At 34.4% G+C, this 57,671-nt stretch carries 53 protein-coding genes (1 of these 53 only partly in view); 21 read left to right on the top strand and 32 right to left on the bottom strand.

Annotated features, from left to right (window positions below; genetic code table 11):
* Positions 1-1,507 carry the 3' portion of a DUF748 domain-containing protein gene (locus tag ICJ84_RS08915; protein WP_188216048.1) on the top strand. The gene continues 611 nt to the left of window position 1, outside the view, so 1,507 of the gene's 2,118 nt are visible here — the last part of the coding sequence; the start codon falls outside the window, past its left edge; the stop codon is at positions 1,505-1,507.
* Positions 1,508-1,595: 88 nt separating this feature from the next.
* Here the strand turns inward: ICJ84_RS08915 and ICJ84_RS08910 are convergent, their stop codons facing one another.
* Positions 1,596-2,228 (bottom strand): fasciclin domain-containing protein, encoded by a 633-nt coding sequence (locus tag ICJ84_RS08910; protein WP_188216047.1) that lies wholly within the window; start codon positions 2,226-2,228, stop codon positions 1,596-1,598.
* Positions 2,229-2,396: 168 nt separating this feature from the next.
* Here ICJ84_RS08910 and ICJ84_RS08905 point away from each other — a divergent pair, with 168 nt between their 5' ends.
* From ICJ84_RS08905 to ICJ84_RS08885, 5 genes are all read left to right on the top strand, one after another.
* Positions 2,397-2,795: an OsmC family protein gene (locus tag ICJ84_RS08905; protein ID WP_188216046.1), complete on the top strand. Its 399-nt coding sequence runs from the start codon at positions 2,397-2,399 to the stop codon at positions 2,793-2,795.
* A gap of 476 nt (positions 2,796-3,271) precedes the next feature.
* Positions 3,272-4,099 carry an OmpA/MotB family protein gene (locus ICJ84_RS08900; RefSeq protein ID WP_188216045.1) on the top strand — a complete coding sequence of 276 codons (828 nt, stop codon included), beginning with the start codon at positions 3,272-3,274 and terminating at the stop codon, positions 4,097-4,099.
* A gap of 185 nt (positions 4,100-4,284) precedes the next feature.
* The gene (locus ICJ84_RS08895; RefSeq protein ID WP_188216044.1) at positions 4,285-4,902 is read left to right on the top strand and encodes a YqaA family protein; all 618 of its coding nucleotides are present in this window, start codon (positions 4,285-4,287) and stop codon (positions 4,900-4,902) included.
* 66 nt (positions 4,903-4,968) lie between these two features.
* Positions 4,969-5,259, top strand: coding sequence for a DUF3817 domain-containing protein (locus ICJ84_RS08890; protein ID WP_188216043.1), 291 nt, complete (start codon positions 4,969-4,971; stop codon positions 5,257-5,259).
* Between the two features lies 1 nt (position 5,260).
* On the top strand, positions 5,261-6,574 hold the full coding sequence (locus ICJ84_RS08885) for a mechanosensitive ion channel family protein (RefSeq protein ID WP_188216042.1): 1,314 nt from the start codon (positions 5,261-5,263) through the stop codon (positions 6,572-6,574).
* A gap of 72 nt (positions 6,575-6,646) precedes the next feature.
* On the opposite strand, the gene leuB is transcribed toward ICJ84_RS08885, so the two are convergent.
* The 6 genes from leuB to ICJ84_RS08855 form a co-directional block, all read right to left on the bottom strand.
* Positions 6,647-7,705, bottom strand: a complete 1,059-nt coding sequence (gene leuB, locus ICJ84_RS08880) for a 3-isopropylmalate dehydrogenase (protein ID WP_188216041.1) — start codon at positions 7,703-7,705, stop codon at positions 6,647-6,649.
* A 9-nt stretch (positions 7,706-7,714) separates the two neighbouring features.
* Positions 7,715-9,238, bottom strand: a complete 1,524-nt coding sequence (locus ICJ84_RS08875; RefSeq protein WP_188216040.1) for an alpha-isopropylmalate synthase regulatory domain-containing protein — start codon at positions 9,236-9,238, stop codon at positions 7,715-7,717.
* A 3-nt stretch (positions 9,239-9,241) separates the two neighbouring features.
* Entirely contained in the window at positions 9,242-9,838 is a 597-nt protein-coding gene (gene leuD, locus ICJ84_RS08870) for a 3-isopropylmalate dehydratase small subunit (protein ID WP_188216039.1), read from the bottom strand.
* 56 nt (positions 9,839-9,894) lie between these two features.
* Positions 9,895-11,289 (bottom strand): 3-isopropylmalate dehydratase large subunit, encoded by a 1,395-nt coding sequence (leuC, locus tag ICJ84_RS08865; protein ID WP_188216038.1) that lies wholly within the window; start codon positions 11,287-11,289, stop codon positions 9,895-9,897.
* Positions 11,290-11,525: 236 nt separating this feature from the next.
* Entirely contained in the window at positions 11,526-11,912 is a 387-nt protein-coding gene (locus tag ICJ84_RS08860; RefSeq protein WP_188216037.1) for an acyl-CoA thioesterase, read from the bottom strand.
* An 18-nt stretch (positions 11,913-11,930) separates the two neighbouring features.
* Positions 11,931-12,818, bottom strand: a complete 888-nt coding sequence (locus ICJ84_RS08855; protein WP_188216036.1) for a DUF72 domain-containing protein — start codon at positions 12,816-12,818, stop codon at positions 11,931-11,933.
* Positions 12,819-12,948: 130 nt separating this feature from the next.
* Here ICJ84_RS08855 and ICJ84_RS08850 point away from each other — a divergent pair, with 130 nt between their 5' ends.
* Positions 12,949-13,365 (top strand): glyoxalase, encoded by a 417-nt coding sequence (locus ICJ84_RS08850; protein WP_188216035.1) that lies wholly within the window; start codon positions 12,949-12,951, stop codon positions 13,363-13,365.
* Here ICJ84_RS08850 and ICJ84_RS08845 read toward each other — a convergent pair.
* Together ICJ84_RS08845 and ICJ84_RS08840 are read right to left on the bottom strand one after the other, a co-directional pair.
* The gene (locus ICJ84_RS08845; protein ID WP_188216034.1) at positions 13,362-14,036 is read right to left on the bottom strand and encodes a DUF2461 domain-containing protein; all 675 of its coding nucleotides are present in this window, start codon (positions 14,034-14,036) and stop codon (positions 13,362-13,364) included. The genes ICJ84_RS08850 and ICJ84_RS08845 overlap by 4 nt on opposite strands.
* Before the next feature lie 46 nt (positions 14,037-14,082).
* On the bottom strand, positions 14,083-14,859 hold the full coding sequence (locus ICJ84_RS08840) for a tRNA pseudouridine synthase A (RefSeq protein ID WP_188216033.1): 777 nt from the start codon (positions 14,857-14,859) through the stop codon (positions 14,083-14,085).
* A gap of 238 nt (positions 14,860-15,097) precedes the next feature.
* On the opposite strand from ICJ84_RS08840, the gene ICJ84_RS08835 reads away from it, so the two are divergent.
* The 3 genes from ICJ84_RS08835 to ICJ84_RS08825 all read left to right on the top strand — a co-directional run bounded on the left by ICJ84_RS08835 (position 15,098) and on the right by ICJ84_RS08825 (position 22,699).
* Positions 15,098-19,105 carry a discoidin domain-containing protein gene (locus ICJ84_RS08835; RefSeq protein WP_188216032.1) on the top strand — a complete coding sequence of 1,336 codons (4,008 nt, stop codon included), beginning with the start codon at positions 15,098-15,100 and terminating at the stop codon, positions 19,103-19,105.
* Positions 19,102-19,794, top strand: a complete 693-nt coding sequence (locus tag ICJ84_RS08830; RefSeq protein WP_188216031.1) for a hypothetical protein — start codon at positions 19,102-19,104, stop codon at positions 19,792-19,794. Before ICJ84_RS08835 ends, ICJ84_RS08830 begins: the two co-directional genes overlap by 4 nt.
* A gap of 175 nt (positions 19,795-19,969) precedes the next feature.
* A complete protein-coding gene (locus ICJ84_RS08825) occupies positions 19,970-22,699 on the top strand; it encodes a PKD domain-containing protein (RefSeq protein WP_188216030.1) in 2,730 nt (909 codons plus the stop codon).
* Positions 22,700-22,789: 90 nt separating this feature from the next.
* Here ICJ84_RS08825 and hisIE read toward each other — a convergent pair whose 3' ends face one another.
* The 18 genes from hisIE to ICJ84_RS08735 all read right to left on the bottom strand — a co-directional run bounded on the left by hisIE (position 22,790) and on the right by ICJ84_RS08735 (position 41,000).
* Entirely contained in the window at positions 22,790-23,383 is a 594-nt protein-coding gene (gene hisIE, locus ICJ84_RS08820) for a bifunctional phosphoribosyl-AMP cyclohydrolase/phosphoribosyl-ATP diphosphatase HisIE (protein WP_188216029.1), read from the bottom strand.
* The gene (gene hisF, locus ICJ84_RS08815) at positions 23,380-24,135 is read right to left on the bottom strand and encodes an imidazole glycerol phosphate synthase subunit HisF (RefSeq protein WP_188216028.1); all 756 of its coding nucleotides are present in this window, start codon (positions 24,133-24,135) and stop codon (positions 23,380-23,382) included. Before hisF ends, hisIE begins: the two co-directional genes overlap by 4 nt.
* A gap of 1 nt (position 24,136) precedes the next feature.
* Complete coding sequence (gene hisA, locus ICJ84_RS08810; RefSeq protein ID WP_188216027.1) at positions 24,137-24,871, bottom strand: 1-(5-phosphoribosyl)-5-[(5-phosphoribosylamino)methylideneamino]imidazole-4-carboxamide isomerase; 735 nt, start codon at positions 24,869-24,871, stop codon at positions 24,137-24,139.
* Position 24,872: 1 nt separating this feature from the next.
* On the bottom strand, positions 24,873-25,454 hold the full coding sequence (hisH, locus tag ICJ84_RS08805; protein WP_188216026.1) for an imidazole glycerol phosphate synthase subunit HisH: 582 nt from the start codon (positions 25,452-25,454) through the stop codon (positions 24,873-24,875).
* Between the two features lie 19 nt (positions 25,455-25,473).
* The gene (gene hisB, locus ICJ84_RS08800) at positions 25,474-26,610 is read right to left on the bottom strand and encodes a bifunctional histidinol-phosphatase/imidazoleglycerol-phosphate dehydratase HisB (RefSeq protein WP_188216025.1); all 1,137 of its coding nucleotides are present in this window, start codon (positions 26,608-26,610) and stop codon (positions 25,474-25,476) included.
* Positions 26,610-27,644: a histidinol-phosphate transaminase gene (gene hisC / locus ICJ84_RS08795; protein ID WP_188216024.1), complete on the bottom strand. Its 1,035-nt coding sequence runs from the start codon at positions 27,642-27,644 to the stop codon at positions 26,610-26,612. The genes hisB and hisC overlap by 1 nt, the downstream gene beginning before the upstream one ends.
* Positions 27,644-28,927 carry a histidinol dehydrogenase gene (hisD, locus tag ICJ84_RS08790; protein ID WP_188216023.1) on the bottom strand — a complete coding sequence of 428 codons (1,284 nt, stop codon included), beginning with the start codon at positions 28,925-28,927 and terminating at the stop codon, positions 27,644-27,646. The genes hisC and hisD overlap by 1 nt, the downstream gene beginning before the upstream one ends.
* A 12-nt stretch (positions 28,928-28,939) precedes the next feature.
* Positions 28,940-29,797, bottom strand: a complete 858-nt coding sequence (hisG, locus tag ICJ84_RS08785; protein WP_188216022.1) for an ATP phosphoribosyltransferase — start codon at positions 29,795-29,797, stop codon at positions 28,940-28,942.
* A 329-nt stretch (positions 29,798-30,126) separates the two neighbouring features.
* Positions 30,127-30,942, bottom strand: coding sequence for a prohibitin family protein (locus ICJ84_RS08780; RefSeq protein ID WP_188216021.1), 816 nt, complete (start codon positions 30,940-30,942; stop codon positions 30,127-30,129).
* A 13-nt stretch (positions 30,943-30,955) separates the two neighbouring features.
* A complete protein-coding gene (locus ICJ84_RS08775; protein WP_188216020.1) occupies positions 30,956-32,989 on the bottom strand; it encodes a VWA domain-containing protein in 2,034 nt (677 codons plus the stop codon).
* Positions 32,990-33,041: 52 nt separating this feature from the next.
* Positions 33,042-33,788, bottom strand: a complete 747-nt coding sequence (gene fabG, locus ICJ84_RS08770) for a 3-oxoacyl-[acyl-carrier-protein] reductase (RefSeq protein WP_188216019.1) — start codon at positions 33,786-33,788, stop codon at positions 33,042-33,044.
* A gap of 154 nt (positions 33,789-33,942) precedes the next feature.
* The gene (gene sucD / locus ICJ84_RS08765) at positions 33,943-34,815 is read right to left on the bottom strand and encodes a succinate--CoA ligase subunit alpha (RefSeq protein ID WP_188216018.1); all 873 of its coding nucleotides are present in this window, start codon (positions 34,813-34,815) and stop codon (positions 33,943-33,945) included.
* 73 nt (positions 34,816-34,888) lie between these two features.
* On the bottom strand, positions 34,889-35,827 hold the full coding sequence (locus ICJ84_RS08760; protein WP_188216017.1) for a UDP-3-O-(3-hydroxymyristoyl)glucosamine N-acyltransferase: 939 nt from the start codon (positions 35,825-35,827) through the stop codon (positions 34,889-34,891).
* A 6-nt stretch (positions 35,828-35,833) separates the two neighbouring features.
* Positions 35,834-36,403 (bottom strand): elongation factor P, encoded by a 570-nt coding sequence (efp, locus tag ICJ84_RS08755; RefSeq protein ID WP_188216016.1) that lies wholly within the window; start codon positions 36,401-36,403, stop codon positions 35,834-35,836.
* A 32-nt stretch (positions 36,404-36,435) separates the two neighbouring features.
* The gene (gene lpxA, locus ICJ84_RS08750) at positions 36,436-37,221 is read right to left on the bottom strand and encodes an acyl-ACP--UDP-N-acetylglucosamine O-acyltransferase (RefSeq protein WP_188216015.1); all 786 of its coding nucleotides are present in this window, start codon (positions 37,219-37,221) and stop codon (positions 36,436-36,438) included.
* Positions 37,222-37,243: 22 nt separating this feature from the next.
* Complete coding sequence (locus ICJ84_RS08745; protein ID WP_188216014.1) at positions 37,244-38,650, bottom strand: bifunctional UDP-3-O-[3-hydroxymyristoyl] N-acetylglucosamine deacetylase/3-hydroxyacyl-ACP dehydratase; 1,407 nt, start codon at positions 38,648-38,650, stop codon at positions 37,244-37,246.
* Positions 38,641-39,663 carry a UDP-3-O-(3-hydroxymyristoyl)glucosamine N-acyltransferase gene (gene lpxD, locus ICJ84_RS08740; protein WP_188216013.1) on the bottom strand — a complete coding sequence of 341 codons (1,023 nt, stop codon included), beginning with the start codon at positions 39,661-39,663 and terminating at the stop codon, positions 38,641-38,643. The genes ICJ84_RS08745 and lpxD overlap by 10 nt, the downstream gene beginning before the upstream one ends.
* Before the next feature lie 116 nt (positions 39,664-39,779).
* On the bottom strand, positions 39,780-41,000 hold the full coding sequence (locus tag ICJ84_RS08735) for an HD domain-containing protein (RefSeq protein WP_188216012.1): 1,221 nt from the start codon (positions 40,998-41,000) through the stop codon (positions 39,780-39,782).
* 106 nt (positions 41,001-41,106) lie between these two features.
* Between ICJ84_RS08735 and porX the strand changes: the two genes are divergently transcribed.
* The 4 genes from porX to ICJ84_RS08715 all read left to right on the top strand — a co-directional run bounded on the left by porX (position 41,107) and on the right by ICJ84_RS08715 (position 43,969).
* Positions 41,107-42,660 (top strand): T9SS response regulator signal transducer PorX, encoded by a 1,554-nt coding sequence (gene porX / locus ICJ84_RS08730; protein WP_188216011.1) that lies wholly within the window; start codon positions 41,107-41,109, stop codon positions 42,658-42,660.
* 91 nt (positions 42,661-42,751) lie between these two features.
* Entirely contained in the window at positions 42,752-43,156 is a 405-nt protein-coding gene (gene tsaE, locus ICJ84_RS08725; RefSeq protein ID WP_188216010.1) for a tRNA (adenosine(37)-N6)-threonylcarbamoyltransferase complex ATPase subunit type 1 TsaE, read from the top strand.
* A gap of 185 nt (positions 43,157-43,341) precedes the next feature.
* Complete coding sequence (locus ICJ84_RS08720) at positions 43,342-43,485, top strand: hypothetical protein (protein ID WP_188216009.1); 144 nt, start codon at positions 43,342-43,344, stop codon at positions 43,483-43,485.
* Positions 43,486-43,492: 7 nt separating this feature from the next.
* Entirely contained in the window at positions 43,493-43,969 is a 477-nt protein-coding gene (locus ICJ84_RS08715; RefSeq protein WP_241748728.1) for a hypothetical protein, read from the top strand.
* Here ICJ84_RS08715 and ICJ84_RS08710 read toward each other — a convergent pair.
* Positions 43,966-46,422 carry an outer membrane beta-barrel protein gene (locus ICJ84_RS08710; protein WP_188216007.1) on the bottom strand — a complete coding sequence of 819 codons (2,457 nt, stop codon included), beginning with the start codon at positions 46,420-46,422 and terminating at the stop codon, positions 43,966-43,968. The genes ICJ84_RS08715 and ICJ84_RS08710 overlap by 4 nt on opposite strands.
* 181 nt (positions 46,423-46,603) lie before the next feature.
* On the opposite strand from ICJ84_RS08710, the gene ICJ84_RS08705 reads away from it, so the two are divergent.
* The 4 genes from ICJ84_RS08705 (at position 46,604) to ICJ84_RS08690 (ending at position 49,930) form a co-directional block, all read left to right on the top strand.
* Positions 46,604-47,803, top strand: a complete 1,200-nt coding sequence (locus ICJ84_RS08705; protein WP_188216006.1) for an alanine dehydrogenase — start codon at positions 46,604-46,606, stop codon at positions 47,801-47,803.
* A gap of 43 nt (positions 47,804-47,846) precedes the next feature.
* Positions 47,847-48,197, top strand: coding sequence for a hypothetical protein (locus tag ICJ84_RS08700; protein ID WP_188216005.1), 351 nt, complete (start codon positions 47,847-47,849; stop codon positions 48,195-48,197).
* Positions 48,198-48,205: 8 nt separating this feature from the next.
* Positions 48,206-48,802, top strand: a complete 597-nt coding sequence (locus ICJ84_RS08695) for a sugar transferase (RefSeq protein ID WP_194408548.1) — start codon at positions 48,206-48,208, stop codon at positions 48,800-48,802.
* Positions 48,803-48,865: 63 nt separating this feature from the next.
* Positions 48,866-49,930: a polysaccharide biosynthesis protein gene (locus ICJ84_RS08690; RefSeq protein WP_188216004.1), complete on the top strand. Its 1,065-nt coding sequence runs from the start codon at positions 48,866-48,868 to the stop codon at positions 49,928-49,930.
* Here ICJ84_RS08690 and ICJ84_RS08685 read toward each other — a convergent pair.
* On the bottom strand, positions 49,913-51,100 hold the full coding sequence (locus ICJ84_RS08685; protein WP_188216003.1) for a proline dehydrogenase family protein: 1,188 nt from the start codon (positions 51,098-51,100) through the stop codon (positions 49,913-49,915). The genes ICJ84_RS08690 and ICJ84_RS08685 overlap by 18 nt on opposite strands.
* A 98-nt stretch (positions 51,101-51,198) precedes the next feature.
* Between ICJ84_RS08685 and aroB the strand changes: the two genes are divergently transcribed.
* On the top strand, positions 51,199-52,266 hold the full coding sequence (gene aroB, locus ICJ84_RS08680) for a 3-dehydroquinate synthase (protein ID WP_188216002.1): 1,068 nt from the start codon (positions 51,199-51,201) through the stop codon (positions 52,264-52,266).
* 45 nt (positions 52,267-52,311) lie between these two features.
* Here the strand turns inward: aroB and ICJ84_RS08675 are convergent, their stop codons facing one another.
* On the bottom strand, positions 52,312-53,436 hold the full coding sequence (locus ICJ84_RS08675) for a DegT/DnrJ/EryC1/StrS family aminotransferase (protein WP_188216001.1): 1,125 nt from the start codon (positions 53,434-53,436) through the stop codon (positions 52,312-52,314).
* Positions 53,437-53,560: 124 nt separating this feature from the next.
* On the opposite strand from ICJ84_RS08675, the gene ICJ84_RS08670 reads away from it, so the two are divergent.
* On the top strand, positions 53,561-54,559 hold the full coding sequence (locus ICJ84_RS08670) for an SDR family oxidoreductase (protein ID WP_188216000.1): 999 nt from the start codon (positions 53,561-53,563) through the stop codon (positions 54,557-54,559).
* 2 nt (positions 54,560-54,561) lie between these two features.
* Positions 54,562-55,845 (top strand): nucleotide sugar dehydrogenase, encoded by a 1,284-nt coding sequence (locus ICJ84_RS08665; protein ID WP_188215999.1) that lies wholly within the window; start codon positions 54,562-54,564, stop codon positions 55,843-55,845.
* A gap of 52 nt (positions 55,846-55,897) precedes the next feature.
* Here ICJ84_RS08665 and ICJ84_RS08660 read toward each other — a convergent pair whose 3' ends face one another.
* Together ICJ84_RS08660 and ICJ84_RS08655 are read right to left on the bottom strand one after the other, a co-directional pair.
* Positions 55,898-56,377 carry an Lrp/AsnC family transcriptional regulator gene (locus ICJ84_RS08660; RefSeq protein ID WP_188215998.1) on the bottom strand — a complete coding sequence of 160 codons (480 nt, stop codon included), beginning with the start codon at positions 56,375-56,377 and terminating at the stop codon, positions 55,898-55,900.
* A 70-nt stretch (positions 56,378-56,447) separates the two neighbouring features.
* The gene (locus ICJ84_RS08655; protein WP_188215997.1) at positions 56,448-57,581 is read right to left on the bottom strand and encodes a M14 family zinc carboxypeptidase; all 1,134 of its coding nucleotides are present in this window, start codon (positions 57,579-57,581) and stop codon (positions 56,448-56,450) included.
* Positions 57,582-57,671 lie beyond the last annotated feature (90 nt).

Here is a 57,671-nt window from a genome sequence, read left to right as displayed (position 1 = left end):
TGCGTCTTTTAAACTTTCCGATGGGGGACGCTTTGGTATAGCATCAGAATTCGATTCTAAAAAGGGAGATTATTTACTGCATGTAGAAATGGATAGCTTAGATATTTCAGCCTTTAAACCTTATACTAAAGACTATTTAAAAATTGGTGATTTAACAGGGTTGGCTCATGGTAAAGTTGATATTTCAGGGAATTTAAACACCGTGAACACCCTAAGTATTCAAGGGATATCATCCTTAGAAAATTTCGCGCTTACCGATGATTCCGGACGTACATTTTTAAGCGCCCAAAAAGTAGTTTGTCCTATTGAAAAATTGATGCCTATGCAGTCATTTTATGCGTTGGGAGATATTTCAATACACGCTCCAAATGTTGATTTTGAGCTATTTAAGGAGTCTAACAATTTTTACCGGTCTTTTGGATTAGAAGAGCCGGAAACAGCGCCTGTAACTCATACCGATACAAAAGAAGAAACAGAGATGCCTTTAGTTTATACCTTAAAATCAGTACAGGTAGATGAAGGAAAACTAAAGTTTACAGACCATACCACATCATCTCCATTTGTTTACAACTTTTCTAAAGTTAAAATGGATTTTAATGAAATTAAAAGTGATGCCCACTGGGTAAACGGAAAAGCATCGATGGTTTTAAATGAACGCGGAAAGCTAGAGGCCGATATAGGATTTAATCCGAAGGATGCCGCGATGAACATGAAAGTAAACTACGTAATTTCAGATTTTCAGCTAAGCGACTTAAATATCTATTCCATGGAATATACCGGATACCCAATACTTTACGGAGATATGTATTATAAAGGGAATATTGATATTGATAAAGGCAAACTAAATCTTGAAAATAAGCTCATTGTTCATAATGCCGAAGTTGGAAATAAAAAGGGAAGTCCGTTTTATAATTTACCCTTAAAAGTGGCGCTATTCATTCTAAAGGATAAAGATGGTGTTATTAATATGGATATTCCGGTACGTGGCGATTTAAATGACCCTCAGGTTAACATCCGAAAAATTGTATGGAGAACCTTTGGTAAATTTCTCGTTAAAACAGTAACCTCGCCTTTCAGAGCCTTATCAAATTTAATTAACGTAGATCCTGGCGATATCAGGGAAATCAATTACACCTACATGGATACAACTCTTGTGGCTCGAAGAGAACATCAGCTTAATTTACTAAGGCGATTAGAAAAAAGTAAGCCGGGATTAGATATTGAATTGGTTTATTTTAATGACAAAAACAAGCAGAAAGAAGAGATCGCAAAAGAATTAAATCTGCTAGATACTATGAAAATAGATTCAGTGTCAAAAGTATTCGACGCTGTTCGCGTGGCAAGTGTTAAAGCCTATTTAGCAAAGCAATCTAACGATAGTACAAAAATTAAGATAACAATACCATCACCAACAAACCTTAAAAACACAGGCGCTCAACCCGTTTTTGAGATTAAATATAAAATGCAAGGTGAGGAGCAACAGGATTTTAAAATAGTGGAAGAATAAAGCCCTATTTCACCATAATACCAAAAATAAAAGCTATCAATATTTTGATAGCTTTTATACCTAATAAACCAATTAAACTACAAACAAATTATTCTATTGGGAGTATAACCGAATCGATTACATGAATAATTCCATTAGAAGCGGAAATGTCAGCGGCTAAAATGTTTGCCGAATTTCCAATAGCCATAATACTTAAGTCGGGATAAACATCAAAAGTCGCTTCGGGTAATAAGGTCTCAATAGTGCGCATACCATTTCTAGGAACAACACTATTAGAAGCACGTCTTCCGGTGGTAACATGATATTGAAGGACCTGTAAAACCAATCCAGCATCTAAATCTGTTATACCAGACACGCCTAAGGCACCGTATAGTGCATTAAAGGCATCATCGTTAGGGGCAAAGACTGTAAATTGGTCAGTCCCATTTAAAAATAAATCAACCAGACCAGCATCAAGTTGCTCATCAACATACATTAAGGCTGCAACAAGTTCATTAAAACTACCAGCATTAATAGCAACAGCAGCAATAGGTTCTGCTCCCTTTTTTGGTGCAGCTTTAGCATTAGTACTGTAACTGGTATTGGCTTCAATTAACTCGTAAAGCGAGGCTTCCGAATAATCTTGTGTTGTTGAGACGTCTTCCGTGTTACAAGACAAGATAAATAAGGTTAACATTAAACACATGGTGATTTGGGGAATGCTTTTGTAAAATCGTTTCATCACTTATTTGTTTTTAGTTAATGGTATAAAGTTAATAAAAATATTTTAAATTGTTTAATCTTTTTATTAAAAAGTTAAACAAGTTCAAAAGGCCAGATATGATTATTATCAGAAATTGATTTCTAAAAGTTTAATACATTTAGTGGTATTATACAAACAACAATGATTATGGAGTATAAGGTTAAAGCATCGACAATTGCCAATCAAAATGCCTTAATTAGCATAAAAAATTCAAAGATTGATTTCGGAACAACTACAGTAAATACAAAGGATTTACCAAATCCAGCTGAATTATTATTAGGATCGCTGGCAGCTTGTATATTAAAAAACGTGGAGCGATTTTCACATTTAATGACATTCACATATACAGAAGCCAATATTGAAGTCTTCGCAACACGACATGAAAATCCACCAAGGATGGATAATATTTTCTATAAACTAAACATCCTGAGTAATGACAACACATTAAATCTGGGATTACTTAAAAGGAATCTTGAAAAGCACGGAACCATTTATAATACGTTAAAGATGAGCTGTAATATTACAGGAAGCATTAAACAATTGTAAAAAAATAAGTTGTTAGCCCCAATGTCTAAAATCATGGTTTGTTCCATAATGTACCGCGTTATGTCACTTGAGCTTTTGATAAAAGCGAAAAGTTTTTACCATAGTTTCTTTAAAGAAAAAATTAGTCCAAATATCAAATATTTGATGTAGTAAACACTATGGGATATTCCTATATAGATAGTATAGAATTATAGCTTACGAATATTAATGAAATTCAGGTCGTAGAATGGCTGTAACATAATTGTTGACGATATAAAACGCTGACACGTTAGTTATTTTACAATTATGTTAAATACGTTGTATTCGCCATTTCAGTCATATATTATATTTGAACTATAATTTATATTATGTAAAATAGAATATTTTAATACTGCTCTATTTCAGTTGATTATAAAATAATTTACAAAAAAGTATTCTTGTCAACGTCTATAATCGACATCTCATCGTAATTATATGCAAAACAACAAACTTAGATTATGAGAAAAATATCATTAGTAGTATTATCAGCGATTGTATTGTCGTCTTGTGTTTCTAAAAAGAAATATGTAGCTCTTGAAACCGAAAATGGCCAGCTTAAAAGTGAATTAACAAAAACCAGAGTTGAAAATGAAGAACTGGAATCTAAATTCGCTAAAATTCAAGCCAGAGTTGATGAATACAACAACAAAATTAACTCACTAACCGAAGAAAGCAACGCTAAAATGGTAAACGTTGACGGTGTTGTAATGAGTGAAGACGCTAAAGCTCAAATGCGTGAAACCCTTAAAAATGTACCAGCAGAATATTTAGTTGGTGCCACTACCCTTAAAGATTCAATGAATGCTGCCATTGCTTACAACATCAAAAATTCGGCTAACGATATTGATGAAAGCGACGATATTGCTGTGAAAATTGAAGAAACGGTAGTCATGATTTCTATTTCAGACAAAATGTTATTTAACTCTGGAAGCTACCGTGTAACTGATAAAGCGGATGCTATTTTACAAAAAATTGCTGATGTTATCAATTCTGAAGAAAGTTTAGACGTTATGGTTGAAGGTCATACCGATGACAAGAAAATGGTAGAAAATGCGGCTGTAAAAGATAACTGGGATTTAAGTGTATTACGTGCAACTTCTGTTGTTAAACGTCTACAAAACAACTTTGCTGTAGCACCTGAAAAATTAATTGCTGCCGGAAGAAGTTTTTACCAACCGTTAGTTGATAACGATTCAGCTGAAAACAGAGCTAAAAACAGAAGAACAAGAATCGTTATTTTACCAAATATCGACAAGTTCTTTGCGCTTATGTCTGCAGAACAATAAAAATTATCTCTCTATTAATCCATTGTAAAAAAAGCTGTCTAATGTATTAGACGGCTTTTTTTCTGCATTAATTTAACTGATGCTTAAGGATTCAAAAGTCTTAAATCTTTATTAAAAAACCCGACTTCACAAAGGTTAAGCGTTTTAATCAGCTATCTTTGTTAGCCTAAAAAATTGCTTTTAAGATGAAATCCAAACCAAAGACTAAATCCGAAAAGTCCAGATTACAACTACTGCACCAGTACTACAGTTATACCGGCTTTTATGGATTTGTTTGGAATGCTGTAAAAAAAGCATTTCCATACATTGTTTTAGCGGTTATTGGTATTTATGTGGTAAATCATTTCTTTAGTATTAATAATTTACTGGTTCAATTAACCAAAACCCTTCCGGTTTACGGCGTTTTAACGTTTTTCTTTGTTTCAGAATCTTTATTAGGATTGGTTCCACCTGAAATTTTTATCGCCTGGGCAGGTAAAATGTATGCGCCTTGGGGGTATTTATCCTTATTGGCTATTTTATCATATTCCGGCGGACTGGTTTCATATTATATTGGTCGTTTAATTACTAAAATTCCGACGATCCATGACTACCTGGAAGTTAAGATGAAAAAGCAATTGAAAAACTCTAAAAAATGGGGTGGTTTTTTAATTGTGGTTGGAGCCCTACTGCCACTACCCTTTTCTATTTCATGTATGGCAGCAGGAATCATTTCATTTCCATTTAGGAATGTGATGCTTTTTGGTTCTCTCAGATTAATACGCTTTTTAATCTACGGTATTGTGATTTTTCACGCGTTTTAAAAAAGTCTTAAAGTCTGACTTTATTTCATCTTTGTGCACTATTTTTACCAGCAAAAATTCCACATTATGTTTTCATTGCTTAATATTTTTAGAATAGTGGCTTTCTTAGAAGGCTTATCCTATATTCTTTTGCTTTTTATAGCTACGCCTGTAAAATACATTTTAAACGAACCTCAGTACGTAAAATTACTAGGGATGCCTCACGGATTATTGTTTATTGGTTATATTGTTTTAGCGTTTTTAGTTAAACCAGATTTCAAATGGAATGGTAAACAATTCTCTTTTATAGTATTTGCATCTATTTTACCTTTCGGAACGTTTTATGTAGATAAAAAATATCTAAAACCAGCCCTTTAATATGTTTCAGCAACAAGGAACTGAGAATATTATAGAAACTACAGAAGAAACTTTAGAATCAGTACGTTTTTCTTTAAACCATTGGTTATACGACTATCTGGTTTCTGTTGGCACGAGTGACACTTTGGCGAAATATTTAAATATGATTGCGCTGTTAGTCTCTTTAGTGGTTTTGGTTTTTATTATAGACTTTATTATAAGAAAATTTTTAAGAGGCTTATTTTCTCAATTTGCAGCACGCTCTAAAACTAATTTCGATGATTTATTAATCACCAATAAAGTTCCCAGAAATATAGCGCATATCATTCCGCTACTTATTACTCTAAAGTTCATTCCTTTAGTTTTTGTTGATTTTCCTGATTTTGAAAATATTGTAGAAACCTCACTGGCTGTTTTTGCTATTATTTTGACCTTATGGGTGGTTCGTAGTTTATTGCACACCATTAAAGACTACTTTAAAACACTCCCAAACTTTAAGGATAAACCTATAGCAAGCTATATTCAGGTATTTATGATTTTCGCCTGGATTATCGGAATATTTTCAGCTTTTGCTATCGTAACCGGAATTCCATTTTTTAAATTTATTACCGCTTTAGGAGCCGGTTCTGCGGTGGTCATTTTAGTGTTTAAAGACACGATTTTAGGTTTTGTGGCCAGCATTCAGGTGTCTATCAACGATATGGTTCGTATTGGCGACTGGATAACCTTTGAAAAATACGGTGCCGATGGAGATGTTATTGAAATTAGTTTAGCAACGGTTAAAGTGCAAAACTTCGATAAAACCATTACCACCATTCCAACTTATGCCCTAATCTCCGATTCGTTTAAAAACTGGCGTGGCATGACGAGTTCAGACGGACGACGCATTAAACGTGCTTTAAACATTAAGCAAAGTGGTGTAAGATATTTAGATGATGATGCTGTTGAAAAATTAAAGGGCATTCAGTTAATTTCATCTTATATTGAAAGTCGTCAAGCCGATATAAAATCGCACAATGAATCTCATAATATAGATAAAACATTATTGTTAAACGGAAGAAACCTAACCAATTTAGGGGTTTTTAGAAAGTACATAGATGCTTATTTAAAACAACATTCTGCCATCAATAAAGACATGATGATTATGGCGCGTCAATTAGCACCAACAACACAAGGTATTCCTTTAGAAATTTATGCGTTTAGCAGTGATAAGCGTTGGGAGAACTACGAGTATATAATGTCTGATATTTTCGATCATTTGATTGCAGCACTTCCTTATTTTGATTTAGAAATTTTCGAACTGCCAAGCGATTCGAGTTTTAAGTCTAATAATTAAAGAATTAAATATAAAAAAGGTGAATTCAGAAGAATTCACCTTTTTTTCTTTCATATAGTAACTTTAAATCTTTTAGATATTTGCAGCTAACCAGTCACCTACTTCTTTAGTCCCGTAAGCTTTTCCGCCCTCAGCTAAATCTTCAGTAACAATACCTTCAGCTAAAGCTTTGTTTACGGCATCTCTAATCGCCTGCCCCTCTTCTGGCAAGTTAAACGCCATTTCAAACATCATAGCAGCCGATAAAACCGTAGCCATCGGGTTAGCGATGTTTTTACCTGTTGCCTGCGGATATGATCCGTGAATTGGCTCGAACAATGCAATATCAGACCCCATAGAAGCCGATGGCATTAACCCCATAGATCCTGAAATTACCGAAGCTTCATCGGTTAAAATATCACCAAATAAGTTTTCAGTAATCAAGACGTCGTAACTGTTAGGCCATTGCACTAAACGCATCGCTACAGCATCAACAAACTCGTAACTTACTTCTACCTCAGGATAATCTTTTTCCATAGCCTGAACTGTTTCTCTCCATAAACGAGAGGTTTCTAAAACGTTAGCCTTATCCACACAACATAACTTTTTGTTACGCGCCATAGCTAATTCAAAACCTTTTTTTGCTAAGCGCTGCACTTCAGCTCTAGTGTATACACAGTTATCGAAAGCGGTTTCACCGTTGTCTCTTCTTCCTTTTTCTCCAAAGTAAATACCTCCGGTTAACTCACGTAAAAACACTAAATCAGTACCTTCAATACGCTCTTGTTTTAAAGGCGATTTATCTAATAACGATGGAAACGTAAAGGTTGGTCGCACGTTAGCGAATAAGCCTAATTTCTTACGCATTTTTAATAATCCTTGTTCAGGACGTACCGGTGCAGATGGGTCGTTATCAAATTTTGGGTGACCAATAGCTCCGAATAAAACAGCATCAGAGGTTGCGCAAACTTCATGCGTATCGTCAGGATAAGGTTCTCCAACAGCATCAATAGCTGCAGCTCCTGTTAAAGCCGGTCTCCAAGTTATTTCATGTCCGAATTTTTTAGCTACAGCATCACTTACTTTCACTGCTTGCTCAATCACCTCAGGCCCAATTCCGTCACCTGCTAAAAGTGCTATATTAAATTTCATTTTATTTTGTTAATTAGTAATTATATTCAACATTTTTTCTGTGGCTTTAATGGCCGATACTGTTTGATCGGAATCTAAACCACGGGTTTTAAACTCATTCTTACCATTTTTCCAGGTAATAATGGTTTCACACAACGCATCCGAATGACTTCCCGGAGGAATACGTACGGCGTAATCAATTAAATCAGGTAACTGTTTATCGCGTTGTTTATATATTTTATGCAACGCTTTCATAAAGGCATCAAACTGTCCGTCTCCAGAGGCGTTTTCCTCATAAGTTTCCCCGTCAATAGTAATGGATACAGTTGTCGATGGTTTTAAGCCCTTAGCATGCGTTAAAACATACGAATTCACCTTAGTGTGCTCTTCATAGGAATAACTATCTAAAACGTCCGATATGATATACGGAAGATCTTCCTTAGTAACCACTTCCTTTTTATCACCCAACTCAATAATACGTTGCGTAACTTTCTTTAAATCATCATCGTTAAGTGATAGTCCTAATTCCTGTAAATTCTTCTGAATATTAGCCTTACCAGAGGCTTTACCAAGTGCATATTTACGAGTTCTGCCAAAACGTTCCGGCATTAAATCGCTAAAATACAGGTTCTTTTTATTATCTCCATCTGCATGAATTCCCGCAGTTTGAGTAAAAACATTAGCTCCAATTACCGGTTTGTTGGCCGGAATCATGATTCCTGAAAAGTTTTCCACAAGCTTACTTACCGTGAACAACACCTTTTCGTTTACACCAATATCAATGTTTGGCATAAAATCGTTAATCATGGCAATGGTACTTGCCATCGGTGCGTTTCCTGCGCGCTCGCCCATACCGTTTACCGTAAGATGCAAGCCGTCTGCCCCAGCATTTAAAGCAGACATCACATTGGCTACACTTAAATCATAATCGTTGTGAGCATGAAAATCGAAATGTAAATTTGGATACTTTTCCTTAATTTCCTTTACGAACTCATAAGATTCAGGAGGTGTTAAAATCCCTAAAGTATCCGGAAGCATAATGCGGTCTACTTCTTGCGTGTTTAAGAACTCTAAAAACTCAAAAACATAGTTCTTAGAATTACGCATACCATTACTCCAGTCTTCTAAATAGACATTCGTTTTAATGCCTTTTGAAGCAGCTAAAGCAATGGTTTCTGATATTTCACTAAAGTGCTGATCTGCAGTTTTTTTTAACTGATAAGTTAAATGATTCAATGAACCCTTTGTTAGTAGGTTTTGAACCACTGCTCCTGCTTCAATCATCCAATCGATAGAGACACCTTTATCGACAAATGTTAAGACTTCAACCTGATCTAAATAGTTGTTGTCTTTTGCCCATTTCGTCACATTTTTAACCGCCTGAAATTCACCTTCAGACACACGAGCTGAAGCAATTTCAATACGATCTACTTTCAATTCTTCTAAAAGAAGTTTAGCGATGGTGAGTTTTTCTGAAGCAGAAAACGACACTCCCGAGGTTTGTTCACCATCGCGGAGTGTCGTGTCCATTATTTCAATTCTTTTAGATGCCATGTATTACAGTGGTAAAGTTTCAGCAAATGCTTCTATTTCACCTTTCATGTTTTGTAAATAGTCGATATCATCGAAACCATTCAACATGTTTCCTTTTTTGTAGCTATTGATATCAAAAGATTCCTGAGCACCAATCGATGTAATCGTAATGGTTTGCTCTGGAAGATTTACTTCAATTTCTGTTTTAGGGTCGTCGTAAACCGCAGTAAAAATTTGCTCTAAAAACTCAGGAGAAACCTGCACAGGTAATACTCCAATATTCAAACAGTTGTTTTTAAAGATGTCAGCAAAGAAGCTTGAAACTACACAACGGAAACCGTAATCGTAAACCGCCCAAGCTGCATGTTCTCTAGAAGACCCAGATCCAAAGTTTTTCCCACCTACTAATATTTTACCTGTATAAATAGGATTGTTTAAAACAAAATCTTCTTTTGGTGTGTCATCACTATTGTATCTCCAGTCACGGAATAAATTGTCGCCAAAACCTTCACGTTTTGTTGCTTTTAAGAAACGTGCCGGAATGATTTGATCGGTATCTACATTTTCTAAAGGTAAAGGCACCGCTGTTGTTGTTAATATATTGAATTTATCGTAAGCCATTTTAATTTCTAATTTTTGTGTTTAATCGTTGATTTTAATATTTCTTAATTCAATGATTATAATAACTCTCTCGGATCGGTTACTACGCCGGTTACAGCTGCAGCTGCTGCTACCAGTGGAGATGCTAATAAGGTTCTTGAACCTGGCCCCTGACGTCCTTCGAAGTTTCTGTTCGAGGTACTTACAGCGTACTTTCCAGCAGGAATCTTATCGTCGTTCATTGCTAAACACGCTGAACATCCAGGTTGTCTTAACGTAAATCCGGCTTCAGTAATAATATCTAAAATACCTTCTTCTTTAATTTTATCTTCAACTTCATGAGATCCAGGAACTAACCAAGCGGTTACATGTTCGGCTTTTTTACGTCCTTTTACAATAGATGCAAATGCACGGAAATCTTCAATACGTCCGTTAGTACAGCTTCCTAAGAATACATAATCGATTTTCTTACCAACCATAGCGTCATCTTCATGATATCCCATATAGTCTAATGACTTTTTAAAAGTCGTTACACCACCTTCAACAGCTTCAGCCTTTGGGATATGCTTGGAAATGCCGATTCCCATACCTGGATTGGTTCCGTAGGTAATCATTGGTTCAATATCTTTCGCTTCGATGTTGATTTCTTTATCAAATGTAGAACCTTCGTCAGTTTTTAAGGTTTTCCAGTAAGCAACTGCTTTATCCCACTCCTCACCTTTTGGAGATAATGGTTTATCTTTTAAATAGTTGAACGTTGTTTCGTCTGGAGCAATCATTCCACCACGAGCACCCATCTCAATAGATAAGTTACAAACCGTCATACGCCCTTCCATAGTCATATTTTCAAATACATCACCTGCATACTCCACAAAATACCCTGTCGCACCAGATGTTGTTAATTGAGAAATGATATACAATGCCACATCTTTAGGAGTTACACCTTTACTTAATTCCCCATTAACGTTAATACGCATTTTTTTAGGCTTTGGCTGCATGATGCACTGCGTAGACAATACCATTTCAACCTCTGAAGTACCAATACCGAACGCGATAGCACCAAAAGCACCATGCGTAGAAGTGTGAGAATCTCCACAAACAATTGTTGCACCAGGGAATGTAATACCATTCTCTGGACCTACAACGTGAACGATACCGTTCTTTTTATGGCCTAATCCCCAGTGGCTAATCCCGTATTCGTTAGAGTTTTCTTCTAATGCCTTTAACTGGTTTGCAGATAACGGATCTTCTACTGGTAAATGTTGATTAATCGTTGGCGTGTTATGGTCTGCTGTAGCAAACGTACGCTCCGGGTATAACACTTTTACTCCTCTGTTTTTTAACCCAAGAAATGCCACAGGACTTGTAACTTCATGAATAAAATGACGGTCTATAAAAAACACATCCGGACCACCTTCAATTTTCCTAACCACATGTGAATCCCATACTTTGTCAAACAATGTCTTGCTCATAATAATATATCTCTAATTTTAGTTTTAAATCTTAGTGAATGGTATTGGTTAATGAAGTTCAAATAACCAAGGCAGACAAAGTTAGTAAATACTCTAATTTTTTCAGCATTTACTAAAGCATAAGGCGCTTACCCAAGATATTTTTATAGGATTATTAGCGAAGTTGAAAAAAATCGATAATTTTTTAACAGAATCGCAAAATTGCTTGGAAATTTTAAAGGGCTGTTTTACACAGATTACTTCAATCTGTCGGCTACGTATTCTACTTCGGTTTTTCCGTGTGGTTTCGCTTTACCATCTGGACCTAAATTTACCATGACAATACTGGAAATGGTAATAATGGTTTCATGCGTCATTTTATTACGAACCTCACAACTTAAGACTAAGGACGCTTTACCGAATTTCACCACTTCCATACCTATTTCCACAATATCGCCTTGTTTTGCAGAAGCTTTAAAGTCGATTTCACTCATATACTTGGTGACCACTTTCTGGTTTTCCAGCTGAATGATAGTATACAAAGCGGCTTCTTCATCAATCCATTCTAAAAGACGCCCTCCAAACAAGGTACCGTTCGCGTTTAAATCTTCTGGTTTTACCCATTTTCTAGTATGAAATCTCATCTTTTACATATTTAACAATTAAAACAGCAATTGCTGATTGTTTTCATTTGGTACTTTTAAATTATATCCTAATTCGGAATTCAACTTTTTTATGAAATAAGCCGAAAGCAACGGTGATTCCTTTTCAATATTCTGATGAATAAAGAAATCAATCTCTTTAACACCTTGCCCTGTCCAAAGTTTGATGCGTTCTATCCAATCATCCAAACGCGTGTAATCACTAGAATGATTTGCACCAACATAACGAACAAAGGCGGTGGCGTTAGTTAAGCGCATATGCATTAGGTCTCGTCTTCCTGCTGTATCGACAATAATATTAGAGATATTATGACTTTCCAAAAGCTGAAATAAGTCTTTCGCAACCGCTTCATCATTATACCAATCGGTATGCCTGAATTCCATAGCTAAAGACATTTCTTTAGGCCAAGTTTCAGCAAATTTAAGGACCCTATCAAAATCCTTAGGCGCAAAATTATTATGCATTTGCAAAAAGATGGTTCCTAATTTTTCTTTAAGATTGGCTGCATTATTCAGATAATTATTTACGACGTCGGCAGTTTCCTGCAAGCGTTTCCAATGACTGATTTCCTGATTTAACTTAGGGAAGAACTTAAAATTGTCTGGAGTTTTATGATACCAGGTTTCAAATTGTTCAGCTGGAAATATTCTGTAAAATGTGGCATTTAATTCAATGGAATTGAATTGTGAAGAATAATATATTAGTTCATCCTTTGTTCCTCGAGGATAAAATCCTTTTAAATCAGCTTTATTCCATTTGGCACAACCTACATAAATTTCAGGAATATTATCATCTTTAAATTTCTCTAAAGTAGACTTAGTTTCCGGGTGGTCCGGTGGCAAAGTAAAATCTATATCCTGTGGATTTTCAACGCTTCCAAACTTCATCTGTATCGTCTAATTTCAATTTTGGAATAAAGATAAAAATATGATTTGTTAATAAAGTCGTTAACAATTATAATTTTTCTGACCAAATCGCGCTTTTTAATTTTATAGTTTTAGTAAAACTCTTATAATTATGGATACTAGACAGCTTAACTTGACTAAAATTCGTCCTGAATTTAAAACGACTACCATTAACGATAATATGAGTAGTGACGAGCGTTTTCAAAATTTAGTATTGCGCCCTATTGTGAAATTTCAAAACAATTTATTGAATGAAGTTTTTCTAAATTATGTTAGCAAACATAAAAATGTGTTTTACAGCTTATCCATAGAAAAGCGTATCGATTACATTGAAAATGCCATAATTAAAGACATGAAGTTCAGGAATTCTTTAAAGGGCATGATTATAGGTTTGTTTACGGTTGAAGAATATGTAATCTACATCCAGAACTCATCGGCATTAAATAAACGCATGATGAATCTAGTTAAACAGCGCCTAATTGACAATGTTCAGCTTTTTGAAAAACCAGAAATTCTAAAAGCCATCTAAATTAAAGATTCACCATTTAAATCTGTTGTAAGCACATCGCTCATATAATTGAAATATGGGCGAATAGCTTTAAAAGCAACGTTAACATCGTCTATAAAACTAGCATCCAAAACCTGAGTATCGGTATATTTTTTAATAAAGATGTATTGTTTTTTCTTGATTAAATCAATGTTTTCATGGTCTTTACTAAACCCTTTTGGTGCTGTTTTCACTTCATCTCCTACAAGTTCGCCCCAGATAGTTTTAAAAGTTTTATCGTTTAGAATGTCGCGCATATCACTCGCATCCATTTCAAACTCTTTACGAATGCGCAGTAAATCGGCAGGATTAGGCTCCCAAAATCCGGTAGCAATAAAACTTTCGTTGTTGGGTTGAATATGGATATAGTAACCACCTCTTAACTGTGGTTTTACACGATGAAATGTACCCCCAAAATGAGTTTTATAAGGTAATTTATTTTTTGAAAAACGTACATCGCGATAGATACGGAAGATTTTAAGTTTATCGACATCGTCGTGTGTTTTTAAAGTTTCTAAAACACTATTGTAAAACCCTTTAATATCTTTTTCGACGGCTTTAAACTCCTTTTTATGTTCATTAAACCAATCCCTGTTATTGTTTTGCTCTAACCGTTTAAAGAACTTAAATACATTTTCCGATACGGTTTTCATATAGATTGGTTTTAAAATAGAAATCTAAATTACAAAAGGTGTTTCGTTATTCAAATTCTATGTTGTTAAGAATTAGTCCCGATGCAGGAGCGATATATTCCATTTTTACAAACACATCCTGTTGCAGACTGTATTTTATATCTTCCAGAGTTAATTTACCTTTTCCTAAATCGATTAAAGTTCCCATCATCAATCGGATCTGGTTGCGCATGAAACCTTTGCCTTTTACACGAAGTAAATAAGATTGTTTTGGGAAATAATTCGCGGTGTAAATATCATTTTCTATAATTTCACAGGTAATGATTTCACGATTGTAAATTCCGTTATCGGTTGGTTTAAAACAATACGATTTAAAATAATGCTCACCTTGAAACAGTTTAGCGCCTTCCTTCATTAATTCAATATCCAAATCATCGAGAATAGTTGTCATGATGGGTGCGCAAAATGGATGACATTTTTCTCCAAAGGTAAATAGATACAAGTATTCCTTTGTTTTTGAATGGTTGATGATATTGAATTTAGCATCAACTTCTGTAATGTCTAATGCTCGAATATCCTGAGGTAAGTTGTAATTAAACAAATTTAAGAAAGCTTGCTTATCTTCTAAAGGTTCAGCTAGAAACAATTCGAATTTGGCGCATTCTGCAGACACCATGGCATCGGTTCTGCCTGAACTTAAACTTTTAAAGGTTTTACCTTCTAAAATAAAATTCAAAGTGCGATCAACCATTAGATGCAGGGTTTTTACATCTGGTTGTTTTTGCCAGCCATGAAATCTATAACCCAAATATTGAATGGTGATAACGTAAAAATGTTTTTTCATTACAGTGTTTAATCCACGGACAAAGTAAACTTATTTATTAGTTATGACAAAAAATATAAATAAGTATGATGTATTGGTTTGCATAAGCTCTTTTGGTGGAGTGTGAATTTGTCAAAAAAGTAGGTGTTTTTATCAAATTTTAGTTATGTGGTAAAAATCCTCTTTAAAGACTAAAATACCGCCACCCATTTCAATATAGAATCCGGATATTTATTTTAAAACATTAAAAACCAATTAAATGAATTTATTAAAACGCATAGCTTTCTTAGTACTTATACTTTATGCTGATTTTTTCTATGGCCAACAACCCTACACGCCATATGACAATTTACCTGGCATAATTAAATCGTACAAACCTTTGTATAGTGAAGATTTTCCTGATTGGGCTAAAAAACTATATGAATATCCAGTTAATTTTATTGAAATAGAAAAAGAATATAGCCAATACATAGCTATTAATAACAAGGTGAAAAGCCCTATTATTCGTTACTATAAAATTTGGAGACAAGTGATAGCGCCTTATGCAGATATTGCCGGTGAAATTATATTGCCTGACTTTAATCAAATTAAAAAAGAGTCGTTGTCTAATTCGAAATTAACAGCTAATAGTAAGATTTCAGATGCTTCAAACTCCAATTGGACATTTTTAGGCCCAAAACAAACATTTTGGCTAAATTCATCAGGAGCTAATGTAACACCTCCAGTAGCTCCTTGGCAAGTTAATGTATACACCCTTAAAGTAGCACCATCAAACAACAACATAATCTATGCTGGAACGGAAACAGGGTACATTAATAAATCTACAGATAAAGGAAAGACATGGACTTTAATGAATCGAGATTATTATTTAGGGGGCATAACAGCTATAGCTGTTCACCCAACAAACTCAGACTTTGTTTATATTGGCAGTAATGGCAGCATTCACAAAACTACAGACGGGGGACTAACCTGGAATGCGATCTTGCCAAATGCATCTGCGAATCACATTATAATAGACCCCTCAAATACCAATAAACTTATAGCATCATGTAATGAAGGCTTATTCGTAAGTTTAAATGGAGGTGTAGATTGGTCTAATAAAGAAAGTGGTAAATTTTACGATGTTGAGTTTAAGCCCGATAACACTAGTACTATTTATGCTTTAAAACGAAATACATCAGATAACCTTCATGCTATAATTTCAACCGATGGAGGAGCAACATTTACAACGTTTCCAAATTTTCCAAATCAATTTAAAGATGCTAGTGGTGGTTTATTAGCTGTAACTCCAGACAATCCAAATATTGTATACACCACCTTATTAAGTGAAAACAGAACTCCTTTATTGTACAAAGGTACTTACAATACAACCTGGACTTGGACTGAGGTCATTAAATGTAATACCGATACCTTTCCTTACGACAATGGCCAGGGTTATTACGATTTGGTACTCGAAGTTAATCCTAATAATGCAGATGAATTTTTTGTTGGTACAGTTACATTATTTAAAACTAAAGATGGAGGTTCAAACTTTGATAAAATTGGTGGATACTCAGGCCGCTTTAACGTTCATCCAGATATTCAAGATATTTCATGGCTAGAAGACAATTCCGTTTGGTTAGCTACCGATGGTGGAGTTAGCTTTTCTAACGATGCCTTTGAAACTGACTTTCAACCTTTAATAGATGGTCTAATAGGTTCTGATATGTGGGGCTTTGATCAAGGTTGGAATGAGGATATTATTGTTGGAGGAAGATACCATAACGGAAATACTGCCATAGCTGATTTTTATGGGGACAAAGCATTACGTATGGGAGGAGCCGAATCTCCGACAGGTTGGGTTATCCAAGGTAAAAGCCGGCATGTCGCTTTTGGAGATTTAGGACAAAAAGGCTGGATACTACCCAAAACAGCTGAAGAAAAGGAAGAAGGCCATTTCTTATTCACCAAATTCCCTAACATGCTTGAATATGGAGGCAATAGAGGAAGTCTTGTATTTCACCCCAATTATTATGAAACTATTTTCTTAGGAGAAGAAAATTCTTTGTGGAGAAGTGATGATATGGGAATGTCTTTTAAATCACTAAATACCTTTTCAGGAAACGTTATGGGAATTGCGATAAGTATGACTAATCCCAATGTGATGTATTTAGATGTAAAAGGTGCAGGATTGTATAAAAGCACAGATCAAGGCCAAACATGGGTAGCTAAACCAGCTTTAAGTAATTCTGCTAATGGAGGAGCTAAAATGCAAGGTAGAACAAGTTTAGTGATATCTACTTATGACGAGAATACTATTTACGCGTGCTATGCTAATGGAACCTGGACAACACAAAAAGGGGTTATTTTTAAATCTACCGACGGCGGAGATACCTGGACTAATATTTCAGGAAATATTGATGCTTATACAAAATACTTAGCGATACAGCCAACAGCTTCAGGGAAAGATTTAGTTTATGCTTTTACAACCCGAAAAAACAATGAAGTAGCAAATGTCTACTATATGACTGAAGCGATGACAAGTTGGAGTTTATTTACAAATAATTATCCTAAAAATATAAAGGTTATTGCTGCTATTCCTTTTTATCGTGATGGAAAAATAAGAGTAGCTGGAAGTGCAGGTGTTTGGGAATCGCCATTACAAGAAGCTATTCAGCCTATAATCAACCCGTGGGTACAGAAAAGAAATTTCAACTGTGTCAGTGACGTACTTTATTTCGATGACCATTCTATTTTAAATCATGAGGGCGCAACATGGAAATGGGACATCTCCCCTGCTCCACAATATATAAGCGATGCTAATATTAGAAATCCTGAGGTTATTTTAGGCACACCTGGATCTTATGATGTAACATTAACAGTAACCGTTAATGGTGTAGAGTACAGTAAAACAATTGAGGACATGGTTACAACAACCACGTGTCCATCAATTAACGATTGTAACAACCCCGCAGAATTACCTAAAAATGAATGGTCTTTAATTTATGCGGATAGTCAAGAGTCGAGCAAACCAGCTACTAATGCTTTTGACGGAGATACAAGTACAATATGGCACACCCGTTGGAGCACGGGAACAGATCCTTACCCTCATGAAATTCAAATAGATCTAGGTAACAACTATAGCATTAGTAAATTTACTTACCAAGGTCGTAGCGATGGGCAAAACGGTAGAATTAATGAATATGAAATTTATTTTTCAAACGATAAAACAAATTGGGGAGAACCTGAGGTGAGCGGCAATTTTGAAAATACTTCAAGACCTCAAACTATAGAGTTTACTAATAAGCCCAAAGGTAGATATATGCGTTTGAAATCATTATCAGAAGTTAATGGTGGCGCTTGGACTTCCATAGCTGAACTAACTTTAGTCGGATGTTTGTTTGACAACTGTCCCGATGTGGACAATGAAGATCAAGCTGATTTTGATAATGATGGATTAGGAGATGCTTGTGATGACGACGATGACAACGATGGTGTTTTGGATGTTGATGATCTTTGTTCTGAAACCCCTTTAGGAACAGTGGTTGATAATAATGGATGTGCCACCTTTACTTTACCAGCAAACAACTTTACTATTCAAACCATTTCTGAAACATGTAGGACTAGTGATAACGGACAAATTTCTATTTCAGCTATTGAAAATCTAAACTACAAAGTTTCTTTAGTTAAGAACGGAAATCAAACCAATTATAATTTTACTCAAGAATTAACAATAGATAATTTAAGCTCAGGAGTATACTCTCTTTGTTTAACAATAGAAAACGAACCTTCTTTTGAGCGTTGTTATGATTTAAACATCAGTGAACCTCAGGATTTAACCGTTTTTGCTAGATACGATGCAGATACCAAATCATTAGATTTATCAATGTTTAATGGTGAAACATATAATATTACGCTTAACGGTAAAACCATGACGACTTCGAAAAGTAACCTAACCTTAGACCTAAAATCTGGTGAAAACACAATAGAAGTTACTACTGAAAAAGAATGCCAGGGCATGTTCTCAAAAAGTATTATGCTTAGTGATGACATACTAGTATACCCCAATCCATTTGAAGATCAAGTATTTATAAACCTAGGTTCTCAAGATGCAGAGATGGCTCATATTAGGATTTTTGATGTTACAGGAAAACTTGTTTTAGATCGTGTATTAAAAGCAGAGAATCAAACAATACAGGTAGATGCTTCCTTTTTAAAAGCAGGTCTATATCAGGTTGTTTTAAGGACAGAACACAGTGAGAATAACTTTAAAGTTGCAAAAAAATGAAAAAATTAATTTATTTAAACATCGCTCTGCTTATTCTATCTTGTTCAGGTGGAGATTCAGGAGAAACCAATAAAGTTTCAAGCCCAGAGAAAACTAATTTAATTTTCCCGGAAAACAACTCAGAGTGTTTTGAGGGTGAAGTTATAAACAATACAGTTAGCAAAGTAACTTTTGAATGGAGTCGCACCAATACTACAGATGAATATTCTGTAACCTTGAAAAATCTGAGTACCAACGCAGTTTCAACCTTAACTACATCGAGCACCTCATTAGATATTAGTATAAATAGAGGGACACCGTATTCGTGGTATGTAACTTCTAAATCTAAAAAAGTAACCGAAACAGCAACAAGTGATACTTGGAAGTTTTACAATGCTGGTGCTGGATTAATAGATCACGTTCCGTTTCCTGCAGAAGCTGTAGAACCAGCCAATAGCTCTCAAATAACAACTCAAAGTAATACTACAACTCTTAAATGGTCTGTTACAGATTTGGATGGAGATATCACAAGTTATGATGTGTATTTCGGAGAAACATCAACACCCGCATTATTTCAGAGCAATCTTACAGAAGTACAAATAGATGATATTACCGTAGAATCTGGAAAACAATACTATTGGCAAATAAAAACTTCGGATGCAGAAGGTAATACCTCTATGTCTGATGTATTCACATTTATAGTCGTATAGTCGGTAGCTAATAAAACACAGCTCGAATCAATTTTCATTGATTCGAGCTGTGTTTATATATATTAAACTAATAAGTAAACAGTTAACATTTGGTTTATGCTTTCTTACAGTAAAAACTAAACAGAAAATCGGAACTATGAAAAATAAACTATTAGTTTCGTAATTAAAATTGCAAATGAAAAGAACAATATTTAAAGCATTAGGTTTTATTACAATTATGGTTTTCTCAGGGGGGATTTATGCCTTTTTAAGACACAATAACCCTATATCCCATGATGATTCAAAAGAAGAAACATTACAATCATTCTGGTCTGAAAGACACAGAAGTAGCAACTGGTACACAGGTTTAGAAAGTAATCAACCTAACTTTTATCAAATAAGAAACCAATTCACCAATTATTTTTCAAGTAATCCTTATTTTAAAACACCTGAAGTCAAGAAGTTTAAAAAGTTTGTGCAAAAGCACTTTCCTAATATAGACGCTCAAGGGAATTACATTAAACCTCTTGCAAAACAAGAAGATGCTTCAAATTTTTCTAATAAACTCAAAGCTAAAGGAAATTCATGGAATCATTTGTTTTTAAAATGGAACACCTTCCAAGATAATGGTGGTGTAGGTGTTTTGAGATCTATTCGAATTGATCCAAAAAATGTAAACCATGTATTAGCAGGTGCAGTAACCGCTGGTATTTGGCGAACCAACGATAGCGGTAATAATTGGACGTTCGTTTCAGGAGGGGTTCCTGAAGTTGAATCAGTTAATGAAATCATATATAGCCGTCATAACCCGAAAATTGTTTATGCTAACACAAATATGGGGGTGATAAAGTCCATTGATGGTGGTAACAATTGGAATTACACCTCTCTAAGAAAAACGTTTCCAGAATCGTTTAAAAGTCTTCAATGGCTTGATTTACCGAATACAAGTAGTAATGTTGTATATGCTACCACCGAAGAAAATAGAACATACACTTTGTATAATTCTGTTGATGGTGGGCAATCTTGGGAAGTTGTTTACAGTACACCAAAGCGTATTTGGGATATGCGTGTAAAACCTGATGATAAGAATGTTGTATACATAATTGAAGAATCAGAAACTACTGACTGGATTAATTTTAAGAAATCTATAGATGGTGGAAAAACTTTTAAAATCATAAATACTGGCTTTCCTGCTGATTATAATTTAAAAGCTCACCGAGGTCGATTAGCAACCACGCCCGCTAATAGCGATGTTATATATCTTGCTATAGGCTTTAACGGAGGAGGTAAGAATGATAAAATTTCGTTTTTTAAGTCTAGTGATGCTGGAGAATCATTCGATAAAGCATGTTGCGGTGATAAAACCGAACCACTAGTAAATGCAATGGACGCTACAAGTTTCTTAAATGAAACCTGCCATTTGTCTCAATTAACATGGAATTTCGCCTTTACGGTTTCTGAAACCGATGAAAATTACCTGGTATGCGCAGCTAATAAACTTAAAGTGAGTACAGATGGTGGTGCTACTTGGCATTACGACTTGTCTGGAGATATTGTTACGGGTAAGGCATATGACCAATATAACTCCAACAATGCACATACAGGAATACATGGAGATCATCACGGTTTATCTGTTATCGGTAAACATATCTGGAATGGTAACGATGGTGGAGCTTATCATTCAAGTGATGGAGGTTACACGGTAGTAAAAGACAAAACAAACGGACTAGGTATTCAAGAATTATGGGGCTTTAGTCAGTCTTTTAAGAATGACATTATGGCTGTTGGCTTAAACCACAATCGTATTTGTTTTAGAGATGACCAAGTTTATGGTGGTTGGATTGCTGTAAATGGTGCTGATGCGATGGCTGCAAATGTTAATCCGATTGATGACCAATACTTATACACGCACCCGTGGGGGCACCAAAAAGTAAAACGATCATTAATAAGTAAAAATGGCCATGAATTTAAAGATTTAGGTATCGAATTAGGTTATTTAACTCTAGATAATTTAGAATTTCATCCACATTACTATTATACTATTTACGGTAGTGATTACGGTGATAGAAATAAAACGTACCATTTAGCAAAATCAACAGATAATGCTGAGTCATGGGAAGTAATTAAAGATATGTCGAATGAAAAAGCAAATGCTCTTTCTGTAAAAGTGAGCTTTGCTGATGCAAATTATGTTTATGCTGTTATAGAGCCTAATAAGGTGATAAAATCTATAGACGAAGGCAAAACCTGGATAAGTATCAATCCTCCAGCAGAATTATTAAGAAACTATGCGTTATGGCGATTAGCTGTTAGCGATAAAGACCCTAATCATTTATGGGTATCTGTGAAAGGAAGTCAGGATATAGTTAAAGTTATAGAATCAAAAGATGGTGGCTTAACCTGGAACGACTACTCTAAGGGTCTGCCGCAATACGCTATTTACTCTATGGTATATCAACGTGGCAGTGATGATATTTTATATGTAGGAACGCGACTTGGTGTTTATTATCGAAAAGCAGGTATGGATCAATGGGTACCTTTCGGCACAGGTATGCCTGCGGCAAATACTAGTTTTATGTTTATTAATTATGCTAAAGGCAAACTACGCGTAGGAACCTCTCGCGGTTTATGGGAAAATGATTTAGTAGAATTAACGGCGCCTAAAGCTAATATTTCAGTAGATCGTTCAGAAGTAACATTAGATGATTCTCATGTTAAATTTGCAGATTTTTCAGTAGCTGATAAAGATGCGACTTACTTCTGGGAATTTAAAGGTGGTACCCCTGCAACTTCTACCGAAGAGCGTCCGGTAGTGTCTTACAAAAAGGTATCTAAAAAAGGGTACGATGTTACGTTAACCGTAACAGATAGCAGAGGAAGTAGTACTCAAAAACTTAAAAATTTTATAAAGGTCAAAAAGAAATAGTACAACCTTGTCTTCATTTTAAGTATTGAAAAAGCCTCAGAATAACTCTGAGGCTTTTTGTATAATATAACTAGCAATAAAGCATACAAACTATTTATGCCTGCTTTTTAGCTCTGCCTCAATATCTTTTAAAGTGAAACCTTTTGCTTGCAGCAACATTAAATAGTGAAATAATAAATCAGCCGATTCGTATAAAAACAATTCATCATTATTATCCATAGCTTCAATAACCGTTTCCACAGCCTCCTCTCCTACTTTTTGAGCTACTTTGTTAATGCCTTTTGCAAATAAACTAGCCACATACGATTTACTCGTGTCTTTGTTTTCTACGCGTTCTTTAATAACCTCTTCTAAAGTTGAAAAGAATCCGTAAGAAGACTGATTTTCTTCTCCCCAGCAGTTATCTGTTCCCTTGTGACAAGTTGGCCCTTCGGGATTCACTTGAATCAACAAGCTATCATTATCACAGTCGTTCTTAACAGAGACTAGGTTTAAAAAATTACCGCTTTCTTCACCTTTCGTCCAAAGACGTTGCTTACTTCTACTAAAAAACGTTACTTTTTGAGTTTCTAAAGTCTTTTGATAAGCTGCTTCATTCATATAGCCCAACATTAATACATTTTTTGTTGTAGCATCCTGAATAATAGCTGGAACCAGTCCGTTATCATCATATTTTATAGTCATAATCGTACTTCTATATTATGTTTTTTTAATTCTTTTTTAAGCTCAGGAATAGGGATTTCTCCGAAGTGAAACACACTAGCCGCCAGAGCAGCATCTGCTTTACCCTCTGTAAACGTATCCACAAAATGCTGTACATTACCAGCGCCACCTGAAGCAATAATAGGGATATTTAATTCCTCAGAAAGTTTTGCTAAAGCTTCGTTCGCAAAGCCGTTCTTAGTACCGTCGTGATCCATGGATGTAAATAAAATTTCACCTGCTCCACGATCTTCGACTTCTTTGGCCCATTCAAATAAATCGATATCTGTTGGGATACTTCCACCGGCCAAATGCACTTTCCAATTCCCATCAATTTGCTTGGCATCGATAGCAACTACTACACACTGACTTCCGAATTTATCAGCTAATTCATTAATTAATTCAGGGCGTTTAACTGCTGAAGAGTTAATAGACACCTTATCTGCACCACACTGAAGTAAAGCATCAACATGCTCTACCGAAGAAATTCCACCACCAACGGTAAATGGAATATTTACTTGTTCGGCAACACGCAACACCATATCTAAGGTTGTGGCACGACCTTCTAAAGTCGCTGCAATATCTAAAAAGACCAATTCATCGGCACCAACTTCAGCATATTGTTTAGCTAATTCTACAGGATCACCGGCATCTCGTAAATCGACAAAATTCACGCCTTTTACAGTACGGCCGTTTTTAATATCCAAGCAAGGAACAATTCGTTTTGTTAGCATATTATACAAATTTTTCAAGTTGTTTTAAGGTGATTCTGTTTTCGTAAATCGCCTTACCAATAATAACACCTTCGCAACCTAACTCTTTTAAAATCGGCAATTCATCAATAATCGAAATACCTCCTGAAGCAATTAATTTCACTGATTGCCCATTGCTGGCGCTTGAACATTCCGCAATGATTTCTTTATATAAATCTACTGAAGGTCCTTGTAGCATGCCATCTTTGGAAATATCAGTACAAATAACATATTGAATGCCCTTTTTCTGGTAACCTTTAATAAACGGAATCAACTCTTCCTGACTATCTTCCTGCCAGCCGCTAATCGCAATTTTCCCTACGTTACTATCGGCACCCAAAATAATTTTTTCCGATCCGTATTTTGAAATCCAGCCTTCAAAAGTCTTGACGTCTTTTACAGCAATACTTCCTCCTGTGATTTGTCTGGCTCCCGAATTAAAGGCAATGTGTAAATCTTCATTGGTCTTTAATCCTCCACCAAAATCTACTTTCAGCTTGGTTTTTGATGCAATTTGCTCTAAAACCTTATAATTGACAATATGCTGAGCTTTTGCGCCATCTAAATCAACCAAATGCAAATACTGAATACCCGCATCTTCAAACATTTTAGCAACTTCTAACGGATTCTCGTTGTATACTTTTTTTGTGTCGTAATCACCTTTGGTTAGCCTCACGCATTTTCCATCTATAATATCTATGGCAGGTATAATTCTCATGTTATAGTTCTAAAAAGTTTTTTAAAATTTGTTCTCCTGCTAAGCTACTCTTTTCCGGGTGAAACTGGACACCGTAAAAGTTTTTATGTTGCAAGGCAGAAGCATAATTTAATCCGTAATCTGTTGTCGCAATAGTTTCAGGGCAATGTTCTGCATAATAACTATGCACGAGATACATGTATTCTTTTTCTTTTATTCCTTTAAACAACTTCGATTTTAATTCTCTAATAACATTCCAGCCCATTTGTGGCACTTTAACCGAATTGTCAAAGCGTTTAACTACAGTTTTAAATACACCAAGTCCCTTGGTATTGCCTTCTTCGGTGAATTCACAAAGCAACTGCATCCCTAGACAAATTCCTAAAACCGGTTGTTTTAATTTGGGGATAAGTTTGTCTAATCCAGATTCCTGAAGCATAACCATGGCACTACTAGCCTCACCTACTCCTGGGAATATGATTTTATCGGCGGCAAGAATTTCATCAGGATCGTTGGATAATACCGCATCAACCCCCAGGCGTTTAAAAGCGAATTGAATGCTTTTAATGTTTCCTGCGCCGTAATTTATAATGACTAATTTCATTTTTAATCGTTTTGTAAGGCTATAACATTCCTTTTGTTGATGGCAAAAACATCTTATTAGAATCTCTTTTTACCGCCATTTTCATCGCTTTAGCAAAGGCTTTAAAAATGCCTTCGATTTTATGATGTTCGTTTACCCCTTCTGCTTTTACATTCAAATTACATTTTGCTCCGTCGGTGAAGGATTTAAATAGGTGGAAAAACATTTCTGTTGGCATATCACCTATTTTTTCACGTTTAAATTCAGCATCCCATTCTAACCAATTTCTACCGCCAAAATCAACAGCCACATGAGCCAAACAATCATCCATGGGTAAGCAGAATCCGTAACGTTCAATACCTAATTTATTGCCAAGTGCTTTACTAAACACTTCTCCTAAAGCAATCATGGTGTCTTCAATGGTGTGATGCTCATCAACCTCTAAATCGCCATCGACTTTAATCGTCAAATCCATAGCGCCATGACGACCGATCTGATCTAACATATGATCGAAAAATGACAAACCGGTATCGATATCATTTTTACCTGAACCGTCTAAATTCAGCTTGATATAAATCTTGGTTTCATTCGTGTTTCTGGTAATCTCAGCTACACGATCCTTCAGTTTTAAAAACTCGTAAATCTCTTTCCAATCGGTAGACGTTAAGGCTATGGCATCATATATTTCCTGTTTAGATGTTTCAATTTCATCAGCACCAAGATTAGGATCTTCAGATAAATAAATCCCTTTTGCACCTAAGTTTTTTGCTAATTCCATATCGGTAATGCGATCACCTAATACAAATGAATTTTCTAAATCGTAATCTTCAGAAAAATATTTGGATAATAAGCCGGTTCTTGGTTTACGCGTTGGTGCATTCTCATGAGGAAAGGTTTTATCAATGTGTATATCAGCAAACTCAATTCCTTCTTTAGCAAAAGCATTTATAATTTTATTTTGTGCCGGCCAAAAGGTATCCTCAGGAAACGAATCGGTTCCTAAACCATCCTGATTGGTTACCATAACCAGTTCGTAATCTAATTCACTGGCGATTTTAGCCATATATTGAAATACTTTTGGATAGAACTCCAATTTTTCTAAACTATCTAACTGATAATCTACAGGTGGCTCTAAAACCAATGTACCATCACGGTCTATAAATAATACTTTTTTCATTATATAGATTTTAAGGTATCTATTAATATTTTGTTTTCTGTTGGGGTTCCAACCGTTAATCTTAAGGTGTTTTCGCAACCCGGTTGTGTGGTTCTATTTCTAATAACAATGCCTTTTTCAATCAATTGATTATAACGCTTGTTAGCATCATCTACCTTTACCAATACAAAATTGGCATCGGTTGGATAAATCTTAGAAATATAATCCACCGATTTTAAAGCTTCTACTAATTGCTCTCTTTCAGAAAGAATATCCTGAATCTGATTTTCAGCTAAGTCTTTTATGCTTAGTAATTCAATGGCTTTTTTCTGTGTTAACTCGTTAATGTTATAAGGCGGTTTGATAGCGTTTAATACTGAAATGATTTCAGTTGATGCATAACAAATTCCTAATCGGATTCCTGCCATAGCATAGGCTTTAGAAACGGTTTGCGTTACGATTAAATTAGGGAATAAATCTAACTTAGACACCCAGCTTTGTTCTTTTGAAAAATCGATATAAGCTTCATCTATTACAACAATGCCTTTAAATTCGAAAACTAATCTTTCAATGGCTTTCGCATTAAAACTATTTCCAGACGGATTATTTGGCGAACAAATAAATAACAGTTTGCTATTATCGTCAACAACGCTTAAAATTTCATCAACTTTTGGTTGAAAGTTTTCATCTAAGTTAACTTTCTTAATACTAATGGCGTTTAAATTAGCTAAAACCTCATACATACCGTATGTTGGTGGTAAGGTAATGACATTATCCTGATTAGGTTCACAAAACGCTCTGTAAATCAAATCTAACACTTCATCGCTTCCATTTCCGAACATGATATTTTGAGTTGGAACCCCTTTAATGTCTGACCAAAGCGATTTTAACGTACGTTGTAACGGATCTGGATACCGGTTAACCCCATTCTCAAACGGATTTTCGTTAGCGTCTAAAAACACCATATTATCGGTGGCACCCTGAAACTCATCACGAGCAGAAGAATACGGCTTTAGCGCCTTAATGGTCGGTCTTAATAAATCTTTTATATCCATTATTCAATATCCTTTAATCTAATTGACACTGCATTTTTGTGTGCCTGTAGGCCTTCGGCTTCAGCCATTTGCTCGATAGTGTTCCCAATATTCAGCAAACCTTCTTTAGAAATTTTTTGAAAGGTCATACTCTTTTGGAAACTGTCTAAATTGACTCCGGAATACGCTTTTGAAAAACCGTTGGTTGGTAAAGTATGATTGGTTCCAGAAGCGTAATCGCCGGCACTTTCTGGAGTATAGTCACCAATAAACACCGAGCCTGCATTAGCTATCCCGTTTATATAAAAATCTTCATTTTTAGTACAGACAATAAAGTGCTCTGGGCCATATTCATTGATTAATTCAAGGGCTAGATTGTCATTTTCAACAAAAATCAGCTTAGAATTTGCTATAGCTTTTTCTGCAATTGCTTTACGTGGAAGAACCTCTAATTGTTCTTCAACTTCTTCGGATACTTTTTTTATCACTTCTTTTGAAGTCGACACTAAAATTACCTGACTATCCGTACCATGTTCCGCCTGACTTAATAAATCAGATGCTATATAGGATGGATTTGCGGTTTCATCTGCAACCACAAGTAATTCACTTGGACCTGCAGGCATATCGATAGCCACGCCAAATTTTGTAGCCAATTGCTTAGCAACCGTCACAAACTGATTTCCAGGTCCGAAAATTTTATAGACCTTAGGTATGATTTCCGTTCCGAAGGTTAATCCGGCAATCGCTTGAATACCTCCTACTTTTATAATTTTAGTGACACCACAAAGCTGTGCTGCAAATAAGATTTCGTTTGCTAATTGCCCTTCCTTATTTGGAGGAGAACACAAAACAATTTCTTTACAACCTGCAATCTGCGCAGGCACAGCCAACATTAAAACCGTAGAAAACAAAGGTGCTGTTCCTCCCGGAATGTATAACCCCACTTTTTCAATGGGACGTTTTTCCTGCCAACAAACGACTCCGTTAGTGGTTTCAACTTTAACTCTTGAAGTCTTTTGTGCGCTGTGAAAAGTCTCTATATTCTGTTTGGCCTGAGTAATGGCTTTTATTAAATCTTCTGAAACACTATCGACAGCCAATTGAATTTCTTCAGCAGACACGATATTCGTTTCTAAATCAACTTGATCAAACTGAAATGTGTATTTTTTAATAGCTATATCGCCTTCCTGGCGAACTTCATTGAATATTTCATCCACTGTCGCTTCAATATCGTCCACCGTTTGTGTTGGACGTTTTAAAACTTCCGCCCACTGCGATTGTTCAGGATTATAAATGATCTGCATAATATCAAAAAATTAAAGAACCATTTTTTCAATCGGACAAACTAAAATACCTTGAGCTCCTTTGGCTTTCAGCTCATCAATAACATCCCAGAATTCGTTTTTACTGATTACTGAGTGTACCGAGCTCCAGCCTTCCTGAGCTAACGGCAATACCGTTGGACTTTTCATGCCAGGTAAGACATTAATGATATCCTGAATTTTATCGTTTGGCGCGTTAAGTAAAACGTATTTAGATTCTCTTCCTTTTAAAACAGATTGAATTCTGAATTGAATTTTCTCAAGAATGGCTTGCTTTTCCTGATTTAAAACAGGTGAAACCGCTAAAACAGCTTCAGATTTCAATAGCGTTTCAACCTCTTTTAAATTATTTTTAAACAGTGTACTTCCACTGGAAACAATATCGCAAATCGCTTCTGCTAACCCAATATTCGGAGCGATTTCCACCGAGCCGTTAATAATGTGGATGTTTGCTGAAATTCCTTTCTCGTCAAGATATTTCTGGACCGTATTCGGGTAAGATGTCGCTATGCGTTTTCCTTCCAAATCGGTAAGTCCGTTATATTTCGTTGCTTTAGGCACAGCAATACATACACGACAGGTTGAAAACCCTAATTTTTCGGCAATACCAATGCCTTCGCCTTTTTCAATTAAAACATTTTCACCTATAATGGCCGCATCAACAACGCCGTCTTTAAGATATTGAGGAATGTCGCCATTTCGCAAATAAAAGACTTCTACAGGGAAGTTTCTAGCCGAAGCTTTTAATTGATCTTTTCCGTTATCGATAGAGATACCGATATTTTTAAGCAATTCCATGGATTCGTCGTGTAAACGACCAGCTTTTTGTACTGCAATTCGTAATTTACTCATTAGTTCTTTTCGGTTTATATGAGTTTGAAACAATTAGTTGGTTTAGAAATAAAAAACCCGCTTGATTGTCTCAAACGGGTTTTAAAATATGTTGAATTTATTCAATACATTTTCACTTCGCTTGAGAGCAAATTTGAAAATGATGATGATGTGCTTGAATAAATGTCATTTTTTCTATTTCTGTTTCACAAAGATTTAAAATAAAAACCTATTATTCCAAATTATGTGATGTTTTTTTTGAAGTATTTAACTTTTTCCAGTTTAAGTAAGTTTAATTTAATTAAAATTCAAAATTTACTGAAATAGCTAAAATATCTCTAAACTGAAATTTACTGATTCCCTAGAATGATTGGCATACCGCTATCTCCCGAACCAATAACAATCACTTTACTGTTTGGCGATTCTGATAATTTAACCGTGGCTTCAATACCTTTATCCTGAAGAATTTTATCAGTTAACGAGGCACTTAAAATTCTATTGGCATCAGCCTTACCTTGAGCTTCAATAATCACTTTTTCTGCTTCTTTTTGAGCAGTTACTAATCTGAATTCGTACTCTAACGATTCCTGCTCTTGTTTAAGTTTGCGCTCAATAGCATCTTTAATTGTTGGTGGTAAAGTCACATCTCTCACCAACACTTCATTTAACTGAATGTATTGACCTTCAACAATTTTTTGAGTTTCTTCGAAGATTTCCTGTTGAATCGCGTCACGTTTACTCGAATATAACTGCTCAGGTGTATAACGTCCAACCACACTACGAGCAGCAGAACGAATAGCTGGCAAAAGAACACGGTCGATGTATTGCTCACTTTTCTCCTGATGAAGTTTTCCTAACTGATCGTATTTAGGCTGAAACCACACAGAAGCTTCCAACTTAATATCCAATCCGTTTGACGATAATACATTCATTTTTTCTAGTTGTTCTTGCTGACGCACTTCGTAAATAAAGACTTTATTCCAAGGGGCTACAATATGAAATCCCTCATTTAGCGGCGGTTCATCGGTTACAACACCACCATCAAAGGTTTTATACAACACACCTGCTTGACCAGAACCTATGGTTACCGCTGATTTTGATAATAAAACAATTAAAACTACTGCAACAATAATTACAGGAAATGCAATTTTTGGTAATTTTTCCATCTATATATTTAGTTTAAATTAATCCGTTATATTTTCTTAAAAACCACTCAGCACTCAAGCTAAGGGCAATTATAATTAATAGATACTTCCAATCTATTAAAGGTAAGCTATTTTTATGGCTTTTCTGAATCGCGGTAAAACGATTATCGTTAAGTAAGTCATTAATTAGAGTATTGGTATCATTTATAAAATAAGCCTTTCCTGAACTTTTAGTAGCCAAATGCTCCAGTTTTGTTACATCGGCGTTTAAAAATTGCTGCTCAACATTGTATTCAAGAATCGTGAAAGTTCCCGATTTAGAAATATTAGACTCCTCTGCCTTTACCGTAAAATTATATTCTGAAGGTGGCAAGCTACTTAAGTCGACTTCGTAATTACTATTTTTAAGAATCAAAGGAAAGGTTTTTGATACATTAGAAACCTTGTCGGTTACTGTGATATTTAAACTTTGACGTTCATCAAAAATGTAATTCTTATCAAAATATTCCGCGGTAATAACAACATTTCCTGAGCCGTTATAAAACGATTGATGTTCAATGTTTAATCGGCTTTTTAATTTATTGGACGCTAAATACTGAATGAGTTTATTAATGAAATTATCGAATTCGTTAAAGGATTTTGACTCGATGTAACTTTGTGCACGCCATTGCCAGATGTTTTCCCCTAACAGTAAAGCTTCTCGCCTACCTTGCGTTTCAAAGGTTCCTAACAGCGGTTCTCCTACTTCAATACCATTTAACGTTTTACTTAAAATTGTTTCGAATGGCACCAACGGAATTAAAGAACTGTAATAAGAATATAGCGGTGGAAATGATTTAAAATCAATATCGTTAACTAAAAACGGTGTATAATTTTTATCTAAAGCAGCTTGATAGTTTTCCGTATTATAAGTCACTTCAAATTCATAAATTTTAGTATTGTTGTTCAAAAATTCTACATCGGTTTTAGGACCAACAATAACAAATCGGTTTTTATTGTCGTCATCTAATTTTTGAATTAATTCTTTAAACTTATTATTTGGCTGATATAATATAATTAATTGAAAATCATTCATTTGATTTAAAATTGATTTTGAATTAAAGAAAGATACCGAACGTTGCTCATTACTTTCGATGCTCTTTTTTAGTGCACCTAAATCCGGATGCATTATATCGCTTACAATGGCGACTTTTGTTTTTTGATCAATAACTTCTACCGCAAAATTTTTAGAGTTATTGATAATGTTTTTTTCAGAATCCAAAGGTGTTAGAGTTGCTTTATAAATCTGAACTCCTACTTGATTCGCTGGTAAAGTGAAATTGATAATTTTAGAATTCTTCTCTTTTGAAAAATTCACAGTTTCAGAATAGACTACAGTATTACCAAGCGTAACTGTAAATTGAGATTTCACTGAACCATTTCCGTTGCAAACCACAATGGTTTCAATAGGGAATTTATTTTTTAAATAGGCGTATTTATTAACGTTAAGTTGTTGAATTTTTAAATCAGTATAGGTTACTGTATCGCCTAAAATTATTGGGTAAATAGGCTGTTTGTAATCGTTGTAAGCGAATTCATAATTATTACCATAGGTTTGATTACCATCGGTTATAAGTAGTGTTGGCGCTACACTTTGCTTATAAATTTGAGAAAGTTGTGAAAACGCCTGATTAATGTTGGTTTCCTGTTCTGAAAATGAAAGCGAATCTGAAGGATTCAAATGATTCCCGAACGTATAAACACTTAAATCAAACTTGTCTTGTAATTGTTTGTTTGATGTTAATTGATTTAAAAGTACAACCGTTTCTTCATCGTGTTTTAAATAAGATACCGAAGCTGAATTATCGACAGCCAAAACCAGATTTGGCTTCTCTACAGTCAACACAACCTGTTCAAATTTCGGATTAATAAGCAGTAATAAAACCGAGAATACCGTAGTAAAACGTAGAAACAAAAAAAGCATGTTTAATTTAGACATGCTTTTTTTGTTTTTATAATACTGAAATCCCGCTATAAATAAAGCAGCTATTCCAGAAATTATGATGTATACCAGAGTTTCAGAACTCATTAATTTACATAAAGTTTAAAAGTGAGATTTCCGCTTTAGCGAAAATGGAAAATTAGGTTAACATTCCACCATCTACGTTTAACGTTTGCCCTGTTACATAAGCACTCATATCAGACGCTAAGAACACACATACGTTAGCTACATCTTCAGGGGTTCCACCACGTTTTAATGGAATACCGGCTCTCCAGCCTTTAACGACTTCTTCATCTAATTTAGCAGTCATTTCGGTTTCAATGAAACCTGGAGCAACAACGTTACTTCGAATGTTTCTTGATCCTAATTCTAAAGCAACAGATTTAGAGAAACCAATGATACCAGCTTTTGAAGCTGCATAATTCGTTTGCCCAGCATTACCTTTAACTCCAACAACAGAACTCATATTAATGATAGAACCTTTACGTTGTTTAAGCATGGTGCGTTGTACTGCTTTAGTCATGTTGAATACAGATTTTAAGTTTACTTCGATTACTGTATCGAAATCTTCTTCTGTAATACGCATTAATAAATTATCTTTAGTAATACCGGCGTTGTTTACTAATACATCAATACTACCAAATTCTGCAGCTACGTCATCAGCTAATTTTTGAGCTTCATCAAAACTCGCAGCGTTACTTTTATAGCCTTTAGCTTTTACTCCCAAAGCGATTAATTCTTTTTCAAGTTCGTTAGCCGCTTCTACTGACGAGCTGTACGTAAACGCTATATTAGCACCTTGAGCAGCAAAAACTTGTGCGATACCTCTACCAATACCTCTACTAGCTCCAGTGATAATGGCCGTTTTACCTTCTAATAATTTCATGTGATTACTTTAATTTTATGTCATCATAACTCTAAAATTACGAGCTATGCATTTCTATTGGATATTTCCTTAATTCAAATATAACAAATACAAGTTGCAACAAATAAAAAACCTCACAAATTATTGCGAGGTTTTTCAGATATGTTTAGAGAGATTATCCTAAAACTTCAGCAACTTTCTTTCCGATTTCAGCTGGAGAATCCACTACGTGAATTCCACATTCTCTCATGATTTTCTTTTTAGCCTGAGCTGTATCATCACTACCGCCTACAATAGCACCAGCGTGACCCATTGTGCGTCCTGCCGGAGCAGTTTCACCAGCTATAAATCCGATGATAGGTTTTTTACTTCCGCTTTCTTTATACCATTTGGCAGCATCAGCTTCTAACTGACCACCAATTTCACCAATCATAACCACCGCTTCTGTAGCAGGATCGTTGATTAATAACTCAACCGCTTCTTTAGTAGTCGTTCCAATAATTGGATCTCCACCAATTCCAATAGCTGTAGTAATACCTAATCCTTGTTTTCCAACCTGATCAGCAGCTTCATAAGTTAATGTACCTGATTTAGAAACAATACCTACTTTACCTTGCTTAAATACAAATCCTGGCATGATACCAACTTTAGCTTCTCCCGGAGTAATTACACCTGGACAGTTAGGACCAATTAAACGACAGTCTTTATCTTTAATATAGTTTGATGCCGTAATCATGTCTGCAACAGGAATCCCTTCAGTAATTGTAATGATTACTTTAATACCTGCATCAGCAGCTTCCATAATCGCATCGGCAGCAAAAGCTGGCGGTACAAAAATAATAGTAGTATCAGCACCTACTTGATCCACAGCATCTTTAACTGTATTAAAAACAGGTTTATCTAAGTGTGTTTGTCCTCCTTTACCAGGAGTTACACCACCTACTACATTAGTTCCGTATTCAATCATTTGGCTAGCGTGGAAAGTACCTTCACTTCCAGTAAACCCTTGAACTATTATTTTTGAATCTTTGTTTACTAAAACACTCATTTTTTTATTATTATTTTAAATAAAGCTGCACAAAAATACTTTTTTTGAATATACTTTGGGCAGCATTTTTGATTTATTTTTTAGATTTTAATTCTTCTAAAATTTTAGGGATTTGCTTTACTAAAGCCAAGCCTTTTAGGTGTTCCTTAGCTTCCTGAGCCGGAGTTCCCCAATAGGTTTTACCTCCTTGTAAAGATTTACTAATTCCCGATTGTGCATGAACTACAGCCTTAGCTCCAATTGTAATGCCGCTAGCACACCCCACCTGTCCCCAAATAGTGGCTTCGTCTTCTATTATAACACATCCTGCAATACCTGCCTGTGACGCAATCAAGCATTTTTTACCAACAACAGTATCATGACCTATTTGAATCAGGTTATCCAATTTAGAACCTTCTCCAATGATTGTGTTTCCAGTAACGCCTCTATCTATGGTGCAAGATGCCCCAATATCAACGTTATCTTGAATAATTACACGACCACTAGATTTTAAACGATCAAACCCTTCAGGGCGCTTTTTATAGTAGAATGCATTAGCACCCAAAACCGTGTTGGCATGAATGGTAACGTTATCACCAATAATAGCATCATCATAAATGCTTACATTCGAATGAATGACGCAGTTTTTACCAATAACTACATTGTGACCGATAAAACAGTTTGGCTGAATAACAGTTCCCTCTCCTATTTGAGCTGAATCTGAAACTTGAGCATTTGAAGCTTTAAAAGGCTTAAAATGATTAGTAATTTTATTGAAATCTCTAAAAGGATCGTCGCTTACCAACAAAGCTTTGCCTTCAGGACATTCAACTTCTTTGTTAATTAAAACAATAGTTGCAGCTGAATTTAAAGCTTTATCATAATATTTTGGATGATCAACAAATACAATATCGCCAGGCTCGACAACATGTATTTCATTCATTCCTAAAACAGGAAAATTTTCATCCCCAACAAATTCACAATCGATTAATTGCGCAATTTGCTTTAAAGTATGTGGTTTTGGAAATTTCAACTGAAATTATTCTTTTACGCGTTCCTTGTAAGTTCCTTTTTCAGTCTCAACTTTAATTTTATCGCCTTCGTTGATGAATAAAGGCACGTTTACAATTGCTCCAGTTTCAACAGTAGCTGGTTTTGTAGCGTTAGTTGCTGTATTTCCTTTAACTCCAGGTTCTGTAGCTGTAACTTCTAAAATAACACTTGCAGGCATTTCAACAGAAAGCGGCATATTGTCTTCAGCATTAATCATAACCGTTACAACTTCACCTTCTTTCATTAAACCTGGATTATCTAAAGCAGCTTCAGATAATTGAATTTGAGAATAATCTTCAGTATTCATGAAGTGATAATACTCTCCATCATTATATAAAAACTGGAATTTATGGGTTTCAACACGCACATCCTCTAACTTATGTCCTGCCGAAAAGGTATTATCTAACACCTTTCCTGTTGTTACACTTTTTAATTTTGTTCTTACGAAAGCAGGACCTTTTCCTGGTTTTACATGTAAAAACTCTATGATTTTATAGATATCGTTATTGAATCTTAAACATAATCCGTTTCTAATATCGCTAGTTGTTACCGCCATAATATATGTATCTAATAATTGATTTATAAATTTTAATTTGCTTTAAAGTATCCTTTCATAATACCACGTTGAGAATCTTTAATAAACTGAAGGATTTCATCACGCTCTGGTGTGGCTTCCATTTCAGCTTCAATAATTTCTGCAGCCTGAGTGTTATTGTAATTCTTTTGATAAAGTATCCTGTAAATATCTTGTATTTCTCTTATTTTATCTGTTGAAAAACCACGACGTCTTAATCCTACCGAGTTAATCCCTACATAAGATAACGGCTCTCTCGCTGCCTTAACAAACGGAGGCACATCTTTACGAACTAACGACCCTCCTGTAACAAAGGCGTGATTTCCAATAGAAACAAATTGATGCACCGCAGCCATACCAGCTAATACCACATAATTCCCAACTGTAATATGACCTGCCAAGGTACTGTTGTTAGAAAATATACAGTTATCACCCACAACACAGTCGTGAGCGATATGACAGTAAGCCATGATTAAACAATTATTACCAATTACGGTTTTCATTCTATCAGTGGTCCCGCGGTTGATGGTAACACATTCTCTAATGGTTACATTGTCACCTATCTCAACAGTGGTTTCTTCGTCGTTATATTTTAAATCCTGTGGAACGGCTGAAATTACAGCACCTGGAAAAATATTACAATTCTTCCCGATGCGAGCACCTTCCATAATGGTTACATTACTTCCTATCCAGGTTCCTTCTCCAATAATTACATTATTATGAATAGTTGTAAACGGCTCGATTACAACATTTTTTGCGATTTTAGCACCCGGATGAACGTATGCAAGTGGTTGATTCATTTGTTGGTTTTGTCTTAAAAAGTTATTTTACTTTAGATATCTGCGCCATAAGCTCGGCTTCTGCACATAATTTTCCGTTAGCATACGCATATCCTTGCATGTGGCAAATACCTCTTCTAATAGGTGTTATTAACGTACATTTGAATATTAACGTATCACCAGGAGATACTTTTTGTTTGAATTTAACATTGTCCATTTTCATGAAGAATGTTAGATAATTTTCAGGGTCTGGCACGGTGCTTAATACTAAAATACCACCTGTTTGTGCCATAGCTTCTACAATTAGTACACCTGGCATAACCGGAGCTCCAGGGAAATGCCCCCTGAAAAAGTCTTCGTTCATGGTAACATTCTTAGTTGCCGTCACATGCTGATCGCTAAGTTCAAAAACCTTATCAATTAATAAGAATGGTTGTCTGTGTGGTAACATAGCCATAATTTGAGTCACATCCATTAATGGTGTTTGATTCAAATCAATATTCGGCACATTATTACGACGTTCATTCTTAACTATTTTCGATAATTTCTTAGCGAACTGTGTATTAATGAAATGACCAGGCTTATTAGCGATAACTTTACCTCTAATTTTGGTTCCCACTAAAGCTAAATCACCAACAACATCTAACAATTTATGCCTGGCTGCTTCATTTGGATGATGCAAAGTTAAGTTATCTAAAATACCGTTTGGCTTAACGGCAATAGAGTCCTTTTTAAAGGCCACCTTTAATTTCTCCATAGTTTCAGGAGATAATGGTTTATCTACATAAACAATTGCGTTATTTAAATCTCCACCTTTAATTAAACCATGCTCTAAAAGCATTTCGATTTCATGTAAAAAACTAAATGTTCTGGAAGTAGAAATTTCATCTTTAAAATCAGAAACCTGATTTAAAGTAGCATTCTGAGTCCCTAAAACTTTAGTTCCGAAATCAACCATAGTAGTTATTTGATACTGATTTGCCGGCATCACAAGAATTTCACTTCCAGACTCTTCGTCGGTATACGACACAATATCTGTTACTACAAATTCTTCTCTAAAAGCATCTTGCTCTACAATACCCGCTTTTTCAATAGCTTCCACAAAAAACTTAGACGATCCATCCATAATTGGAGGCTCTGAAGCATTTAATTCTAGAATAACGTTATCGATATCCAAACCGATTAACGCCGCTAAAACATGCTCTGAAGTTTGAATAGTAACTCCGTTCTTTTCTAAACATGTCCCTCTTTGGGTGTTTGTAACATAATTTGCATCAGCTTCAATAACAGGCGTACCCTCTAAATCTACTCGCTTAAATGCTAATCCGGTATTAGCAGGAGCAGGTTTAAAAGTTAAGGTAACGTCTTTACCTGTATGTAAACCAACACCAGTTAAAGAAATTTCTTTCTCTATTGTTTTTTGCTTCGTTTCAGTAACTACTATTCCCATTTATTTTTTTCTAAATCATTAATGTTTTTAACAATCTTAGGTAGGTTCTTAAAGTGAACGTACGACTTATTATAATCACTTAGTGTTATGGCTGGGGAGCCCTGTAACACCTCATTATCTTTTACATTTCTTGTTATTCCGGATTGGGCCTGAATTTTTACATTGTTACCAATAACAACGTGTCCAACAATACCAACCTGCCCTCCAATCACACAGTTTTCTCCTATTTTAGTAGAACCGGCAACCCCCGTTTGAGCAGCTATAACAGTGTTTTTTCCAATCTCAACATTGTGAGCAATCTGAATCTGATTATCAAGTTTGACCCCCGTTCTTATAATTGTTGAACCTAAAGTCGCTCGATCAATAGTCGTTGCAGCACCAACATCAACATAATCTTCAATAATAACGTTTCCGGTTTGAGGCACTTTATTATAACCTCCGTTATCATTAGGGGCATAACCAAAGCCGTCAGCTCCAATTATAGCTCCAGAATTAATCACACAGTTTTTTCCGATTAAGGTTTCAGAGTAAATTTTTGCCCCTGAAAACACAATGGTATTATCGCCAATTACTGAATTATCTCCTATATATGCGTTAGGGAAAATTTTCACATTCTCTCCTATTTTTACGTTTTCACCTATATATGAAAATGCACCAACGTAAATATTATCACCATAAGATGAAGATTCGGCAATAAACGATGGCTGTTCAATCCCCGTTTTATTAAGCTTAACGGAATTGTAATATTCAAGAATTTTGGAAAATGCTAAGTAAGCATCATCAACTTTAATCAAGGTTGTTTCAATAGCATCTTCAGGTTCGAATGTTTTATTAACAATCGTAATTGAAGCCTTGGTGCTGTATATATAGTGTTTGTATTTCGGATTCGCTAAAAACGTTAAAGAGCCCTCAGTTCCTTCTTCAATTTTAGAAAGCTTAGACACTTCAGCATCAGGATTTCCAACGACATCACCCATCAAAATCCCTGCTATTTGTTCTGCTGTAAATTTCACACTTTAAAGTTTGATGATTTAATATATTGGGCAAAAATAGGAAAAATGTCCTAAAGTTTTTCATCTATGCCCGCTTATTGTTTGAAAGACTAATCGTCGTTTTATAGGTTAAAAGCCTAAGTGGTTTGTTTTGGGTAACATATATAGTATTTTGTTACCGGCTTAGCTAGTGCTTTTATATTTAAATGGTCAGAAGCCTTAACTACATCCTGAATTTTACCAGATTTATGTAAAATATTTATACTTTTTTTATTGAGTTGGTATGCCTGATTTGAAATATCACCACTAAACACAAAATACGAGGCTTCTGCTCTGCTTATATTGTACTTACGCTCTAATGCATTTAAATAATTCTCCAGAGCTTCCTCTTTAATCGGCTTCTTCTTTAATTTTATGGTTAGAAGGTTTCTATTGATTATCATTTCACATAAATGACTTAATACAAAATCGGATTCAAATTGCCATTCCTTCATAGCCGAAATAATATCGTAATCATCTAGTTGTGCAAAAACATTTAAAGTATCATCATTAAAATCATCTAACATAATTTTATTTTCCAGAAAGTAAATTAAAGACTTACTCGCCGAAAGTTTATAGCCTTCACTAGACAATTCTTTGGCTCGCTTCAACACTCTAATTAACAATTGCTCAGCCACCAAACCTGTTTTATGTAAATACACCTGCCAGTACATTAAACGTCTGGCTACAATAAATTTCTCGACACTATAAATACCCTTTTCTTCAACAACCAATTCATCATTTACCGCATTCAACATCGTTATTAACCGCTCACTATTTACATTTCCTTCTGCAACTCCGGTGTAAAAACTATCACGCTTTAAATAATCGGCGCGATCGATATCAAACTGTCCTGAGATTAATTGACACATAAACGCCCTTGGATATTCACCTTTGAAAATTTGAATCGCCAACGTTAAACTTCCGTTAAATTCCTCATTCAAGCGTTCCATAAAAAGTAAAGAAAGCTGCTCGTGAGACACACCATTTACTATACTGTGCTCCATAGCATGCGAAAAAGGCCCGTGACCAATGTCATGAAGCAAAATAGCTACATATAACCCAGTTTCTTCTGCATCAGAAATCGCAACCCCTTTAAAACGTAGTACATTAACCGCCTGCTGCATTAAATGCACGCAACCTATAGCATGATGAAATCGCGTGTGATGCGCTCCTGGATAAACCGTGTAGGACATGCCCATTTGGGTAATTCTTCGTAAACGTTGAAAATATCTATGCTGAATTAAATCGAATATTAAAGAATTCGGAATAGTAATAAATCCGTAAATTGGGTCGTTTAATATTTTAAGTTTGTTCAAACTTTATTCATTAAGGTTTATGCTAACAAATATAAATATATAGACCGTCTGAACAAAAGACATTCAGAAAACAAATTGAAATAAATTAATTATTAAAAATATTTAAATGAGTACAATACAAATACTTTGGGTAGATGATGAAATCGATTTACTTAAACCACACATATTATTTTTAGAGCAACGTAATTATAACGTTACAACCTGTAAAAGTGGTAGTGAAGCGATTGATATTTTAGAAAACGAAAAGTTTGATATTGTCTTTTTAGATGAGAATATGCCTGGCCTTACCGGTTTGGAAACATTAAGCGAACTAAAAGCCAAGCAAGACAATCTTCCGGTGGTGATGATTACCAAAAGCGAAGAGGAATATATTATGGAAGAAGCTATTGGCAGTAAAATAGCAGACTACCTTATAAAACCTGTGAATCCGAATCAAATCCTGTTGAGTTTAAAAAAGAATTTAGATCATTCTCGGTTAGTTTCTGAAAAAACAACATCCAGCTATCAGCAGGAATTCAGGAAAATCGCAATGGACTTAGCTATGGTGAACTCTTATGAAGAATGGGTGAATTTATATCAAAAACTATTGTATTGGGAAATTCAACTGGAAAATATTGAAGACCCAAGCATGTTTGAAATTTTAGAATCTCAGAAAACGGAAGCTAATATTCAGTTCGGTAAGTTTATTGAGAAAAATTATGTCGATTGGTTCAAGCCTCACACCGAAGCTCCAACCATGTCTCACACTTTATTTAAAGAAAAGATTGTTCCGGAACTTAGCAAAGAACAACCTACCCTTCTAGTTGTTGTTGATAATTTGCGTTACGATCAGTGGAAAGTATTTGAGCCTATCATTAATAATCATTACAAAAAAGAACACGAAGAAGCATTTTTTAGCATCCTTCCTACCGCAACACAATATGCCAGAAATGCTATATTTTCTGGTTTAATGCCGAGTGATATGGAGAAACTATACCCACAATACTGGAAAAATGACACCGATGAGGGCGGCAAGAATTTACATGAGGAAGATTTTCTGCAAACACAAATGAAACGATTAAACCTAAATCATTTAACCTGCGAATTTCATAAAATCACCAATTTAAAAACAGGGAAAAAACTCGTAGAGAACTTTAAGACGCTTAAAAACAACGACCTTACAGTAGTGGTTTACAACTTTGTAGATATGCTATCTCATGCCAAAACAGAAATGGAGGTTGTTAAAGAATTAGCATCTAATGATAAAGCTTACAGGTCATTAACTTTGAGTTGGTTCAAAAATTCACCGCTTCTCGAAATGATTCAACAGGCACAGCAACTCGGTTTTAAGCTAATCATTACTACAGATCACGGCACTATTAATGTAAAAAATCCTTCTAAAGTTATTGGTGATCGAGATACAAGTTTAAATTTGCGCTATAAAACTGGCAGAAGTTTAACTTACGAAGAAAAGGAAGTGCTTGTTATTAAAGATCCAAAGGAAGTACATTTACCATCTATTAATATGAGTAGCTCTTATATTTTTGCTAAAGGTGATTCATTCTTTGCTTATCCTAATAATTACAATCACTACGTTAGTTACTATAGAAACACCTATCAGCACGGTGGCGTTTCTTTGGAAGAAATGATTATTCCTTTTTCGGTTTTTTTACCAAAATAATCTATGAAACACATAAAAAATCCGATTAAACGTTTAAAATGTTAGCGTTTTTCGTATATTATTTGTAAAATTGTTTATAAATTTGAAAGAATTGGAAATAAATTATAATCTTGACAATCTTGATGATGTAGCAGAGCAAATTATCAAGAACCTTAAAACCAAGACATTATTGTTTTACGGAAATATGGGTGCAGGTAAAACAACTCTGATTAAAGCCTTAATTAAAGCTTTAGGGAGTGATGATGAAGTTAGCAGCCCTACTTTTTCAATTGTTAATGAATATGTATTGAAAAATGACAAAGTGTTTCATTTCGATTTATACAGAATTAAAGATATTGAAGAAGCTTATAATTTTGGAATAGAAGATTATTTAGATAGCGGACATTGGAATTTAATAGAATGGCCAGATGTCATAGAAGAATTATTACCAGATCATTTCGACACGGTATCTATAGATTTGAGAGAAAGCAATAACAGACAATTAGTTTTAAAATAGCAAACAATAACGTTTAAGTTAAATGACATAAAAACACATTCAATCCGAAATTTGAAGTTTTACGGTAAAACCACATCAAAAAAATAAAAAAAACATGTTTTTAACATTTTTTTAACATTTTAAGAAAAACTTCAAATTAGCCTTTAGTTACATTTGGGTAATTAATTAATTAAATCCCTTAAAAAATGAAAACTAAAAAGTATTTAATCGCAGTAGCGATCTTCGGAGGAATGTTGTTCACAGCTTATGCCGCTAACGCAGTTAACCAAAATGAGCAACAAACAGCAAAAATTGAAAAATCAAGAATCAAAGTTCCATCGGCTGGATAGGAAAAGCTTGATTATAGGGAGTATCATCGCTACTCTTATAGCCATGACTCCTTATTTATTTTACTTATATGAAAGTGTTCCTGATCAACGTATCTGGAACACTTTTTTGTTTAATTATGAAAGCAAATATTACGAAAGTGCTTTTGTATTAGCTTGGACATTAACAGGGAAAATTATACCTATTTTTCTATTATTTATTTGGTTTTTTACATGTCGCCACTGGTGGTACCATGTACTTTTAGTTCCAATTGCTATGTATACTTACCAAATACTTATAACAATTAATGATGATACGCAATTCATTGATTCGAATCAGTTAATTTACATGATTCCAATAATGGCTGTTATAATACCTTCTATCTACCTTATTAGAGCCCAAATCTTCAATAGAATTACTAGCGTAGACAAAACAATGGAGGAATTGGAAGAAGAATTCAAAATGACTCCTAAAAACTTTTGGGATAAACTTAAAAACTATTTTTAATTTGGAGATTTAACTTCTAATCTATCACGTTCATTTATGTTAATTTCTTCCTTATTGTTGGATAGCTTGCTGTTTCCAAATTTGTAATTAAAACCTAGGGTAAGCATTCTGTTTTCTAAACGAGATTTCATTATTAAATCCTGATCAGCGTAATTATTTAATACATCAAAATTCTGTGTATTAAAAACATCCGTCACTCCAACAGAAATTGAAGCCTTATTCTTCCATAATGCTTTTCTAACATTAATATCAAGGCCATGTCTTGCAGTATATAAAGAAGGTCCGTCAACTACAGATGAAATATAATTATACGATAAATCTATATTAAGACTTTTGTCTGTCAATAATGAAAAATAATTTATTATCTGCGTATATATCGACCATCTATTATTAGTTAAGGCATTATTATTCAGATTTGTGTAATATCTTCCTTCGTAATAAAATAAAGACGTTAAAGCATACAGATTCCAGTTAGGGACTATATTAGTGTAAGTCATAAAATCTAACCCATAAGAAATATTTCTGTCGGTATTTGTATTAGCATATCTAACAATATTGTTTATATTATCTTGTTGAAATAACTGAAGTGAAGGGTCGTTTTCAATACGATAATACACCTCAAATGTGTAAGTGTTCTTTAGGTTATACCCTAAGGTAAAAACATCGTCAATCTGAGGTTTTAATTCTGGGTTTCCTATAATGTAAGTATTATCGTTAAGATAGTATTTAAAAGGGTTTAAATCATTGTATCTAGGCCTATATATTCGTTTGTTATAACTAACATACACTTGATGATTATCATTAATTTGGTCAGATAAATAAAGTGACGGAAAGAATTTCGTATACTTAAAAGTGTTCAAGCTACCAGATAAAACAGATTCACCACTTAAGCCGGTATGCTCTACTCGTAATCCTGTTTTGAAACTCCACTGTTCCCAGTCTTTTGAAAAACTGGAATATATAGCGTAATTTTGCTCTTTGTATAAAAAAGTATCCAGCTCATCAATATCTTCTGACTTTTGCCCATTATTAATGGTAAACTGATTTATAAAACTATCAGAATCAATATCAGAAAATTTTAAACCCACTTCAAACTGTGCATTATTATTTAGCGGTAATTCGTAATCTATCTGGCTGGTATAAAGTTTTGTTGTTTGATCTGAATTTGTCTGAAAAGTATTTTGCCTATAAGCTGAAGTTTCGTTTGGTAAAAAATAATCGGTATCAACATTCTGTGAACTTGAATACTGGTAATTGGTATGATGCATATTAATCAACAACTTCTCGCCTTCTTTCTTAAATTTATGAACAAAATCAATATTGAGGGCTAAATTATTTGTTTTTAAATCCGCATGATTTGTCGTGTTGAAAATAGAATCTAAAATGCGATTTGCATCAAACATTTTGGTAGTCGAATTCACCTCGGTTTTCGTGTTTTTTTCAGGAGAAATTAAAACATTTGAAGAAAAACTAAGCGTATTGCTTTTGTCTAAATCATAATCCATATTCAGATTTAAATTATGATTCATAGATTCTTTTGTTCTTTTAAAATCGGTTTCCCAAATGGAAGACGTTAGATTGTTTTCGTCTTTAAAATTTACAAACTCATTATTATGCCTGTAATCTCTTCTTGGGCTTACGCTATAATTAATGTAAGTGTTTAATTTATTAGTTTTAAAAAAATGACTTGTACCTAAAGAATATTTAGGGTACTTATGGCCTTGTTTGTAATTCCCAAACACACTTCCGTTATAACCTGTCACGATATTTTTGCTTGTTATAATATTTATAACAGCACTCCCCTCGGCATCATACTTAGCCGGAGGACTAGTGATCACCTCAATTGATTTTAAATTTTGAGCTGTAGAACCTTCTAATAACTGCTGAACCTCGTTTGTTGATAAATACACGCGTCTATCGTTTAAATAAATAATAGGTTCTCCGTTTTTTACAGATATTTTATTATCGGAAACAATAACACCTGGTGTATGTTTCAAAACATCCAACACGTTAAGATTGGAAAGTGTTGAGTTTTCTACATTGAAAACCATTCGGTCAATTAATCGTTTTACCGTAGGTCGCTTAGCAGTAATTGTTATACCTTTCAGATTTTCTGTTTGTTCTTTTAATACAATCTCATTTAAATTCATTGATTTTTCTAAATCAACCGACAAAATATAATTTTCAAAACCTAAAAATGAAATTTTTAAAGTGTAGCTTCCTTTTTTAAGATGTTCTAAAATAAAATCCCCATCTTCATCAGTTGTTGTGCCTTTTACGATTTCTAATGAATCAGACAATAAAATAACATTGGAAAACGCTATAGCGGCTTTATTTTCATCTACCACAAGTCCGGTAATAGTGTAGTTTTGCGCTAAAGTTATAAGCGGAAATAAGAGTATAAAATGTAGTGGTAGTTTTCTAATCATAGAAAGATTTCTACTTACAAACATATCAATTTTTATTTAATTTTTTTTAAGGGAAAACCATAAACACGAAAACTTTTTCACTTAAGAAATATAAAATCAGATGAATAACATAATTCTGCTTAAGCTTAAAATATTTTCATATTACTTAAATGTACTATCTAAATAATTTGTAATTTAACTTTCTGATATCAACCCAGCATTAAGCATGTCTAAACAACTGTCTCCTTTCACAAAACAACAACTTTTACCACAGGAAGAAACTCTTGAAATTTTCAAACGAAAAGGCGAACTTTTTATAGGAATACCTAAAGAAACTGCCTTTCAGGAAAATCGTATTTGTTTAACCCCAGATGCTGTTTTTGCTATCGTAAGCAACGGACATCGGGTATTACTAGAGTCAGGTGCCGGTGATGGCGCCAATTTTAGTGATAAGGATTATAGCGAAGCTGGAGCTGAAATTACAAAAGACACCGCAAAAGTATTTGCCTGCCCGATGATTTTAAAGGTAGAACCGCCTAGTTTGGAGCAAATTAAGATGATGAATCCTCAAACGATTCTAATTTCGGCATTACAACTTAAAACGCAGTCTAAAAAATACTTTGAAGCCCTTGCTGCAAAACGAGTAACAGCTTTGGCTTTTGAATTTATTCGAGATGCCGATGGTAATTATCCTGCAGTGAAATCTCAAAGTGAAATTGCAGGAACAGCCGCAGTTTTAATTGCTTCCGAATTATTAACGGATGCCAAAAGTGGTAATGGTCGTATGTTTGGTAATATTAGTGGAGTGCCGCCTTTGGAAGTGGTTATACTTGGCGCTGGAACTGTAGGTGAATTTGCAGCCAGAAGCTCTATTGGCTTGGGGGCTAGCGTTAAAATATTCGACAACTCCATTACTAAATTGAGGCGTATTCAAACGCATTTAGGACGTCCATTGTACACTTCTACCATTCAGCCTAAAATTTTAACCAAAGCATTAAAGCGTTGTGACGTGGTTATTGGAGCCGTTCGTGGCAACAATCGCTCCCCTGTTATCGTTACTGAAAACATGGTGCAAGGCATGAAAAAAGGCTCTATTATTATTGATGTCAGTATTGATATGGGGGGCTGTTTTGAAACTAGTGAAGTTACCTCTCACAAACAACCTACATTTGTAAAGCATGATGTTGTTCATTATTGCGTGCCTAATATTCCAGCCAGGTACTCCAGAACATCCTCATTGTCAATAAGTAATATTTTCACGCCTTACCTTTTGAAAATTGCCGAAGATGGTGGTGTAGAAAATTCAATAAGATTTGATAAAGGTTTGAAAAATGGGTTGTATTTTTACCACGGCATTTTAACAAACAAATCTGTTGGCGAATGGTTCAATTTAAATTACAGCGATATTAATCTCATTATTTTTTAATAGCCGTTTCTTTTACCAATTAAGCCAATTATAAATTTTATACATGAAATTAATTCAACGTATTGGGTATTATCTTGGCGGATTTTCATTCGGTTTAATCATTTTAGCATTCTTTTTAAACGGAAAAAAAGTATCCTGCAGTTATGGCCCTGACGCTCGTGTTTTAAAGAATATCCGACAAAAACAAATCGTTTACCCTTCTAATAATCAAGATACTTTAGCTATTAATTACATACTTAAGAAAGGTGATGTTAATTTTTCTGAAAGTGATACTCGAAAAGAACCTTGTGGTTTATATGTTGTAGATGGAGAATATCAGGAAAAAGAAATCAAATTAACAATAGAGAATTGCGATAGTATCGCTACGATAACCTCAATTAAATACAATAATTAAAATGCATTATGCGAATAAAACGAGCGTTTGATATTACATTTTCATCATTAGCACTTGTTTTATTAGCTCCACTCCTCCTGTTTACGGCTTTTCTTATTAAATTAGATTCTAAAGGACCGGTTTTATTTAAACAATCTCGGGTTGGCGTAAATAATGAAGATTTTACAATTTTCAAATTTCGAACCATGCGAATAGATACTGAAAATAAAAATCTACTAACTTTAGGAGATAACGACAAACGCATTACAAAACAAGGTTTCTTTTTACGTAAATATAAAATTGATGAACTTCCTCAACTGATAAACATCCTTTTAGGAGATATGAGTTTTGTTGGTCCGAGACCAGAATTACGTCATTACGTTAATTATTATTCTGAATCTGACCAAGATATTTTATCTGTAAAACCAGGTCTTACCGGTTTAGCATCATTAAAATATCGAAATGAACCAGAAGTTTTAAAATTAGCAGAGAACCCAGAACTATTTTACATTCAAACCATCATGCCCGATAAACTGAAGATCAATAAAGAATACATACAGAACCGAAGTTTTTTCATGGACTTAAAAATTCTGTCCCAAACATTTATTAAAATTGTTTTTGATTGAAATTTTTCGGTTTGCACGTCTATCTTATAATATCTACTTTGCAATAGCTTAAACAACACCTTCATGAAGAGCACTATTGATTATTATATAGATCAACTTATTAATCATACTAATTTATTTGACTCTAATATCAATACGTTTGATTCGGAAAAAACTCTCGATTTCACTAATGAAGTTATTTTAATTACAGGTGCTGCAGGAACTATAGGTGAAGAATTATTCAGGCAACTTACCGGGTGCCAATACCAAAAAATCATTTTAGTTGATATTGCGGAATCTGCACTTTATAATCTTTCCATTGAATTTCAAAAGCAAATAACTGACGCTATAGTTTTCAAAGTCGCCAATCTAAATGATTTTGCTTCAATAAAACACATTTTCGAAACTTACAAACCAACAATGGTTTTTCATTGTGCAGCTTACAAACATGTGCCTCTCATGGAAGTCAATCCTTATGAAGCTGTAAAAACAAATATTTTAGCAACAAAAGAGCTTGCGGATCTATCGACAAAACATCAGGTGGAGACTTTTGTGTTCATTTCCTCTGATAAAGCTGTTGAACCAACAAGTATTATGGGAATGACTAAAAATATCGCCGAACAATACTTAAACAATATAACTTCTGATCCGAAAACAAAATTTACAATAACACGTTTCGGTAATATATTAGGCTCCAGTGGTTCAGTTTTACCTGTGTTTTTAAAACAAATCGAATTAAACTTGCCTGTAACCATCACAAGTAAAGACATGACACGTTTCTTTATTGGGAAACAAAAAGCATGTCAACTAATACTTGAATCTACTAGAATTAAAAACTTAAAAAACAATACTTTAATATTTTCAAAAAGCCAACCTGTAAAAATTTCAGACTTAGCAAAAAGTGTTATTTCAATTTCAAAAAAAGAAAACTTAACAATTGAAGTTACAGGCATTCGTTCAGGCGAAAAAATGCATGAAACCATGATTTCAGTAAACGAAACTTTAGCTTTCACAGAGCACCCAGATATCTTTTTAATTGAAGACAAAAAAAAGTCTGCTAAAAAAATAGCAGACTTTAAATCTTTAGAAAATATTACTCCTAACCTATCAACTCAAGAAGTTGAATCTATTTTAAGAGCATTCTTGTAATGTTTTTCTGCGTTTCTTTTCTTTAGTCAATAAATTTAACTCCCGTCCGGTTTGTCCTGCTACCGAAGTATTTTCTTCTGCACGACGAATTAAATACGGCATCACATCTTTTACTGGTCCGAAAGGAATGTATTTAGCAACGTTATATCCTAAATTCGATAAATTAAAACTTATATGGTCGCTCATACCATACAACTGACCGAACCAAATACGAGAATCATTCTGCACTAACCCTTTTTGCTTCATCAAGTCCATTAATAAATAAGAACTTTCTTCGTTATGTGTACCGGCGAAAAGCGAAATATCTTCAATATTATTTAAAATATAATTTAAGCAGTCATTAAAATTTTCGTCAGTTTCAGCCTTACTTGCGCAGATTGGAGTTGGATACCCCTTCTCTTCGGCTCTTTCATTTTCCTTTTCCATGTAAGCTCCACGAACAACCTTATATCCTAACTTATAACCCTCAGATTTTGCTTTTTCATGTTCTTTTCTTAAGAACTCCATTCTGTCATGACGATACATTTGAAGTGTATTGAAAACAACCGGCTTCTCCGTGTTATACTTCTTCATCATATCAGTCACTAAAGCATCAGCAGCGTCTTGCATCCAACTTTCTTCGGCATCAATCAAAACAGCAATATTGTAATCCTTTGCCTTTTTACAAACGGCATCAAATCGACCAACTACTTTATTCCACTCGTCCTGCTCTTTTTCGGTAAGGACTTCTCCTCTACCTAATTTTTCATATAAATGAAAACGACCAAACCCTGTTGGTTTGAAAACAGCAATAGGAATCGCTTTTAATTCTTTAGAGAATTCCATGATTTTCAATACCACATCGCAAGCGTTATCAAACTCTTTTTCGTTTTCTTTTCCTTCAACAGAAAAATCAAGCACAGAGCTCACGCCTTTTTCGTACATTTTATTGATTACAGGCAAACAGTCTTCCTCGTTTACACCACCACAAAAATGATCGAACACTGTAGCGCGGATAAGACCTTCAACCGGCAAATGTGCTTTAATTGCAAAATTTGTCGCAGCTGTTCCTATACGAACCAAAGGCTCTATGGATATCATTTTGAATAAAAAGTAAGCGCGTTCTAATTCAGAATCGCTTTTAAGCGCAAAGGCCACTTCTGTGTTGTCGAATATGCGTTCTACACTCATATAGAATCAAAATTTATAAAAAGTAATGCGAGCGAAGTTATCATTTTATGGAAAATCTCCTTAATTTCACATCCTTAAAAAAAAGTTAAATATTTCACATGAATTCTATCAGCTCAGGCAATTGTACTATTCATTTCAATGAATCGTGTTATACATCTATAAACAAACACATTAAAGAAAATAATTTCTCAAAAATATTTATTCTAGTTGACGAAAATACACATGAATTTTGTCTGCCATATTTCTTAAAACAACTGGAAACCGAGATTGTAATTGAAATTATAGAGATAGAATCTGGCGAAATAAACAAAACCATTGATACTTGCGTAGGTGTCTGGAACACTCTTTCTGAACTTGATGCAGACAGAAAAAGCCTTTTAATTAATATTGGTGGTGGCGTTATTACTGATTTAGGTGGTTTCGTTGCCTGCACTTTTAAGCGCGGTATAGCTTACATTAACGTGCCAACAACTTTACTATCGATGGTCGATGCTTCTGTTGGCGGAAAAACAGGTGTCGATTTAGGACATTTAAAAAATCAGATTGGTGTTATTAGCAATCCAGATTTAGTATTAATAGATACTCAGTTTCTAGCAACTCTACCACAAAACCAAATGCGCTCGGGTTTAGCCGAAATGCTGAAACATGGTCTTATTAGTAGCGAAAATTACTGGAATAAATTTCAGGATTTATCACAAATGAATGTGGAAGATTTAGACCTACTCATTCATGAATCGGTTTTAATTAAAAAGAATGTCGTAGAAATCGACCCTTACGAAAACGGACTTCGTAAAACTTTAAATTTCGGACACACTTTAGGACACGCTATAGAAACTTATTTTTTAAGCAGCCCTCATAGATCAACACTTTTACATGGCGAGGCTATTATTATAGGCATGATTTTAGCCGCTTATATTTCTACGGAATTAGCTGGTTTCCCAAAAGAAACTACTTTAAAAATTAAAGAGTTCTTTACCGAATACTATGGGAAAGTCGAAATAACAGAAGAGGAACGCCAGCCTATTATGGATTTATTGAAATACGACAAAAAGAACAATCACGGCAACATCAATTTCGTGCTTTTAGAAGCTATAGGCAAACCTAAAATTGATTGCCTGGTCGACGATAATATTATTATTGATGCATTTGAATTTTATTCTTCATAAAACTTAAAAAAAGCCCGCATTTATTTTGCGGGCTTTTTTATCTATTTAAAGTGTTTTTGAAATAACTCCGACAATTCTTCCTAAATCTTCCTGACTTAAATTAGAACCACTAGGTAAACAAAGTCCGGTTTCAAAAAGATGTTCAGAAATACCATTTGTAAAACTTAAGCAATCTTTAAAAACCGGCTGCAAATGCATTGGTTTCCATAGTGGACGGGATTCTATATTTTCTTTTTCTAAAGCCAAACGAATACGTTCACGCATATCAAAGGACTCTGTTGTAATACAAGTCAACCATCGGTTCGATTTAAAATTTTCAGGTTCCTCTAAAAAAGTTATTTCGGCGAACTTAGATAACTCAGATTTATAAAAGTTAAAGTTATTTCGCCTGGCTTCCACTCTATTCTTTAAAACTTTCATTTGTCCGCGACCAATTCCTGCTAACACATTACTCATTCTGTAATTATATCCTATTTGAGAATGTTCATAATGTGTGGCTTTATCTTTAGCTTGATTTGACAAGAATATAGCATTGTCTTTTAATTTTGAATCCTTGACAACTAAAGCACCTCCCACCGATGTTGTTATAATTTTATTCCCATTAAAAGAAAGCACACCAATATCTGATAAATTCCCACAAGGTTTGCCGTGATAACAACTACCCAGTGCTTCAGCAGCATCTTCTATTACAGGAATCTCATACTGTCTCGCAATAGCATTTATTTTGTCGGCCTGATAAGGCATTCCGTATAAATGAACAGCAATAATAGCTTTAGGCTTTTTATGTTTAGAAATCCTGTCTTTAATAGCGATCTCCAAAAGCTCCGGAGACATATTCCAAGTAATCGATTCACTATCCACAAAAACAGGCTTGCCCCCCTGATAAACGACTGGATTTATCGAGGCCGAAAACGTAAAACTCTGACACAACACTTCATCTCCAGCAGAAACTCCTAATAAAATTAAAGCTAAATGAATTGCTGATGTTCCGGAATTTAAAGCTACAGGATAAGTATCTACTCCTAAAAAATCCTGCAAGTCCTTTTCAAAATCATTAATATTATCACCCATAGGTGCCACCCAATTTGTTTCAAAAGCATGTTTGACATAATCTTGCTCTAAACCACTCATATGTGGTGGAGATAAAAAAATCTTCTTTTTAGTAGTCATTAAAAAAAACAGATAAGCCTATTAAAAATTAAATGTAATGATAGTTGTTAAGATTATTAGCAATTTTTACTCATATTTGTAGCTGGGCAGGATTTAAAAATAAAAAAGAGTTTAATACACCAAAATGACATCAGAGCAATCAGACATACTGAAACATAAACACGTATTAATTACCGGTGGTGCTGGTTTTATTGGCTCTAATCTTTGTGAACATCTTTTGTCTTATGATATTAAAATAACTTGCTTGGATAATTTTTCAACAGGAAAAAGAAAAAACATAGAAGCCTTTAAAGATAATCCTAATTTCAATTTGATTGAAGGCGATATTAGAAACTTATCTGATTGTAAAAAAGCCAGCGCTAATGTAGATTATGTTTTACACCAAGCAGCTCTAGGTTCTGTGCCTAGATCAATAGCTGACCCTATCACCACAAACGATGTAAATGTTTCAGGGTTTTTAAACATGCTTGTAGCCGCAAAAGAGGTTGATGTTAAACGATTTATTTATGCAGCAAGTTCTTCAACTTATGGAGATAGCAAATCTTTACCTAAAGTAGAAAATCAAATTGGAAAACCACTCTCCCCTTACGCCATTACAAAGTATGTTAATGAATTGTATGCCGATATTTTTCATACTACTTATGGTTTAAATACTATCGGACTTCGGTATTTTAATGTTTTTGGAAGACGTCAAGACCCTGATGGCGCTTATGCTGCTGTTATTCCTAAATTTGTTCAACAACTCATGAATCACGAATCGCCAGTTATTAATGGTGATGGAAGTTATTCCAGAGATTTTACCTATATCGACAATGTGATTCAAATAAATATTAACGCTTTAACAACAACAAATACACAAGCTTTAAACACTATATATAATGTTGCTTTTGGTGAACGCACAACGCTTTTGGAGTTGACCTCGCTTTTAAAAACATATTTGTCAGAATACGATAGTTCCATACAAAATATTGAAATTAAACACCAAAAGAATCGGGTTGGTGATATCCCGCATTCTCTAGCATCTATTGACAAAGCAAAGGAATTACTAAATTACAACCCTGAATACGATATAAAATCTGGTTTACAAGAAGCTGTTAGGTGGTATTGGAACCATTTGAGATAATTATGAATCATATTAAAATTGCCATTATTGGCTTAGGTTACGTAGGATTACCGCTTGCAAGATTATTTGCTACTAAGTATCCTGTTGTTGGTTTTGATATCAATAAAAAACGCATTGAAGAACTAAATACAGGAAACGACATTACTTTAGAAGTTGACGAAAAAGAACTAAAAGAGGTTTTAAAAAGTTCTGAAGACAATAATTCTAACGGACTGTACTGTACATCGCTTTTAGAAGATATTAAAGATTGTAATTATTACATCGTTACAGTACCTACACCTATTGACAAAAATAACAAACCAGACCTCACACCTCTTTACAACTCGACCAAGACTATTGCTCAGGTTTTAAAAAGCAATGATATTGTTATTTACGAATCCACTGTTTATCCAGGTGTTACCGAAGATGAATGCATTCCTATTCTTGAAGAATTAAGCGGATTAAAGTATAACATCGATTTTTTCGCAGGTTACTCCCCCGAACGTATAAATCCTGGAGACAAATTACATACCGTAGATAAAATCTTAAAAGTCACCTCTGGTTCTACACCTGAAATAGGTGAAAAAGTAAACGAATTATATGCTAGTGTTATTACGGCAGGAACACATTTAGCGCCTTCTATTAAAGTGGCTGAAGCCGCTAAGGTTATCGAAAACTCACAACGTGATATTAATATTGCTTTTGTAAACGAATTGGCCAAAATATTCAATTTAATGGAAATTGATACGCATGCGGTTTTGGAAGCTGCTGGAACCAAATGGAACTTTCTCCCCTTTAAACCAGGTCTTGTTGGTGGACACTGTATTGGTGTAGATCCTTATTATTTAGCACAAAAAGCTATAGAAATAGGATATCATCCTGAAATTATACTAGCCGGACGTCGTGTAAATGACAGCATGGGGCAATATGTAGCTTCGGAAGTTATAAAACTTATGGCACAAAAAGACATTCGTATTAAAGATGCTAGAATTTTGATTTTAGGAATTACCTTCAAAGAAAACTGTCCTGACGTACGCAATACTAAAGTTGTTGATCTCATTCGTCAATTAGAAAGTTATGGCACCGAAGTTACCATATATGATCCTTGGGCCAAACCTGAAGAAGTTCAACTTGAATACAATTTAAAAACTCAAACAGAATTACCTGAAAGAAAATTTAATGCCGTTGTATTAGCAGTGTCTCACAGTGAATTTCTCAATATCGATATTAAAAATCTTCTTGAAAACAATAGCATCCTATATGATGTAAAAGGTTTTTTAAAAGAACCTGTTAACGGAAGACTATAAAAAAAGCGCTGATTTTCAATCAGCGCTTTTTTTATATTTTAGACAATTAAGCTTACATATCGTTAAAAATAGTATGCATTAATCGTTTTTTATCGTTAATGCTTTCTTCCAGTGATATCATAGTTTCAGTCCTGTAAACACCTTCAATATCATCTAACATAAAGATAACTTCTTTTGCATGCTCTGTACTTTTTGCACGGATTTTACAGAAAACATTAAATTTCCCTGTTGTAATATGTGCTACAGTAACAAACGGTATTTCATTTATTCTTTCTAAAACAAATTTAGTTTCTGAAGTCTTATTTAAAAATACTCCAACATAAGCGATGAAAGAATACCCTAATTTTTTATAATCTAACATTAAAGAAGAACCTTTAATAATTCCATGTTCTTCCATTTTTTTCACTCTTACGTGCACGGTACCTGCCGATATTAATAATTTCTTAGCAATGTCTGTAAACGGAATCCTAGTGTTATCGATTAACATATCAAGGATTTGGTGATCAATCTCGTCTAATTTAATTTTCCCCATAATTAATTATTCTTAAGTATAAAGCAAAAATAATACAATTTCCTTAAAAATAATACATAATTAATAGGGTTTATTTCGGAAATAATGAGATTTTTTCATTATTTACTATCACGAAAACGTTTTCGCTGCCTAGTTCAATAGGATTTTCGTTAACATTTAACACTTCTAAACCATTGGCTAGAATCGTTTTATGCGCATAAAAATCTTTCAAATCATCAATTTTATCAACTCTAGGAACAAAAACCACTTCGTCGTTAACTAAGCGCTCCTGAAACATGATGCCAATATCTCCTCTTAAAGAATTTCTAATAATAACATCAAAAAACAATTTTTCATTCTCAGGAATCTGCAAATAGGATTCATATTTCTCACCTGTAACCTCATTTTTTGCGATGTAATCGAACGACGTTAAATAAGAGATATAAATTAACTCACGTGTTTTTTCTCTGGCGTAATCCTCATGATAATGCCCCGCTTCAAATAAAATGGTTGGTATATTTTCACTTTGAAATGTATCTCCAACACAGTTTAAGTTAAAAGCATCATCATACACACCTACTTGCCCAGGAATCTCTTTCTGTAAAGCTTCATTCATTACACTAATAATCTCCATAGCCACTTTTCTGTTTGGAGTTATAGTGCATTCCTGATCTTGAGCTGGAGATAAAAACGATACTGTAGCCGATTTTTCAGCATTTCCTGCACTAAATATTGTTCTTTGTCCATGTAAATTATAGCAATAATGAGGCTTAAAAGCATCAAAAGCAGCTTTCAATACCAAACTTTCCGGTTGAGTTAAGTTCTGAGCATCCCTGTTCAAATCCACTTCATTAGCATTGATTCGCGTGTAGGCCTTGGCGCCGTCAGGATTTAAGATAGGTATTATATAGAAAGTGCAGCCTTCTAAAATGTGCTTAACACTAAAATCGTTGCTTAATAAGGTGTTGGTTAAATCAAACAAAGCCTTTGTTGTAGTCGATTCATTACCGTGCATTTGTGACCACATAAAAATGCGTTTTTGCCCGCTGCCAATTTTAAATGCATAGATATCGTCTTTTAAAACAGATTGTCCGATAGTTTCAATATTTAATTGATTGCTTAAGGAATCTAAAACTGGTTTAATATGATTATTGGTAATATATCGATGACTTAAGCGTGTCTCTTTGTTGTTTAAGAAAAGTGATTTTATGATATCTAATTGCATGCTATTATTTTGTTGACAAATGTAAGTATTTAATAATTCACAAATGTGAACAATTGATGATTTACAAATGTAAACAAGGCGAACGAAATA

The sequence above is a fragment of the Aestuariibaculum suncheonense genome (assembly GCF_014596935.1).
In the GTDB taxonomy this organism is placed as follows: Bacteria; Bacteroidota; Bacteroidia; order Flavobacteriales; family Flavobacteriaceae; genus Aestuariibaculum; species Aestuariibaculum suncheonense.
Note: the sequence above shows the minus strand (reverse complement) of the source record. Positions and strands in the feature narration are given on the sequence as shown.

Excerpts from the sequence above, each read along its gene's own strand:
- ICJ84_RS08910 (WP_188216047.1), bottom strand. The coding sequence starts at position 2,228 with ATGAAACGATTTTACAAAAGCATTCCCCAAATCACCATGTGTTTAATG.
- ICJ84_RS08905 (WP_188216046.1), top strand. The coding sequence starts at position 2,397 with ATGGAGTATAAGGTTAAAGCATCGACAATTGCCAATCAAAATGCCTTA.
- ICJ84_RS08900 (WP_188216045.1), top strand. The coding sequence starts at position 3,272 with ATGAGAAAAATATCATTAGTAGTATTATCAGCGATTGTATTGTCGTCT.
- ICJ84_RS08895 (WP_188216044.1), top strand. The coding sequence starts at position 4,285 with ATGAAATCCAAACCAAAGACTAAATCCGAAAAGTCCAGATTACAACTA.
- ICJ84_RS08890 (WP_188216043.1), top strand. The coding sequence starts at position 4,969 with ATGTTTTCATTGCTTAATATTTTTAGAATAGTGGCTTTCTTAGAAGGC.
- ICJ84_RS08885 (WP_188216042.1), top strand. The coding sequence starts at position 5,261 with ATGTTTCAGCAACAAGGAACTGAGAATATTATAGAAACTACAGAAGAA.
- leuB (WP_188216041.1), bottom strand. The coding sequence starts at position 7,705 with ATGAAATTTAATATAGCACTTTTAGCAGGTGACGGAATTGGGCCTGAG.
- ICJ84_RS08875 (WP_188216040.1), bottom strand. The coding sequence starts at position 9,238 with ATGGCATCTAAAAGAATTGAAATAATGGACACGACACTCCGCGATGGT.
- leuD (WP_188216039.1), bottom strand. The coding sequence starts at position 9,838 with ATGGCTTACGATAAATTCAATATATTAACAACAACAGCGGTGCCTTTA.
- leuC (WP_188216038.1), bottom strand. The coding sequence starts at position 11,289 with ATGAGCAAGACATTGTTTGACAAAGTATGGGATTCACATGTGGTTAGG.
- ICJ84_RS08860 (WP_188216037.1), bottom strand. The coding sequence starts at position 11,912 with ATGAGATTTCATACTAGAAAATGGGTAAAACCAGAAGATTTAAACGCG.
- ICJ84_RS08855 (WP_188216036.1), bottom strand. The coding sequence starts at position 12,818 with ATGAAGTTTGGAAGCGTTGAAAATCCACAGGATATAGATTTTACTTTG.
- ICJ84_RS08850 (WP_188216035.1), top strand. The coding sequence starts at position 12,949 with ATGGATACTAGACAGCTTAACTTGACTAAAATTCGTCCTGAATTTAAA.
- ICJ84_RS08845 (WP_188216034.1), bottom strand. The coding sequence starts at position 14,036 with ATGAAAACCGTATCGGAAAATGTATTTAAGTTCTTTAAACGGTTAGAG.
- ICJ84_RS08840 (WP_188216033.1), bottom strand. The coding sequence starts at position 14,859 with ATGAAAAAACATTTTTACGTTATCACCATTCAATATTTGGGTTATAGA.
- ICJ84_RS08835 (WP_188216032.1), top strand. The coding sequence starts at position 15,098 with ATGAATTTATTAAAACGCATAGCTTTCTTAGTACTTATACTTTATGCT.
- ICJ84_RS08830 (WP_188216031.1), top strand. The coding sequence starts at position 19,102 with ATGAAAAAATTAATTTATTTAAACATCGCTCTGCTTATTCTATCTTGT.
- ICJ84_RS08825 (WP_188216030.1), top strand. The coding sequence starts at position 19,970 with ATGAAAAGAACAATATTTAAAGCATTAGGTTTTATTACAATTATGGTT.
- hisIE (WP_188216029.1), bottom strand. The coding sequence starts at position 23,383 with ATGACTATAAAATATGATGATAACGGACTGGTTCCAGCTATTATTCAG.
- hisF (WP_188216028.1), bottom strand. The coding sequence starts at position 24,135 with ATGCTAACAAAACGAATTGTTCCTTGCTTGGATATTAAAAACGGCCGT.
- hisA (WP_188216027.1), bottom strand. The coding sequence starts at position 24,871 with ATGAGAATTATACCTGCCATAGATATTATAGATGGAAAATGCGTGAGG.
- hisH (WP_188216026.1), bottom strand. The coding sequence starts at position 25,454 with ATGAAATTAGTCATTATAAATTACGGCGCAGGAAACATTAAAAGCATT.
- hisB (WP_188216025.1), bottom strand. The coding sequence starts at position 26,610 with ATGAAAAAAGTATTATTTATAGACCGTGATGGTACATTGGTTTTAGAG.
- hisC (WP_188216024.1), bottom strand. The coding sequence starts at position 27,644 with ATGGATATAAAAGATTTATTAAGACCGACCATTAAGGCGCTAAAGCCG.
- hisD (WP_188216023.1), bottom strand. The coding sequence starts at position 28,927 with ATGCAGATCATTTATAATCCTGAACAATCGCAGTGGGCGGAAGTTTTA.
- hisG (WP_188216022.1), bottom strand. The coding sequence starts at position 29,797 with ATGAGTAAATTACGAATTGCAGTACAAAAAGCTGGTCGTTTACACGAC.
- ICJ84_RS08780 (WP_188216021.1), bottom strand. The coding sequence starts at position 30,942 with ATGGAAAAATTACCAAAAATTGCATTTCCTGTAATTATTGTTGCAGTA.
- ICJ84_RS08775 (WP_188216020.1), bottom strand. The coding sequence starts at position 32,989 with ATGAGTTCTGAAACTCTGGTATACATCATAATTTCTGGAATAGCTGCT.
- fabG (WP_188216019.1), bottom strand. The coding sequence starts at position 33,788 with ATGAAATTATTAGAAGGTAAAACGGCCATTATCACTGGAGCTAGTAGA.
- sucD (WP_188216018.1), bottom strand. The coding sequence starts at position 34,815 with ATGAGTGTTTTAGTAAACAAAGATTCAAAAATAATAGTTCAAGGGTTT.
- efp (WP_188216016.1), bottom strand. The coding sequence starts at position 36,403 with ATGGCGGTAACAACTAGCGATATTAGAAACGGATTATGTTTAAGATTC.
- lpxA (WP_188216015.1), bottom strand. The coding sequence starts at position 37,221 with ATGAATCAACCACTTGCATACGTTCATCCGGGTGCTAAAATCGCAAAA.
- ICJ84_RS08745 (WP_188216014.1), bottom strand. The coding sequence starts at position 38,650 with ATGGGAATAGTAGTTACTGAAACGAAGCAAAAAACAATAGAGAAAGAA.
- porX (WP_188216011.1), top strand. The coding sequence starts at position 41,107 with ATGAGTACAATACAAATACTTTGGGTAGATGATGAAATCGATTTACTT.
- ICJ84_RS08720 (WP_188216009.1), top strand. The coding sequence starts at position 43,342 with ATGAAAACTAAAAAGTATTTAATCGCAGTAGCGATCTTCGGAGGAATG.
- ICJ84_RS08710 (WP_188216007.1), bottom strand. The coding sequence starts at position 46,422 with ATGTTTGTAAGTAGAAATCTTTCTATGATTAGAAAACTACCACTACAT.
- ICJ84_RS08705 (WP_188216006.1), top strand. The coding sequence starts at position 46,604 with ATGTCTAAACAACTGTCTCCTTTCACAAAACAACAACTTTTACCACAG.
- ICJ84_RS08700 (WP_188216005.1), top strand. The coding sequence starts at position 47,847 with ATGAAATTAATTCAACGTATTGGGTATTATCTTGGCGGATTTTCATTC.
- ICJ84_RS08695 (WP_194408548.1), top strand. The coding sequence starts at position 48,206 with ATGCGAATAAAACGAGCGTTTGATATTACATTTTCATCATTAGCACTT.
- ICJ84_RS08690 (WP_188216004.1), top strand. The coding sequence starts at position 48,866 with ATGAAGAGCACTATTGATTATTATATAGATCAACTTATTAATCATACT.
- ICJ84_RS08685 (WP_188216003.1), bottom strand. The coding sequence starts at position 51,100 with ATGAGTGTAGAACGCATATTCGACAACACAGAAGTGGCCTTTGCGCTT.
- aroB (WP_188216002.1), top strand. The coding sequence starts at position 51,199 with ATGAATTCTATCAGCTCAGGCAATTGTACTATTCATTTCAATGAATCG.
- ICJ84_RS08675 (WP_188216001.1), bottom strand. The coding sequence starts at position 53,436 with ATGACTACTAAAAAGAAGATTTTTTTATCTCCACCACATATGAGTGGT.
- ICJ84_RS08670 (WP_188216000.1), top strand. The coding sequence starts at position 53,561 with ATGACATCAGAGCAATCAGACATACTGAAACATAAACACGTATTAATT.
- ICJ84_RS08665 (WP_188215999.1), top strand. The coding sequence starts at position 54,562 with ATGAATCATATTAAAATTGCCATTATTGGCTTAGGTTACGTAGGATTA.
- ICJ84_RS08660 (WP_188215998.1), bottom strand. The coding sequence starts at position 56,377 with ATGGGGAAAATTAAATTAGACGAGATTGATCACCAAATCCTTGATATG.
- ICJ84_RS08655 (WP_188215997.1), bottom strand. The coding sequence starts at position 57,581 with ATGCAATTAGATATCATAAAATCACTTTTCTTAAACAACAAAGAGACA.